This window comes from Enterobacter sp. HSTU-ASh6, from assembly GCF_026319105.1.
Taxonomy (GTDB): domain Bacteria; phylum Pseudomonadota; class Gammaproteobacteria; order Enterobacterales; family Enterobacteriaceae; genus Enterobacter; species Enterobacter sichuanensis.
In genome coordinates, this window is the sequence record NZ_WSPD01000018.1 from 1 (window position 1) to 57,115 (window position 57,115).

Consider the following 57,115-nt stretch of genomic DNA (forward strand, 5'->3'; position numbering starts at 1 on the left):
CTGGCGGCTTTAGCGCGGTGGTCCCACCTGACCCCATGCCGAACTCAGAAGTGAAACGCCGTAGCGCCGATGGTAGTGTGGGGTCTCCCCATGTGAGAGTAGGGAACTGCCAGGCATCAAACAAGTGAAGAGGCCATCCGAAAGGATGGCCTTTTTGCGTTTCTGAACCAATGAATTTTGTAGGCCGGGTAAGGCAAAGCCGCCACCCGGCTAGTCAGGCCGCATTCCACGCCACAATAAATTCCGCAATCCCATCCACATCATTTAAATTCAGTACCGGAACCTCAAGCGGCAACATAACATCACTGGCGACGGCAATCACATGCTCATCAAGCGTTAATTCGCTGACATCATGCCCGGCATCGCTTCTGAACAGCAGGATCTTTGGCACGGCCTCATGCTTAAACCCCTCAACCAGCACCAGATCCAGCGTGGAATGATCCATTCGACTCACCAGGTACGCGAGATCCAGAGGCGCTTCATCCGGCGTTTCTGTCATTAATGCCCAGCGCTGAGAACTTGCCACCATCGTTTGCGCGGCACCCGCTTTACGCAACTCATAGCTATCTTTGCCCGGTTTATCGACATCCATATTATGGTGGGTGTGCTTGATCAGTCCGGGACGGATACCTCTGGTACACAGCGCAGGAATGAGCTTTTTTAACAACGTGGTTTTCCCGGTGCCACTCCAGGCAGAAATAGCCAGAACAGGTCTCATCTTTTCTCCTGCATCATCTGCAACTCTTCACACGTATTCACGTTCACAAACGCTGCTTTTACATCGCTAAAATCAACGGAATGGCCGCCAGACTGGCGCATGAAGACCATCACTCTGCGTTCGCCTGCCGTGAGGTACTCCTGCAGGGCAGGTGCGAGCGATCGGTGCATCAACGCAATAGCAGGATGGTCACGCTCCCCGTCGTGTACCCAAACCACGGGCGCTGTACCACGAAGCCGGAACAGCCGCTCGACAAGACAGGACGGAATAAAGGGCGTATCGCAGGGGCAGAAGATAAACCACTCGCCCTGAGACTGTTGCATAACGGAAAGCATACCGGCCAGCGGTCCCGGATAATCTTTCAGGTTATCCGGGTAAACGGCATACCCGCTGCGCTGGTAAGTGTCGATATGCCTGTTCGCACTGATGACCATTGTTGTCACCTGGTCTGCGAGTGTATCTGCGACACATTGCCATAGAGGTTTGCCGTTCAGACATTGTAACCCCTTATCTTTCCCACCCATTCGTGTCGCCCGGCCACCAGCCAGAACGACCCCAATGATTTCCTGGTTAAGATTCACGAATATCGCCTCTTTTATTGTGGGATTGACCCTGCTAACGTGTCACTCTAAATGAAAGGAGCACCACCATGAAATGTAAACGTCTGAATGAAGTTATTGAACTCCTCCAGCCCGCCTGGCAAAAAGAGCCAGAGCTGAATCTGATGCAATTTTTACAGAAACTGGCGAAAGAGTCAGGTTTTGACGGCGAACTGGCAGACCTTTCTGACGACATCCTGATCTATCATCTTAAAATGCGTGACTCTGCCAAAGATGCTGTTATTCCTGGTATTCAGAAAGATTATGAGGAAGATTTTAAGACTGCGCTGTTGCGCGCCCGAGGCGTAATTAAAGAGTAAAAGCTTGTAAGCGGCGGCACCGAAATCGCCACAAGATGATATCCTGAATCATTCGTATAATTTCCGGATGATCGGATGAACGACCAGGCTTTTACTTTCCAGACATTACACCCGGACACCATTATGGATGCCCTGTTTGAACAGGGCATTCGGGTGGATTCCGGGCTAACACCGTTAAACAGCTACGAAAACCGCGTCTATCAATTCCAGGACGAGGATCGTCAGCGCTTCGTCGTAAAGTTCTATCGTCCTGAACGCTGGTCCGCAGAACAGATTCAGGAAGAGCATCAGTTTGCCCACGATCTGCTGGATGACGATGTCCCCGTTGCCGCACCGCTAAAATTCAATAACCAAACGCTCCTGACGCACGAAGGGTTTTATTACGCGGTATTCCCGAGTCTGGGCGGTCGTCAGTTTGAAGCGGATAATATCGATCAGATGGAGTGGGTGGCTCGCTATCTGGGACGCATACATCAGACGGGGCGCAAAAAAGCCTTTATTTCCCGCCCGACTATTGGCATTCAGGAATACCTTCTGGAACCACGTGGCATATTCGAAACATCAGCCATGATCCCCACTGCGCTAAAGGATGATTTCCTCAACGCTACCGATAAGCTTATTGCTGCGGTGAAAACCTGCTGGCGTGACGATATTTCCGTCCTGCGTCTGCATGGCGATTGTCACGCCGGAAATATTCTCTGGCGCGATGGCCCGCTCTTTGTCGATCTTGATGATGCGCGTATGGGGCCAGCGGTTCAGGATCTGTGGATGCTGCTCAATGGTGACAAAGCCGAGCAACGCATGCAGCTTGAAACCATTATTGAAGCCTATGAAGAATTTAGCCCATTTAATTCAGACGAAATTGCCCTGATTGAGCCTTTACGTGCTATGCGTTTTGTTTATTATCTCGCATGGTTAATCAGGCGTTGGGACGATCCCGCATTTCCTCGAAATTTCCCGTGGCTTACCGGAGAGGATTACTGGCGTAGCCAGATATCTACATTTACTGAGCAGGTCAAGGTTCTTCAGGAGCCCCCTCTGCAATTAACGCCGATGTATTAATTGGACACACCCAGGAGAGAGTTAATCATGAAAAAAATTTGGCTGGCGCTGGCAGGTATGATTCTGGCATTTAGCGCTTCTGCTGCGCAGTTTACCGACGGCAAACAGTACATCACGCTGGACAAACCGGTCGCTGGCGAGCCACAGGTTCTGGAGTTCTTCTCGTTCTATTGCCCACACTGCTATCAGTTTGAGCAGGTGCTGCATGTTTCTGACAACGTGAAGAAAAAACTGCCGGAAGGCACCAAAATGACCAAGTACCATGTTGAGTTCCTGGGTCCATTGGGCAAAGACCTGACTCAGGCATGGGCGGTGGCTATGGCATTGGGCGTGGAAGATAAGATCACGTCGCCAATGTTTGAAGCCGTACAGAAAACCCAGACTGTTCAGACCACTGCGGATATCCGTAAAGTGTTCGTTGATGCTGGCGTGAAAGGTGAAGAGTACGATGCAGCATGGAACAGCTTCGTAGTGAAATCACTGGTTGCCCAGCAGGAAAAAGCGGCGGCTGACCTCCAGCTTCAGGGCGTTCCGGCGATGTTTGTTAACGGCAAATATCAGCTGAACATGCAGGGCATGGATACCAGCAGCATGGATATCTTCGTACAGCAGTATGCAGATACCGTGAAATACCTGGTTGAGAAGAAGTAATCTCACTAATGTAAAAACGCCGGTCACTGACCGGCGTTTTTGTATGAAGATTTTATATTGTCTATCTGTTCGTCTTTCTCTTTCCAGAGCGTATTAAGCCACTGCTGGAAACGACGTTTGAAATTCTTATCGTTTACGTAGTCACCGTGCAGTTCAGCGTCTATCGGCACCAGCTCAACACGGACAACAATGCGCGTCAGTTTGCCGCTGAGCATATCGAAGAACGGCGTCTTATCGTTTGCCGGATAGCAGAGCGTGACGTTCAGCAGTTTATCGAACTGTGCGCCCAGCACATTCAGCGCCATCGCTATCCCCGCAGCCTTTGGCGGCAGCAGGTTTTGATAAGGGGAGCGCGTTTGCTGGCGCTTCTCTTGTGTAAACCGGGAGCCTTCAACGAAGTTCACGATGGTGGTGGGATGCGCGCGAAATTTTTCACAGGAACGGCGTGTTGTCTCCACGTCCTTACCGCGACGTTCTGGATGACGAATCAAATAGCTGCGCGAATAGCGTTTCATAAACGGCATATCGAGCGCCCAGCAGGCCAGTCCGATAAAAGGCACCCACGCGAGCTGCTGTTTCAGGAAGTATTTGTTCATGGGGATGTGCTTGCGGAAAAGCACACACAACACCACGATATCAGCCCAACTGTGATGATTACAGATCAGCAGATACCAGTTCTTTTTATTAAGGTTTTCCAGCCCTTCGACGTCCCACTTCAGATGCGGGTTCAGGCGCAGCAGGATCGCCAGACCTTCGCACCAGCAGTACATCATGAAGTTACAAAATGCGGATACGGCTCGCCACACCACAGGGACAGGCAGCAGCAGTTTAATGATCCCGGCGATAATGATCGGCACAGAGCAGGCGATAGTCACCAGGATAGTTAAAATGATGCTTAACAGTAAAGTTATTGCAGCGAGCAATCTCGACATGATGAGTCTTTTCAAGTAATTAGCTTTAAATGAGCGGCCGGCTATTTGGCGCTGGGCGCTGATTTTACCAGAAAACAGACAAAGTAATGGCGCTTTCATGTCAGAAGTGGGCCGCTTTTACCCTGGCGCAGAAGATTTCTCTATGATTCTTCGCTTATCAAGGCTTATATCCACATAGACTAAATTGTCATCAGTTGGCTCTATAGATAGGATCCAACACACTAACAATATGATTATTAAGATCTAAATATCATCCCATATGTCTTTTTTGCGTCTGTTATTCATATGAAGTGAAAATATACACAAACTTATCCACAGTTTTATTTTTGCGAGCGATCCTGACGATCGCAAAATCTTTTCCTGTATCTGGCGCTAATACCTGATGTTTTCATCCTTCTGTGGCATCCTTTAGGCATAAATTGATTAAAGGCACGGACATTATGGTTCAGATCCCAGAAAACCCTCTTATTCTCGTCGATGGCTCTTCTTACCTGTATCGGGCGTACCATGCGTTTCCTCCTCTGACCAACAGCGCAGGGGAACCTACCGGCGCAATGTACGGCGTGCTGAATATGCTGCGCAGCCTGATCCTTCAGTATCAGCCAACCCATGCGGCCGTCGTTTTCGATGCGAAAGGTAAAACTTTCCGCGATGAGTTGTTTGAGCATTACAAATCCCACCGTCCGCCAATGCCTGACGATCTGCGTGCGCAGATTGAGCCGCTGCACGCCATGGTGAAAGCGATGGGTCTGCCGCTGCTGGCCGTATCAGGCGTTGAAGCGGATGACGTCATCGGTACGCTGGCGCGTGAAGCAGAAAAGATGGGCCGTCCGGTACTGATCAGCACCGGTGATAAAGATATGGCGCAGCTGGTGACGCCAGGGATCACCCTGATTAACACCATGACTAACACCATTCTGGGGCCGGAAGAGGTGGTCGCAAAGTATGGCGTGCCGCCAGAGCTGATTATCGATTTCCTCGCGTTGATGGGCGACTCCTCGGATAATATCCCTGGTGTGCCGGGCGTCGGTGAAAAAACGGCACAGGCGCTGCTGCAGGGGCTGGGCGGGCTGGATACGCTTTACGCGGAGTCGGATAAAATCGCCGGGCTCTCCTTCCGTGGGGCAAAAACCATGGCCGGAAAACTGGAAGAGAACAAAGAGGTGGCTTATCTCTCTTATCAGCTGGCGACCATCAAAACCGATGTCGAACTGGAACTGGGCTGTGAACAGCTGGAGGTACAACAGCCTTCCGCTGACGCGCTGCTGAGCCTGTTTAAGAAATACGAATTTAAACGCTGGACCACTGACGTGGAAGCCGGTAAATGGCTGCAGGCAAAAGGGGCCAAACCTGCTGCAAAGCCGAAGGAAACCATTGTTATTGATGCCGAAGAGCAGGCGGAAGAAGAAGCCGTGGCGCTTTCCTTCGACAACTATGAAACCATTCTTGAAGAATCGCAGCTCATCGCCTGGATTGAGAAACTGAAAAAGGCACCTGTCTTCGCTTTTGATACCGAAACGGACAGTCTCGATAACATCTCTGCCAATATGGTGGGCCTCTCCTTTGCGACAGAGCCGGGTGTTGCGGCCTATGTTCCTGTGGCGCATGATTATCTGGATGCGCCGGAGCAAATCTCGCGCGACCGTGTGCTTGAGTTACTGAAGCCAATCCTGGAGGACGAAAAGGCGCTGAAGGTCGGGCAGAACCTAAAGTATGACCGCGGCATTTTGCAAAACTACGGCATTGAACTACGTGGAATTGCCTTTGACACTATGCTCGAATCCTACATTCTGGATAGCGTCGCGGGCCGCCACGATATGGATTCCCTGTCTGACCGCTGGCTTAAGCACAAAACCATCACGTTTGAAGAGATTGCCGGTAAAGGGAAAAATCAGCTTACCTTTAACCAGATTGCTCTCGAAGAAGCCGGACGCTACGCGGCGGAAGACGCTGATGTCACGCTGCAGCTACACCTGAAGATGTGGCCAAAACTGCAGAAGCATGAAGGGCCGCTGAACGTATTCCAGAACATCGAGATGCCGCTGGTTCCCGTGCTTTCACGCATCGAACGTAACGGTGTCAAAATCGACCCGACGGTACTGCATAACCACTCCGGGGAGCTTGCCCAGCGCCTGACCGAGCTTGAGCAAAAGGCGCATGAGCTTGCCGGTGAGCCGTTTAATCTCTCCTCTCCGAAACAGCTGCAAACCATTCTGTTTGAAAAGCAGGGGATCAAACCGCTGAAGAAAACCCCCGGTGGCGCGCCATCAACTTCAGAAGAGGTTCTGGAAGAGCTGGCGCTGGATTATCCGCTGCCAAAAGTGATTCTGGAGTACCGCGGTCTGGCGAAGCTGAAATCGACCTACACCGATAAGCTGCCGCTGATGATCAACCCGAAAACGGGTCGTGTACACACCTCCTATCATCAGGCTGTCGCGGCAACGGGTCGTCTCTCGTCAACCGATCCAAACCTGCAGAACATCCCGGTACGTAACGAAGAAGGCCGCCGTATTCGCCAGGCCTTTATTGCACCCGATGATTATCTGATTGTTTCTGCAGACTACTCGCAAATTGAGTTGCGTATTATGGCGCACCTGTCCCGTGACAAGGGGCTGTTGACGGCGTTTGCCGAAGGGAAGGATATCCACCGGGCGACCGCAGCGGAAGTCTTCGGTCTGCCACTGGAGAGCGTGACAAACGAACAGCGCCGCAGCGCGAAAGCGATCAACTTCGGGCTGATTTACGGCATGAGTGCATTTGGTCTTTCTCGCCAGCTTAATATCCCACGCAAAGAGTCGCAGAAGTATATGGATCTCTACTTTGAGCGTTATCCGGGCGTACTGGACTATATGGAACGTACCCGTGCTCAGGCGAAGGAGAAAGGCTACGTTGAAACCCTGGATGGCCGTCGCCTCTATTTACCGGACATCAAATCCAGCAACGCGGCACGCCGTGCGGGCGCAGAACGTGCGGCAATCAACGCCCCGATGCAGGGAACCGCAGCGGACATTATCAAGCGCGCCATGATCGCGGTGGATGCGTGGCTGGAACAGGAGAAGCCACGCGTGAAAATGATCATGCAGGTACACGATGAACTGGTATTCGAAGTGCACAAAGACGATCTTGATACCGTGTCGAAGAAGATCCACGAATTGATGGAAAGCAGCATGACACTTGACGTGCCGTTGCTGGTGGAAGTGGGAAGTGGTGAAAACTGGGATCAGGCTCACTAACGGTTCGGGCAATAACGCGCTTTTTATGTAAGTTAGCAACATAACGATGTGCTTTTTGTGACGATCATTAGAATTCCTTATGTAAAGAATGAAAAAAAACTACAAAAAGTGCTTTTTCTGCAGCAAAAAAAGGGGTAGAGTTAGCGACGTAGGGTACAGAGGTAAGATGTTCTATCTTTCAGACCTTTTACTTCACGTAATCGGATTTGGCTGAATATTTTAGCCGCCCCAGTCAGTAATGACTGGGGCGTTTTTTATTGTGGCAAAGAAAAATTCAGGTAAAAAAAAGCGCGGCCATTGCCGCGCCCGGTATCACTCTTCTTCCGCTTCCGTCGCGGGTTCCAGCTCGCTAAACCAGGTGTCGAGCTTCTGACGCAGCTTGTCCACGCCCTGCTTTTTCAGCGAGGAGAACGGCTCAACCTGTACGTCACCGTTGAAGGCCAGCACCGCTTCGCGAACCATATTCACCTGCGCTTTGCGCGCACCGCTCGCCAGCTTATCCGCTTTTGTCAGCAGCACCAGAACGGCAATATCACTTGCGACAGCCCAGTCGATCATCTGCTGATCGAGGTCTTTCAGCGGGTGGCGAATATCCATCAGCACCACCAGACCCTTCAGGCACATGCGTTTTTCCAGGTATTCACCGAGCGCACGCTGCCACTTGATCTTCATCTCTTCCGGTACCTGGGCGTAACCGTAACCCGGTAAGTCGACCAGGCGTTTGCCATCGGCCACTTCAAACAGGTTAATCAGCTGGGTACGGCCAGGTGTTTTTGAGGTACGCGCCAGGTTCTTCTGATTGGTCAGCGTATTCAGTGCGCTGGATTTTCCCGCGTTTGAACGGCCAGCAAAGGCCACTTCGATACCGGTATCAGAAGGCAGGTGGCGAATATCGGGCGCACTGGTGACAAAATGCGTCTGTTGGTAGTTCCAGGTAGTCACGTGGTCGTCTCCAAAAATCGTAATCTGCGGGGGATTATACCTGAATGCGGGCAAAAGACTTTTTTCATTGCACTCCGCCTGTAGGCTTAAGCCCTGGCCGCTGTGAGAGATCGGCTATAAGTACTATGGGAGATTTCAGAGAAATCGCAGGGGTAAAAAAAGACAAACTGTTTTAAATCATAATCTTATTTCCAGGTAATTATCTGAAAATCCGTTTTTGTACCGTTTCGTTGCTTGTTAGTTTAAGCGAACACGGTAAAGTATGCGGCAAGGCGAGGAAGCCAACAGGATAATGACTTAAGGATAAGGGTCAGGAGCGCCAGGAGGCGAAGACGCAGGATTGTCAGGATGACAAACGCCTGGAGGCGTTTTAACAGGAAAGGGAACCGTATCACGGACGGTAGTAGCCAAGGGATAAACAGGGTTTGTTGTTGGCAAACAAGGAATGTCTGACCCGCTAAGGGTTGTGAGTCAGGAAAAAAGGCGACAGATTGCTCTGTCGCCTTTTTTCTTTGCTTGCTTTCTGCTAGATTTCGCCGCAATTCTATACTGAAGAAAACGACTTAAAGATAAAACATCATGAAAAAACCGACCTCCGCAGCGGGCGCTAAACGCCCTGCCAAAGCACGCCGCAAAACGCGCGAAGAACTGAACCAGGAAGCGCGCGATCGCAAACGCGATAAAAAACATCGCGGTCATGCGGCGGGTAGCCGTGCAAACGGTGGCGGTACAGCAGGTGCTTCTGCGAAAAATAAGCCGCAGAAAGATCCACGTATCGGCAGTAAAACTCCCATACCACTGGGCGTGACAGACACCCCGGTTACTAAGCAGCACAAACCAAAGAGCGAGAAACCTATGCTTTCACCGCAGGCTGAGCTGGATTTGCTGGAGAACGATGAGCGCCTGGACGCGCTGCTGGAACGTCTTGAAGAGGGGGAAACCCTGACTGCGGAAGAGCAGTCATGGGTGGATGCTAAACTGGATCGCATCGACGAGCTGATGCAGAAGCTGGGCCTGTCGTACGACGATGACGAAGATGAAGAAGAAGAAAAGCAGGAAGATATGATGCGTCTTCTGAAGGGTGGAAACTAACATTTGCACCCGGCAGGAACGATAGTCCTGCTTATAACCCTTCCGGTTGTATGTTATCTGGTGTGGTTATTCGTTAAACTACGGCGGTTGTCGCGGCGACAAAAGTGGCTGCGCACCCGATTAATGGCCCGCAATGGGGTCAGAACGGGCCGCCGTAAACGAACGCGACACCAACGGAAGGAGTGAGCATGTCTGTACCATCTATCGACTGGGATTTGGCCCTGATCCAGAAATATAACTATTCCGGGCCGCGTTATACGTCCTACCCTACCGCGCTGGAGTTTTCCGACGCCTTCGGCGAGGATGATTTTCAGCAGGCTGTCGCGCGCTATCCTGAGCGTCCGCTGTCGCTCTACGTCCATATTCCGTTCTGCCACAAGCTCTGCTACTTCTGCGGCTGTAATAAAATTGTGACCCGTCAGCAGCACAAAGCCGACCAATACCTTGATGCGCTCGAACAAGAAATTGTGCATCGCGCGCCGCTGTTTGCCGGTCGTCACGTCAGCCAACTTCACTGGGGCGGCGGCACGCCAACCTATCTGAATAAAGCGCAGATCAGCCGTTTGATGACGCTTCTGCGCGGGCACTTCCATTTTAACGATGATGCTGAAATCTCGATCGAGGTCGATCCCCGCGAAATTGCGCTGGATGTGCTGGATCATTTACGCGCCGAAGGCTTCAATCGCCTGAGTATGGGCGTGCAGGACTTCAACAAAGAGGTCCAGCGTCTGGTCAACCGCGAGCAGGACGAAGAATTTATCTTTGCCTTACTCAACCATGCGCGTGACATTGGCTTCACCTCGACCAATATCGATCTGATTTACGGCCTGCCAAAGCAAACGCCGGAAAGCTTCGCCTTCACGCTAAAGCGCGTGTCCGAACTCAACCCGGACCGCCTCAGCGTCTTTAACTATGCGCATCTGCCGACACTCTTTGCGGCTCAGCGCAAAATCAAAGACACCGATCTCCCTTCTGCCCAACAGAAGCTGGATATCCTGCAGGAGACCATCACCTCGCTGACCGGGGCCGGCTATCAGTTTATTGGTATGGATCACTTTGCCCGTCCGGATGACGAGCTGGCTATTGCTCAGCGCGACGGGGTACTGCACCGTAACTTCCAGGGCTATACGACCCAGGGCGATACCGATCTGTTGGGGATGGGCGTCTCCGCCATCAGCATGATTGGCGACTGTTACGCGCAGAACCAGAAAGAGCTGAAGCTGTACTATCAGCAGGTGGATGAGACCGGAAACGCGCTGTGGCGCGGTATAGCGTTAACGCGTGACGACTGCATTCGTCGTGATGTGATTAAGGCACTGATCTGCAACTTCCGCCTCGATTTCAGCGATGTTGAGTCGCAGTGGGATCTGCAGTTCAGCGATTATTTTGCAGAGGACCTGAATCTTCTGGCACCGCTGGCGAAAGACGGGCTGGTGGCGGTATCGGAGAGTGCGATTGAAGTCACGCCGAAAGGGCGTCTGTTGATTCGTAACATTTGCATGTGTTTTGACGCCTACCTGCGGCAGAAAGCGCGTTTGCAGCAGTTCTCGCGGGTGATTTAAGCCGCAAAAGCAAGAAAGGTAGGCCGGGTAAGGCGTAACCGCCACCCGGCTTTTCATTGACAGCTCGTTAGCTAAACAGCCCAACCAGCGCCGCACACAGCACAGCCGCAACGGCGGTTTGTGGCGTGTGGCTTTCAGCGGCTCCGCTAGAGAGCATATTCACCAGTGTTTCCAGCATGATGTTCACCCCCAATTTCCGGGCACGATCATACAAAACTCAATGAAACAGTAAAGCGCAAAATAACGGCAATTTGCGCTCAATTAATAACCTTTACACAAGAGCGGATATTATTCCATACCCAGCTCTTTAAGCTTGCGCGTCAGGGTATTACGTCCCCATCCCAACAGGCGAGCGGCTTCCTGCTTATGGCCCTGGGTATGACGAAGCGCGGTGGTTAACAGCGTACGTTCCATCTCTGGCTGTGCTTCAGAAAGCAGGTTTTGATGACCGGAACGCAGCGCACGGTCGGCCCACTGTGCCAGCAGCGTCGCCCAGCTGTCCGGCAGCGCGTGCCCGGTACTGCTTTCGGGGGCCGTCGCTTCAAACAGCTCAGCCGGTAAATCCTGAATCAATACTTCCTGCCCGGCGGCCATCACGGTGAGCCAGCGGCAGGTATTTTCCAGCTGACGTACGTTGCCTGGCCACGCCAGACGCGTAAGCGCGGCATCGGTTTCCGGGTGAAGCTGTTTGGCCTCCACGCCCAGCTCACGGGCGGCCACCTGCAGGAAATGACGCGCCAGGCGAGGGATATCTTCACGACGTTCACGCAGCGGTGGCAGATGAACGCGAATCACGTTCAGGCGATGGAATAAATCCTCACGGAATTTACCTTCCTGCACCCGCTGCTCCAGGTTCTGGTGGGTCGCGGCAATAATACGCACATCCACCTTCACCGGCGCATAGCCGCCCACGCGATAAAACTGCCCGTCGGCCAGCACGCGCAGCAGGCGGGTCTGGACATCCAGCGGCATATCGCCGATCTCATCCAGGAACAGCGTGCCGCCGTCAGCCTGTTCGAAGCGCCCCTGGCGAATGGTATTCGCACCGGTAAATGCCCCTTTTTCATGGCCGAACAGTTCGGACTCAATCAGGTCCTTCGGGATTGCCGCCATATTCAGGGCAATAAACGGCGCTTTTGCCCGCGGGCTGTGGCGATGTAATGCATGCGCTACAAGCTCTTTACCGGTTCCTGATTCACCGTTAATCAATACGCTGATGGATGAGCGGGACAAACGGCCAATAATGCGAAACACATCCTGCATCGCCGGCGCTTCGCCGATGATGTCTGTCGTTGGACCAAAATCGGGCGTATGGCGCGGCTGTTGCTGCTCCTGATAATGGCTAATCGCGCGCTCAACCAGCGCCACGGCTTCGTCGATATCAAACGGTTTGGGCAGGTAATCGAACGCCCCTTGCTGATAGGCGCTCACCGCGGCATCCAGATCGGAGTGTGCCGTCATGATGATGACCGGAAGCATGGGGTGGCGTTGTTTGATCTGCTTTAACAGCGCCAGCCCGTCCATACCCGGCATACGAATATCCGAAAGCAGCACGTCCGGCGTTTTAGTGGTGAGTGCGTCGAGCACTTCGCTGCCGCTCTCAAACGTCGTGCAGCTTAATCCTGCCCCTGTGAGCGCGCGTTCAAGCACCCAACGGATGGAGCTATCGTCATCGACTACCCAGACTATCCCTCGTTGCATAAACGTCACCTTTATTTTTTAATCGGCAGGAAAACCGAAAACTCGGTATGTCCCGGCCAACTGGTAAATTCAATTTTTCCAGAGTGTTGGTCGATCAAACTGCGGGCAATGGATAAGCCCAGGCCGGTCCCGCCTTCGCGCCCGCTGACCATCGGGTAGAACAGGGTATCCTGCAGATGCGAGGGAATACCGGGCCCGTTATCCTCAACGTCGATTCGGGCTGCCAGACGGTAGCGCACGCCGTGTAACGTCAGCTGGAAAGCGGTGCGGGTGCGTAAAATAATCTCGCCCCCTTCCGGCCCCAGCGCCTGCAGCGCATTGCGTACAATGTTCAACAGGACCTGTTCTATCTGGTCCGGGTCATGCGCCAGTTCCGGCAGGCTTGGGTCGTAATCACGCACCAGCGTGACGTTCTCCGGCAGCTCCATAGAGACGAGTTTCACCACCCGTTCAGCCACTTTATGGATGCTTTCTGTGACATGCATTCCCGGCTGTTGCGGCCCGAGAAGACGGTCAACCAGATTACGCAGACGGTCCGCCTGCTCAATGATGACGTTGGTGTACTCCGCCAGCGCAGGGTCAGGCAGCGCCTTGGTCAGAAGCTGCGCGGCGCCGCGTAACCCACCCAGCGGGTTTTTGATTTCATGCGCCAGGCCCCGCACCAGATCGCGGGCGGCAATTTGCTGCGCATGCTGAAGCTGTTCCTGGCTCAGTCGACGCTGATTATCCATCGGCGCCATTTCCAGCAGGATCAATCCCTCAGGAAGACGTTGCGCGGTAAGCGACAGAATATGCGAGCGCCCGTCGATCACCAGCGTTACTTCGTTATCGGTGAACCCCTGGCCCGCCTGCAAACTTTCCTGCATCAGGCCAATATTCAGTGAAAAATAGCTCAGGAGTTCCGGAAGCGGGGTGCCAAACAGTTTACGCGCGCTTTGGGCAAGCAGCTGCTGCGCCGCCGGGTTGGCGTAATGCACGGCCAGCTCGTCATCGACCAGCAAAATGCTGTTAATCAAAGAATTGAGGATCTGCCCAGCATCGGGCAGCGTGCCAGTTGCCATTCAGCAGTCTCCTGGAGTTGTTTGCACTAATTTAGTGCAGTATAGCGTTTTCGGCGTAAAAAGCGCGTGAGATCAGGTTGTTGGTGGAGAAAAAAGCCCATCCGGAGATGGGCTAAAAGTTTCCACGGCAACTACTCCCGGCGCTTGTCACGCCGGGTAAAACAACTTAATTAAACGCTGTAGTACAGTTCGAACTCAACCGGATGCGGAGTCATACGCACGCGGTCGTTCTCTTCGGTACGCAGGGCGATGTAAGCATCGATAGCGTCGTCAGTGAATACGCCACCTGCAGTCAGGAACTCGCGGTCTGCGTCCAGCGCCTGCAGGGCCTCTTCCAGAGAGCCAGCAACCTGTGGGATCTCTTTCGCTTCTTCTGGCGGCAGGTCGTACAGGTTTTTGTCCATCGCTTCGCCTGGGTGGATCTTGTTCTTGATACCGTCCAGACCCGCCATCAGCAGTGCTGCGAAGCACAGGTATGGGTTAGCCGCTGGATCCGGGAAGCGAACTTCGATACGACGCGCTTTAGGAGACGCCACCACCGGGATACGGATAGAAGCAGAACGGTTACGCGCAGAGTAAGCCAGCATCACTGGCGCTTCGTAGCCCGGGACCAGACGCTTGTAGGAGTTAGTGGTTGGGTTCGCCAGGGCGTTGATCGCTTTAGCATGCTTGATTACGCCGCCAATGTAGTACAGCGCCTGCTCAGACAGACCGGCATACTTGTCGCCAGAGAACAGGTTGGTACCGTTCTTGGACAGAGACATGTGGCAGTGCATACCGGAACCGTTATCGCCAAACATCGGTTTTGGCATGAAGGTCGCGGTTTTACCGAAACGGTGCGCAACGTTGTGCACAACGTATTTGTAGATCTGAATTTCGTCCGCTTTTTTGGTCATGGTGTTGAAGCGGGTAGCCACTTCGTTCTGACCAGCCGTTGCCACTTCGTGGTGGTGCGCTTCAACCACCAGGCCCATCTCTTCCATCACCAGACACATGGTGGAACGAATGTCCTGTGCAGAGTCGACCGGAGGAACCGGGAAATAGCCGCCTTTCACGCCAGGACGGTGACCTTTGTTACCACCTTCGTATTTGGTGGAAGAGTTCCATGCGCCTTCGATGTCATCGATAGCAACGTGGGAACCAGAAATAGACGCGCCGAAACGGATGTCATCGAACAGGAAGAATTCTGGCTCTGGCCCGAACAGAACGGTGTCTGCGATGCCGGTAGAACGCAGGTACTCTTCAGCGCGTTTCGCGATAGAACGTGGGTCGCGGTCGTAGCCCTGCAGGGTGCCTGGCTCGAGGATGTCGCAACGGATAATCAGAGTTGGTTCTTCGAAGAACGGATCAATGACCGCAGTGGTTGCATCTGGCATCAGAACCATGTCGGATTCGTTAATGCCTTTCCAGCCACCAATGGAGGAGCCGTCAAACATTTTGCCTTCTTCGAAGAATTCGGCGTTCACCTGATGAGCAGGGATTGTGACGTGCTGTTCTTTACCTTTGGTATCGGTGAAGCGCAGATCAACAAACTTCACTTCATGTTCGTTCAGCATCGTCAAAACGTGTTCAGCGGACATACTTAACTCTCCAGATTGGTCATTGTCGTCGTGGTAACGAGGTCTTCAGTTTCTGTTTGTACTGGCTGTTGCCATGTATTTTTTATAAAGCGAAATCTGTGCCAACTTTTAAAACACCCCAAAAAGGCGTTATCATGCGCACCATAGTGCAAAAGGGCTGCACCACAATGGTTATGTTGCACCAGTATAGTGCTTCAGTGTGAACACCGAGCACCATATTGGTGCAATTTTCGTTAAAGTGCCCTTTTTCGCTCCGTGAAAGCGATCACAAAGCATCTCTGCGATACTTGTTTGCGGAGGATGTTTGTGATCCTGTTTTGTAGTGCGATTAATCCGTGTACAATAACGCGCTATTTCTAATGCCTGAGGCAAAGTTGTGATCGAAAATTTGCGTAACATCGCCATCATCGCGCACGTTGACCATGGTAAAACTACCCTGGTTGATAAGCTGCTGCAGCAATCCGGTACGTTTGATGCGCGTGCCGAAACTCAAGAGCGTGTGATGGACTCCAACGATTTGGAGAAAGAGCGTGGGATTACCATCCTCGCGAAAAACACCGCTATTAAATGGAATGACTACCGTATCAACATCGTTGATACCCCAGGGCACGCCGACTTCGGTGGTGAAGTTGAGCGCGTGATGTCCATGGTGGATTCCGTGCTGCTGGTGGTTGACGCCTTTGACGGCCCTATGCCGCAAACGCGCTTCGTGACCAAAAAAGCATTTGCCCATGGCCTGAAACCTATTGTTGTTATCAACAAGGTTGACCGTCCTGGCGCACGTCCTGACTGGGTTGTTGATCAGGTATTCGACCTGTTCGTTAACCTCGACGCGACCGACGAACAGCTGGACTTCCCTATCATTTACGCTTCGGCGCTGAATGGTATCGCGGGTCTGGATCACGAAGATATGGCGGAAGACATGACCCCGCTGTATCAGGCGATTGTCGATCACGTACCGGCACCGGATGTTGATCTGGATGGTCCACTGCAGATGCAGATCTCCCAGCTGGACTACAACAACTACGTTGGCGTCATCGGTATCGGCCGTATCAAACGCGGTAAAGTGAAGCCAAACCAGCAGGTTACTATCATCGATAGCGAAGGCAAAACCCGTAATGGTAAAGTCGGCAAAGTGCTGACTCACCTGGGTCTGGAGCGTATCGACAGCGATCTGGCTGAAGCGGGCGACATCATCGCTATCACCGGTCTGGGCGAGCTGAACATCTCTGACACCATCTGCGATCCGCAGAACGTGGAAGCGCTGCCAGCCCTGTCTGTTGATGAACCAACCGTTACCATGTTCTTCAACGTCAACACCTCTCCGTTCTGTGGTAAAGAAGGTAAATTCGTTACCTCTCGTCAGATCCTTGACCGCCTGAACAAAGAGCTGGTGCACAACGTTGCGCTGCGCGTTGAAGAAACCGAAGACGCTGATGCATTCCGCGTTTCTGGCCGTGGTGAGCTGCACCTGTCTGTTCTGATCGAAAACATGCGTCGTGAAGGTTTCGAAATGGCGGTTTCCCGTCCGAAAGTTATCTTCCGCGAAATCGACGGCCGTAAACAAGAGCCGTTCGAAAACGTGACGCTGGACGTTGAAGAGCAGCATCAGGGTTCTGTGATGCAGGCGCTGGGTGAGCGTAAAGGCGACCTGAAAAACATGAATCCAGATGGCAAAGGCCGCGTACGTCTCGACTACGTGATCCCAAGCCGTGGCCTGATCGGCTTCCGTTCTGAGTTCATGACCATGACCTCTGGTACCGGTCTGCTGTACTCTACCTTCAGCCACTACGACGACGTGCGTCCGGGTGAAGTGGGCCAGCGTAACAACGGCGTACTGATCTCCAACGGTCAGGGTAAAGCGGTTGCGTTTGCGCTGTTCGGTCTGCAGGATCGCGGCAAGCTGTTCCTGGGTCACGGTGCTGAAGTCTATGAAGGCCAGATCATCGGTATTCACAGTCGTTCAAACGACCTGACCGTAAACTGCCTGACCGGTAAGAAACTGACCAACATGCGTGCGTCCGGTACTGACGAAGCAACGGTTCTGGTTCCACCGATCAAGATGACCCTGGAGCAGGCTCTGGAATTCATCGACGACGACGAACTGGTAGAAGTGACGCCACTGTCTATCCGTATCCGTAAACGTCACCTGACCGAGAACGATCGTAAACGTGCTATGCGCGGTGCGAAAGAAGAGTAATTTACTCCTCTCTGGTCAACAAAACCCCGTCCTTGTGGCGGGGTTTTTCTTTTTCTACCCGGCGTGGACTTCATAGCCAAACCTTATCTTTCCCGCTACAGTTACTTTTCCACGGCGAGCAGGAGATAAACATGCTTTATATCTTTGATTTAGGAAACGTAATCGTCGATATCGATTTCAATCGGGTGCTGGGCGCATGGAGCGATTTTAGCCGTGTTCCGCTGGCGACGTTAAAGCAGAATTTCACAATGGGCGAGACCTTCCACCAGCATGAACGCGGTGAGATCAGCGATGAAGAATTCGCGGAACGTTTCTGCCAGGAGATGGATCTCCCGTTAAGCTATGAGCAGTTTTCCCACGGCTGGCAGGCGGTTTTTGTCGCCATACGGCCCGAGGTGATCGACATCATGCATAAATTGCGCGAGCAGGGCCACCGGGTGGTTGTGCTGTCGAATACCAACCGCCTGCACACCACGTTCTGGCCTGAGGAGTACCCTGAGGTTAAGGCCGCCGCAGACAAAATCTACCTCTCTCAGGAGATGGGGATGCGTAAACCTGAAGCGCGAATTTATCAGGCTGTTCTCCAGGCGGAAGGATTTACCGCGGCCGATGCGGTCTTTTTCGACGACAATGCCGATAATATAGAGGGAGCTAACCAGTTGGGTATCACGTCTGTTCTGGTGACCGGAAAAGAGACGATACCAAACTACTTTGCGAAGCAGTTATGCTAAAAACCGTTCATCAAAAAGCCACGCACCATACTCGCCCGCTCAGGGCCTGGCTGAAACTGCTCTGGCACCGCATTGATGAGGACAACATGACCACGCTGGCAGGTAACCTCGCCTACGTGTCGTTGCTCTCATTAGTGCCGCTGGTGGCGGTTATCTTTGCCCTGTTTTCCGCTTTTCCGATGTTTGCCGACGTGAGCCTGCAGCTTCGCCATTTTGTCTTCGCCAATTTCATTCCCGCAACCGGGGATGTCATACAGAACTACATTGAGCAGTTTGTGGCTAACTCCAGCAAGATGACGGCAGTGGGGGCGTGTGGCCTTATCGTGACGGCGCTGTTGTTGATGTACGCCATTGATAACGCGCTGAACACTATCTGGCGGAGTAAAAAGACACGGCCAAAGGTGTATTCCTTTGCCGTGTACTGGATGATCCTTACGCTTGGGCCGTTGCTGGCCGGTGCGAGTCTGGCGATCAGTTCGTATCTGCTTTCACTGCGTTGGGCCAGCGATCTAAACGGTGCCATCGATAACGTCTTGCGTATCTTTCCCCTGATTTTATCGTGGCTCTCTTTCTGGCTGCTCTACAGCGTGGTGCCGACCACGCGCGTGCCGAACCGTGATGCGGTTGTTGGCGCGCTGGTGGCGGCTGTGCTCTTCGAACTGGGCAAGAAGGGTTTTGCCCTTTACATCACCATGTTTCCCTCCTATCAGTTGATTTACGGCGTACTGGCGGTGATCCCAATTTTGTTTGTCTGGGTTTACTGGACCTGGTGTATCGTCTTGCTTGGTGCGGAAATAACTGTCACTCTCGGCGTATACCGCGAACTTAAAAAAGCAGCAGAAGCTGAAAAACAACAAGAAGCAGACCAACCATGATTGCATTGATACAGCGCGTAACCCGTGCCAGCGTCACCGTGGAGGGAGAGGTGACGGGTGAAATTGGCTCAGGACTTTTGGTGTTGTTAGGTGTCGAAAAGGATGATGACGAACAAAAAGCCAACCGCTTGTGTGAGCGCGTGCTGGGCTACCGTATTTTCAGCGATGCGGAAGGCAAGATGAACCTGAACGTCCAGCAGGCGGGCGGCAGCGTGCTGGTGGTTTCCCAGTTTACGCTGGCCGCCGATACCGAGCGCGGCATGCGCCCGAGTTTCTCTAAAGGCGCTGCGCCGGATCGTGCAGAAGCACTTTATGAATACTTTGTTGAGCGTTGTCGCCAGCAGGAAATGAATACGCAAACCGGACGATTCGCTGCAGATATGCAGGTTTCGCTGGTGAACGATGGCCCCGTCACATTCTGGCTCCAGGTATGAGCCAGCTGGCGGCGTGGCCGCGGGTAACAAGAGAGAGTACAGCTATGTATCACCTTCGAGTACCGCAAACGGAAGAAGAGTTAGAAGCTTATTACCAGTTCCGCTGGGAAATGCTGCGCAAGCCATTACATCAGCCTAAAGGGTCTGAACGTGACGCCTGGGACGCGATGGCCCACCATCAGATGGTAATGGACGAAGAGGGGAACCTCGTCGCCGTCGGGCGTTTGTATATCAACGCCGATAATGAAGCCTCTATTCGCTTTATGGCGGTTCATCCCTCCGTTCAGGACAAAGGTCTGGGAACGCTGATGGCGATGACCCTGGAGTCCGTTGCCCGCCAGGAAGGCGTTAAGCGCGTCACCTGTAGCGCCCGTGAAGATGCTGTCGAGTTCTTTGCCAAGCTCGGTTTTGTGAATCAGGGGGAGATCACGACCCCGCAAACCACGCCAATTCGCCACTTTTTGATGATTAAACCCATCGCCACGCTGGACGATATCCTCCATCGCGCCGACTGGTGCGGACAGCTCCAGCAGGCCTGGTATCAGCACATTCCGCTCAGTGAAAAAATGGGCGTGCGTATTCAGCAGTACACCGGGCAAAAATTCATTACCACCATGCCGGAAACCGGCAATCAGAACCCGCACCACACGCTGTTTGCCGGCAGCCTGTTTTCGCTCGCCACGCTCACCGGCTGGGGACTTATCTGGCTAATGCTGCGCGAGCGCCATCTGGGCGGCACGATCATTCTTGCCGATGCGCACATCCGTTATAGCGCCCCGATAAGCGGCAAGCCGAGCGCCGTGGCCGATCTGGGTTCACTGGGTGGCGATCTGGACCGTCTGGCACGCGGTCGCAAGGCCCGCGTACAGATGCAGGTTGAACTGTTTGGCGATAAAACACCGGGAGCGGTGTTTGAAGGCACCTATATCGTTCTTCCGGCGAAGCCTTTTGGCGCATATGAAGAGGGTGGGAACGAGGAGGAGTAATTTCTCCAGCGTTATCGCCGGGCGGAGCTTATCCGCCAGGCGATGTCCCGCATAACGTCTCGCGCTGACGGGCTGATGCCGCCAAGCTGAAAAAAACCATGGATGACCCCTTGCCACCGTTGAGCGGTACACTTCACTCCCAACTTTGTCAGATGCCGGTACAACATTTCACCCTCATCACATAGCGGATCATACTCGGCGGTAATGATGTGCACTGGCGGCAGACCGTTAAAATCATCCCGCCACAGCGGGCTGGCTTCGGGATGCTGACGGCTGGTGTCAGCGAGATACATTTCATACCCGCTCAGCAGGGTATCGCGAGTGATCACGTAGTCCGTGCCATTGAGGGTATAACTTTCAAAACTGGCCGTAGCGTCGAGCATGGGGTAGATAAGAATGAGCTGAGCCGGGATCCAGAGACCTTTGGTCTTGATCCTCAGAGCCGTCACCAGCGCCAGATGCCCCCCTGCGCTGTCTCCGCAAAGGGTGATGCGGTTTTTGTTTACGCCAAATACGTCTGCATTTTGCCAGACAAGCGCTGCCGCTCGTTCTGCGTCGTCATGCGCAGCAGGGAACGTATGCTCGGGTGCCAGTCTGTACTGAACCGCAATGACCCGGCAGTTACCGTAAAACGCCAGCTGGCGGAGCTGCTTGTCATGGGTTGCAAACCCACCGCTGACAAAGCATCCGCCATGATAGTAAAGGGCGCCGGGTAACGTTTCGGGCGCGTTGAGGGGCGAATAGACCTGAAACGTGAGGTCGTCAATGACGCGCGTTTCAATCTGGACCCGGGTTTCTGTCTCTCCGGCAAGTACCGTACTGGCGATATACCCTTTTCTCCGGTCATCAATATTCTGATCACGTGAAGAAGGCTTTCCTGCATCAATAAAGTCCTTAACTAACTGCTCAATCCCGTTTTCCAGTGCCATAGTAACGTTCTTTATGTCTGTATGAATATACAGTTATAGCCTGGTTTCATGCGGATGAAAACAATAAATTCTGTGAGATCAGGGAGCTGGAAAGCGGCCCGCAGAAACGAATATTACCCAATGAAACAAATGGATAATTTCTATGAACCCCAATAACGTAACTCGCACAGAGTACGTCATTGACGTACGTTGAACATTTGTTACTATAGGCCAATGGCGTATAATTTATGTTATTCATTGAAACGGATATCTTCACAGAAGACGTCAAAGCGTTACTGGATGATGACGAATACCATAAACTTCAGGTTTTCCTTGCAACGCAGCCTGATTATGGCGATGTGATCCAGCATACAGGCGGTTTACGAAAAATTCGCTGGCTTGCCAAAGGGAGAGGAAAACGCGGGGGCGTACGCGTTATCTATTTTCACCGCACGCGTGAGTTTGAAATTAGGCTGCTGCTCATCTATCGCAAAGGAATCAAAGATGACCTGTCAGCAAGCGAGAAAGCCATTCTGAAAAAGATGATTGAGAGGCGGTAAATGGATAAGGCGCTGTTTGAGCGGTTAACCCAAAGCATGGCGCAAATGAACGAAATCGACGAGGGCAAACGAGAGCCATCGCGCACCTTTCAAATCGATGCGATGAAAATTAAAGAAATCCGTCAGGCCTCCGGTTTATCACAGAGTAAATTCGCGAATCTCATCTCTGTCAGTGTTGATACGTTGCGTAACTGGGAACAGGGTAGACGTTCGCCTACGGGGCCGGCTAAAGCGCTGTTACGTGCTATTGCCAACGATCCTCAGCATGTCATCTCTGCTCTCTCACAGTAACCAGCCCGGCTCCACAAAGGTTTACCGGGCATTTAGATAAACTACTCCCCTTCACCCGGGAACAGGAACGGGTTGATAGAGCTGCGGGCAAAGCCCTCCTGCTCCATTTTCGCATCCAGAATCAGCGAGGCGAGATCGTCAGCGACCGCTTCAACTTTCGGGTCTTTTTCCTGATACAGAATCTTGAGATAGGTCCCGCAGTCACCGCAGCTTTCGGCTTTCACCGCCGCGTCTTCATTTTCCAGCGACCAGTAGTTCAGATCGCGGGTCTGCTCGCAGTTGCTGCATTTCACACGCACCACATGCCACTCGGTTTCACACAGGTTGCAGTGCAGGTAACGTAGCCCCTGGGTGGTGCCAATTTGTACCATGCTTGAGACCGGCATGGAGCCACACACCGGGCAGAACTGACGCGCTTCACCGTATTCGGCGCGTGCTTTGCCGGGGATCAGGCTTGCCATTTGCGCCCAGTAAAGCGACAGCGCAGCCCAGATGAACGGCGCTTTATCGCTGCTGACCTGTGAGAAGTCGGACGCGAACAGCGCGCTTGCCATCTCTTCCAGCTCCTGCTCGGACGCTTTCTCCAGATTCTCGATGACCGCCAGCGCGGTACCGCTCATCTCAGGCTTCAGCTCGGCAATCAGCGAATGCAGCAGCTTATGCCAGTGCTTGTCGCGCGGCAGGACGTGGATATCGAGCGGCGGCTTGCCCTGAGCGTTGGCTTCTTTGATGCGCGCGGTCAGATCCATTTGCAGCGGATGGTCGTACAGCACCACTTCCTGCGCATGGGCAACCAGCGCGGCAAAACGCAGAAAATCGCCCAGCGGGTTGTTCTCTGCCAGCTCGCGCAGACGCTCTGCGCGGCGGTTGTAGAGGTTCTTGAGTCTGGGGAATAACAACGGCGGAATATATTCCGCCGTGCGTTTCTCGCTCGACCCCAGCTCATCTTGCGGGATTATGCGAATACTCATTCAGATGACTTTTCCTGTTTCTGGCGAACTTCTCGGTACCAGCGCGGGTGATGTTTCTTCGCCCACGTGCTGGTTACCCAGCCTTCCACCATCGCGGTAATGGTGCCTTTTACCCAAAGGGCGGCGTAAATATGCACCATGATAACCACAATTAACGCCACTGCGGCAAATGAATGCAGCATCAGCGCGAATCGGATCACCGGGATTGAGAAAGCAGGCGCAAAGTACGGACGCCAGATGATCACGCCGCTGACCAGCAACAGGACCAGGAAGATAATCGCCGCCCAGAATACGCATTTCTGGCCGAAGTTATAACGCCCGGTGTCACCTACTTCCTCGTTGACGACGATCTTACGAATATTCTTCGCCCAAAAGATATCATCCCGATTGATTAGGTTATGGTGCCAGTAGCGGAAAAACATGATGATAAACGAGGCAAACATCACCACACCCACGAACGGGTGAAGGATGCGCGCCAGCTGTGGCGTTCCCAGTACCTGCATCAGCCAGTTGAAGGAGGGGAAGAAGAACCCCAGCCCGCTTATCGCCGCCAGCATGAAGCAGAAGGCGGTGACCCAGTGGTTGATGCGTTCCGGCGCGGTGTAGCGCACGATGGTGTCACGTTTTTTCATTTGCGCACCTCGTCTTTCTCTTCATGCAGGTTGTCGTCTTCCTCTTCCGCGCGGTTCGGCCCGACGCCGACGTAGTGGAAGATGCTCGCTGCGAAGGTGGCAGCAAAACCAACCGCTGCCAGCGGTTTCCAGATGCCTTTCCAGAATTTCACGGTGGCGCTGATCTCCGGGTTCTCCGGCAGGCCGTGATACAGATTCGGCTTGTCGGCGTGATGCAGAACGTACATCACGTGTGTACCGCCAACCCCGGCCGGATCGTACAGGCCTGCGTTGTCGTAACCACGGGTTTTCAGCTCGCCCACGCGCTCTGCCGCCAGCGTTTTCATATCCTCTTTTGAACCAAAGTGGATAGCGCCGGTTGGGCAGGTCTTCACGCAGGCAGGCTCCTGACCGACGTTAACGCGGTCGACGCACAGCGTACATTTGTAGACGCGGTTGTCTTCCGGGTTCAGTCGCGGCACGTTGAACGGACAGCCCGCAATGCAGTAGCCGCAGCCAATGCACTGCTCAGACTGGAAGTCGACGATACCGTTCGCATACTGAATAATAGCCCCTTCTGACGGGCACGCCTTCAGGCAGCCCGGATCCGCGCAGTGCATACAGCCATCTTTGCGGATAAGCCATTCCAGTTTGTCGTTCTGCTCTACTTCAGAGAAACGCATCACCGTCCAGGACTTGGCGGTCAGATCCGCCGGGTTGTCGTACACCCCGACGTTATGACCCACTTCGTCACGGATGTCGTTCCACTCCGAGCACGCCACCTGACAGGCTTTACAGCCAATACAGGTGGTCACGTCGATGAGCTTAGCCACTTCCTGCTGGTGGTCCCGCGCCTGAGGCGCGGGCGTGAAACTGTTAGTCGCGGAACGACGGATAATGTCCTGAGATTGATAAGCCATAAGTCGTCTCCGTTACACCTTTTCCACGTTCACGAGGAAGGCCTTAAACTCCGGCGTCTGCGTGTTCGCATCGCCGACGAACGGCGTCAGGGTGTTCGCAATGAACCCTTTCTTCGCCACGCCCTCATAACCCCAGTGAATCGGAATACCGATGGTATCCACCTGCTGGCCGTGAACGTTCAGCGTACGAATACGCTTGGTCACTACGGCCTTGGCTTTGATGTAGCCACGGTTAGATGAGACCTTAACGGTATCGCCATGGGCAATGCCGAGCTTGTTCGCCAACTTCTCGCCGATCTCCACAAACTGTTCCGGCTGCGCGATGGCGTTAAGCAGCGCGTGCTTGGTCCAGTAGTGGAAGTGTTCGGTCAGACGATAAGTGGTGCCCACATACGGGAACTTGTCTTTTTTACCCAGCGCGTCGAAATCGCCCTTGAAGATACGGGCTGCCGGGTTAGAGACCACGTTCGGGTGCAGCGGGTTGGTGCCCAACGGCGTTTCAAACGGCTCGTAGTGTTCCGGGAACGGCCCTTCCGCCATCTTATCGATAGCAAACAGACGTCCCATCCCTTCAGGCTGCATAATAAACGGCCCGACATCGCTACCCGGCGGTGCAGTGCTGTAGTCCGGAATATCCACGCCGCCCCATTTCGCGCCGTCCCATTTCAGCAGCTGACGCTTCGGATCCCACGGGTTGCCCTGCGGGTCAGCAGATGCGCGGTTATAGAGGATACGGCGGTTGAGCGGCCATGCCCATGCCCAGCCCAGCGTATTGCCCAGGCCTGACGGGTCGGCGTTATCGCGGTTGGCCATCTGGTTGCCTTTCGGCGTCCAGCTACCGGCAAAGATCCAGCAGCCGCTGGAGGTGGTACCGTCATCACGCAGGTGCGCGAAGGTACTGAGCTGATCGCCTTTCTTCGCCAGCACGGTGCCGGTGGCCGGGTCGATAACGTCCGCCAGCGCCTTACCGTTGCTCTCCATCGCCACTTCTTCCGGCGCTGGATTTTCTGGCGTTGAGTAGTTCCAGGTCATGTTCAGGACCGGTTCCGGGTTCGCGCCACCTTCTGCCGCGTACATCTTACGCAGGCGTAAGAAGATACCGGCCAGGATTTCGCCGTCGTTCATGGCGATACCCGGGGCGTCCGCGCCTTTCCAGTGCCACTGCAGCCAGCGTCCGGAGTTGACGATAGAGCCGTTCTCTTCCGCGAAGCAGGTCGATGGCAGGCGGAACACTTCGGTCTGAATCTTCGATGGGTCGACATCGTTCGATTCACCGTGGTTCTGCCAGAACGTTGAAGTCTCGGTATTGAGCGGGTCAATCGTCACCAGGAACTTCAGTTTCGACAGCGACTCAACAACCTTGTTCTTGTTCGGGAACGACGCAACCGGGTTAAAGCCCTGGCACAGATAGCCGTTCACTTTGCCCTGGTGCATCATCTCGAAGTACTGCAGAACGTCGTAACCTTTGTCCCACTTCGGCAGCCAGTCAAAGCCCCAGCTGTTTTCCGCCGTCGCTTTGTCGCCGAAGAAGGCTTTCATCATCGAGACGAAGAACTTCGGATAGTTGCCCCAGTAGTTCACCTGGCCTTCGAGCAGCGGTTTAGGCGTGCTGGCCGTCAGGTAGGTTTGCAGGTCGGTCTGTTTCTCGCTTGGCAGGTTCATATAGCCCGGCAGGCTTTGAGACAGCAGGCCGAGGTCGGTCAGGCCCTGAATGTTGGAGTGACCGCGCAGGGCGTTCACGCCGCCGCCTGCCATCCCCATGTTACCGAGCAGCAATTGAACCATCGCCATGGTACGGATGTTCTGTGCGCCGATGGAGTGTTGCGTCCAGCCGAGGGCGTACAGGAACGACGCGGTTTTATCTTTCGCGCTGGTTTCGGCGATAAGCTCGCACACTTTCAGGAAGTCCGCCTTCGGTGTACCACAGATGTTCTCGACAACTTCCGGCGTGTAGCGGGAGACGTGCTCTTTCAGCAGGTTCCACACGCAGCGTGGGTGTTGCAGGGTGGTATCGCGCTTCGCAAAGCCTTTCTCGTCCAGCTCGTAGTTCCAGCTGGTTTTGTCGTATTTGCGTTTTTCGGCGTCATAACCGCTGAACAGGCCATCTTCGAAGTGGTAATCCTCACGCACGATCAGGCTGGCGTTGGTATAGGCTTCGGTGTATTCGCGGTTATATTTTTCGTTGGTCATCAGGTACAGCAAGACGCCTGACAGGAAAGTGATGTCAGTACCTGAACGAATAGGGGTGTAGAAATCCGCCACCGACGCAGTACGCGTAAAGCGGGGATCGATCACAATCAGTTTCGCACCGTTGTGGATTTTGGCTTCCATCGCCCAGCGGAACCCGACAGGGTGCGCTTCAGCGGCGTTACCGCCCATCACCACAATGAGGTTGGCGTTCTTGATGTCGACCCAGTGGTTGGTCATCGCACCGCGACCAAATGTTGGAGCAAGACTTGCTACCGTTGGTCCGTGTCAGACACGCGCCTGGTTGTCGACCGCGAGCATACCGAGTGCGCGCGTGAATTTCTGGGTTAAATAACCGGTTTCGTTGCTGGAAGCAGAGGCGCACAGCATCCCGGTGGAGAGCCAGCGGTTGACCGTAACGCCGTCGGCGTTCTTCTCAATAAAGTTGGCATCGCGGTCTTCTTTAATCAGTTTAGCGATGCGGTCGAACGCCTCTTCCCAGCTGATTTGCTGCCATTTGTCGGAGCCAGGCGCGCGATATTCAGGGAATTTCAGGCGACTTTCGGAGTGGATAAAGTCCACCAGACCCGCCCCTTTCGGGCACAATGCGCCGCGGTTGACCGGATGATCCGGGTCGCCTTCGATATGGAAAATAGACGCTTTGGCGTTTTTAGCACCGTCGCCGAGGCTATACATCAACAGCCCGCAACCGACAGAGCAGTACGTACAGGTATTACGGGTTTCGCGGGTGCGCAGCAGTTTATACTGCCGCGTTTCCGCCAGCGCTACGCCGGGCGCAAAGCCCAGTGCCGCTGCCGTGGTGCCTGCCATACCGCCAGCGCAGATCTTAAAGAACTGCCTTCTGCTGACCTGCATGGGTCACTCCTTGTTTCGACATTGCTTACATATAGTGTTTTGACTTCGCGGTTGAAGAAGGACCGCAAAGGAAAAAATTTGCGTTAATCCCTCAATTCCACGAGGGATATCATCAGAATACCACAATGTTGGTACCGCTGTTCTAATGGCGTTAATACAAAGTGAACGTATTATCACCATGCTGATTATAAAGTGTGATATTGATCACATTAACAGCGCTGCATGTTAAAGCGGTGTAGCGCGCGCCAGGTTGCACCCCTTCTGAATGAGTAGGAGAATGGTTGCCGAATAGTTGATCCATACTATGCGTAAAGCCTGTGGTTTGTGCTGCAATAGCAGGCTTACCTTCGTGGTTGTTCAGGAATAGCGCTGTGTCTAAACAAAATCGTGCCCCCCATTCATCACCCCTGCCTGCCGGCATTGTGGAATTGTCGGTACACAGGCCGCCCCACATTGCCCACGCCACGCCTGATTATCTGGCGGAAGAGGTGCCTGTTGCACTCGTTTACAACGGCATCTCGCATGTGGTGATGATGGCTTCGCCAAAAGATCTCGAACTGTTCGCGACAGGATTCTCCCTTTCGGAAGGCATCATTGAGCACCCGCAGGAGATCTACGGCATGGACGTGGTGCAGGCATGCAACGGCCTTGAGGTGCAAATCGAACTCTCCAGCCGCCGCTTTATGGGATTAAAAGAGCGCCGTCGCGCACTGGCCGGGCGCACCGGCTGCGGCGTGTGCGGTGTTGAGCAGCTCAACGATATTGGCAAGCCTGTTGTACCTCTGTCGTTCACGCAGACCTTTAATCTGGCACACCTCGACCATGCGCTTGAGCATCTCAACGATGTTCAGCCCATCGGCCAGCTGAGCGGCTGCACGCACGCGGCAGCGTGGGTATTGCCATCGGGCGATATCGCCGGGGGACATGAGGACGTTGGCCGCCACGTGGCGCTGGATAAGCTGCTGGGTCGTCGTGCGCGGGAAAGTGAGGTCTGGCTGCAGGGCGCCGCACTTGTTTCCAGCCGCGCCAGCTATGAGATGGTGCAAAAATCGGCGATGTGCGGGGTGGAGATCCTGTTTGCCGTATCGGCGGCAACCACGCTGGCGGTAGAGGTGGCGGAGCGCTGCAACCTGACGCTGGTGGGCTTCTGCAAGCCGGGAAGGGCAACCATTTATACCCATCCACAGCGATTAATAGTTGATCAGTAATTTTGAATGATAATAGCAAATCCTTCCGCTTTTAGTTGTTCGTGATGAGGTCTACTATTTATCACATCAAGGCACGGTGCCTTATCTAAACAACTTAATGAAAGGGTTTAAATCATGAAAAGCATCAAAACTTTTGTCGCTGTAATCGCTCTGGCTGCTTCTTTCGGTTCTTTCGCTGCGCAGACCGTGACTGCAACCGCCTCTACCATTGACGGCGCAGAAGCGAAAATCGCGGCTCAGGCTCAGGAAGCGGGCGCATCATCTTACAAAATTACTCAGGCGTTCTCGGGTAACCGCGTTCACATGACCGCTGAACTGAACAAATAAGTGATATTGCCGCTGTCCCTGCTCTTCGGAGCCGGGACAGGTTTACTTCCACGACTCCTTCCTCGATTCTCCCGCACATCTTCCAGGCATTTTCTTATTAACGAAACAATAACTGTAAAAATTTCCCCTCTTTGGTTACCTTTGTTTTAAATTAATCATATTAATACACAGTTTTAATATAGGGTCAGGCCAGATTCCTACATATATTTATCAATTATATATTCAATAAAAATATGAATAATTTCAGCTCTTAGGATTTCCTCAGGCGCAAATCCTAAAATCATTTTGAATTATTGTTCGCGTTAATTTGTGGTGCTATTTTCCAGACGCAAATTTTGTAGTGCTGATATCCAGACCAGATATTCATTATTTGGTTTGTTTTGTATTTCACTCACATAAGGAAATAAAATGAACGCGATGTTTAAAAAAGGGGTGCTGGCCTCCGTGCTGGCTGTCGCGGCGTGTTCGGCAATGGCGGGAACCAGCCTTGATCTTCAGGTGAGCGGTAAAGTTGTTCCATCCTCCTGTACGCCTTCTGTTGTCAGCGGCGGTAGTAATGCGGATTTTGGTACGGTTAAAGCAACGTCTTTAAACTACAACACGGTAACCTCTCTTCCGGATACTAAAATTATCCCTATTTCTATTACCTGCGAAACCCCTACGCGTGTTGGTGTGACGTTTAACGATGCGCATGCGGACTCCGCGCCAACCGAATATTTGTCTACCGAGTTTAGCGATCCTGAGTTTTTGTTAACCTCTCAAAGTACAGCAGGATTGGGCATGTTTAACGGTAAGAAGATCGGTGCTTATGCCATGGGTATTCAAAGGGATAAGGGTACCGCGACAGACGATACGGGTGCGACGCTATACCCCGTATTTTCACAGGATGCTACCGCGACTTCGGGCTGGCATATCAAATCCGGAATCCATTATCTGCCGGTTGTTACGGATAAAAGTGAGACCTACTCTTTCACCAAAGATTCCGGTGCTGATACACCTGCTGCGCTGAAACAGATTAATTTTAATGTCGGCATCGTGGCGCAGATCAACCCCGCTGGCGAGCTGAATATTACCGACGAATTAACGCTGGACGGTTTAACCAACGTTGAGCTGGTTTATCTGTAATAGCCTCAAAATGAACACTCCACATCTGTGGAGTGTTTTTCAGTATTACTGGACTACTATTATGCTGCTTTTGAAAAGAACGCTGATTTGTGCCTGCCTGTTAGCCTCGTTTAATACACTGGCTGCTGGAATGGTGCCAGAAACCCCACTGTTGATTGTTAAAGAAGACGAGCAGGGCGCCAGTATGGACGTTAAAAACACCGATGCCGACGCCCAATTGCTGTATACCAAACTGGTTGATCTACCCGACGACCCAAAACCTGGCCTGATTGTGACACAGCCGGTGGTACGTGTGGACGCGGGCAAAACCCAGCGCGTGCGCTTTGTACTGAAAAACAGCGCGGAGCCGCTGAAGGTGGAACACATCAAGCGCGTTATTTTTACCGCTATTCCGCAGCGTGAAAAAAATAAAGTAAAAGTCGCATTCAGCCAGAATTTGCCCGTTATTATTCGCCCGGCCGGGCTGGCGGTTAATCTCGAACCCTGGAAAGACTTAACATGGCAAATGAACAACGGCAACGTCACTGTCGAGAATAAAACCCCTTACGTTGTTCGCATGGAACAAAAAGCTAAATTATTGCCATCCGGTACGACGGCTCAATTCTCTAAGACGTATATTTTGCCGGGTGAAAAAATGACAGCGAGCGTGAAAACGAAAATAACGTCGGCAGATAAACAGATTGAAATATATCCTGTATCCCGTTATGGCTATCAAGTGCAAAGTTATCTTACTGATCTGAAAGAATAACAACTTATATCTCAGCGCATGGAGTCGTCATGTTAACGGTTTCCTGTAAAAAGGGAATGCTGGCGTTTTGCTTTATGGCGCTCGCTTTTAATAGTCGGGCGGAAATAAACCCTATAGAGAATGAACCAGTGGAGTCAGACCGGGCGAAATTTGACACCGAAGCGTTAAAATCCCACGGTCTTGATCCAGCCATTGCTGAATACTATTCCATGGCTGCCCGTTTTGCTCCCGGAAACCATAACGTGACCGTTAATATTAACGGTAATCAGCGTACCCTTATGTCGGTGAAATTTAATGAAGAAGGTACGCCCTGTATTAATGACGAGTTTCTGAAAAATGCGGGCCTGATTAAGAAAACCGCACAGGGCACCTGCCCTCAAATTAGTCAATACTGGCCCGGGTCGACTCTTCAGTCTTCCCCGGAGATTGAAGAAATAACAGTCGTGGTTCCTCCGGAAGCGTTGGATCCTGATTTCGGACGTCAACGGGTGGAAGTGCAGGGTGGCCGTGCGGCAATGCTGAATTACGCCATGTTCGGTACCCACAACCAGTATGACGACAACAACGCAGACCGTTTCCAGTCGAGTTTAGAACTGGGCTTTAACGGCGGGGACTGGATTGTACGCAGCACGCAGTTCATCAGCGACGGCAGCGATCAGCGCTTCGACTTTTCCTCACTCAATACCTACGCCCAGCGTACCTTCACCGATTATGGCCTGATGGTACAGGGCGGCCAGATTAACGTGGCCAATAGCCGCTTCAGTATTCCGGTGATATACGGTGTACAGATGATGCCAGATAACGCGCTTGTGCCGCTGGCAGGTACGGGCGTGGAAGTGAGCGGTATCGCCCGAAACCCTCAGGCCCGTGTCGATATTCGCCAGGGCGGACAGCTGATTTACTCGACGCTGGTGCCTGCCGGGCCGTTTAACCTGGACGATGTACCGCTGTCTAACCTCAACACCGATCTGAACGTCACGGTGACCGAGACCGACGGCAGCGAAAACCGCTTTACCGTGGCGGCGAGTACTTTCCGCAGCAGCCACGTGGGACGTGCGCCGGGCTTTACCCTGGCGGCAGGCCGTGTTGAAAAAGACATGGAATCGCGCCTCGAAAAACCGTGGGTGGTCTCTGCCAACAACGGATGGTCCATCAACAGGCGCATGAATGTCGTCGCCGGTATGCTGATGGCGGATAACCACTATTACGGTTTCTCCGGCAACCTCGATACCACGCCGATGCAGAACCTGTATGCCTCGCTCGGTTTTCTGGCGTCGTTAGACAACCAGACGCAAACGAAGGGCAACAAAACGACGCTGGATGTAGGCTATGCGCTGCCGTGGGGCATCGGCATTTCAATGGGCGGCAGCTACGGCACGCCGGGTTACCGTGAAATGACGGAGCTTTACGGGGATGACGACGATATGTCGCAAACCAAATACGACACCAATGTCGGTATTAACTGGTCCAACACCACACTCGGCCACTTTTCTCTTAGCTTTTACCGCAACAAGAGCTGGAACAGCGAAAACGATAGCCGCCGTTTTGTCTCTTCATGGTCGCAAAGCTTCACATACTTCAACGTAAGCGTGAACTGGGAATCGGATGTCAGCCGTAACGACGACAGTGATAACGATCTGTTTTACGTGAACGTGTCGATCCCGCTCGGACGTACCGGCGTCAGCACCAGCTCCTGGTATCGTGAGGGCGAAGGCAAGCGTTCCTACGGCACGCGTGCGATGGGATCGCTTAATGAGGCGAACGATTACGCGCTTGGCGTCTCCCAGGATCATGATGAAAACACCACCAGCTGGGACGGCTCACTGAACAGCAATCTGCATTACACCAGCCTGGCGCTGGCGGCAGGAGGCGATAACAACAGCAACACCAACTACTCCGCGTCGCTGAGCGGCGGGATTGTGGCGCACGGCGACGGCGTGACTTTCTCGCCTTATCGCGTGGCTGACACCTATGCCATCGCTAAGCTGGATAAACCGGTGGCAGGCGTTGAGATTGGCACTACGCGTGGCCCGGTATGGACGGATAAATGGGGCCAGGCGGTGATCCCGGTGTTGTCCCCGTTCCACGAAAGCACGATTGAGGTCAACACCGAAAAGCTGCCAGGCAACCTGGATGTCAGAAACGGCAGAACGGCGATCAAGGCCTCTCATGGCGCTGTGGCGAAGTGGGAGTTTGAGATGCTAAGCCAGCGCCGCGTGCTGTTGACTATCAGCCGCGCGGACGGTACGCCGCTACCGGAAGGTATTCCGATTGTGGACGAAGCGGGTGAATACATCACTACGGCACCCGAAGACGGCGTGATCTTCCTGAACGATATCTCCGCCAACCAGCAGCTCTTCGCGACGGTGGAGGGAGAGCGTTGCAAGCTGACGTATACCCTGCCGGAGGAAGAACCGAATACATTCTACGAAGAGGTGACAGGGAAGTGTCTTTGAATAACATTCATAAGTACGTGATGTTGGTCGTGTTGCTCTGCGGACCGGCAGCCGTGCAGGCCGATGATGGCGAATGCAAAATGATGTCTGCCGTGAAGACAATCGACTACGGTCGTTATCGTAAAGACGATATGCGAAAGGGTTCTGCTGAACATGTGGGCAAAGTTTATAACGGTTATGCCTCGGTAACGCGGGAACTGCGGGTGTCGGTGATGTGTCCGGATGCGCGTAAAATGCGGATCTCCATCAACGGCGCTGCCCGACAAAACAGGGCCTGGCGATACACCGATAACGGCGCGATGAAGATCGCATTCAAGGATGGCCGCATGGACGGGAAGAGTGTGCAACTGGCAGCTGTCGATATTGGTGCGGTAGTGGTTCAGGGCGGGACGCCAGAAGTGACATTGCCGCCAGAAAAAGCGCTGGCTGCCGTTAACGGGATAGAAGTGGCGGGAGAGTAGTTCACCGCGACCATGATGGTGACGACCTACCTGTCAGAGAAAGCCTTCAGCGTGACCAACGCCACCGATCTTACCGAGACGCTGACGCTGAGCGTCGATAGCCTTCCGGCGGAATAATCCTTTTGATACCCGGCTGAGGAGTATGCCGGGCATCACTCTTAGTGGATCCCCGCCACACGCAGCAGCGCGGTGACCACTGCCGCCGCTATGATGACCACAATTAATGGCATTTTTCGCCAGGCCAGAAACACCGCAAACGCGACGCCCAATACGCGTGCCATGCCGGCAAAATGGTCACCTTCATAAAAGGTGGTCGCCAGCGCCACGGAAAACAGCAACACCGTTGCCGCATCTGACAGCAGCGCCTGTGAACGCTCCGATAATGCCAGCCTGCTGCCGAGTTTCGCCCCGCCGAGACGCATCAGATAGGTTCCCGCAGACAAAATTGCGATACCAAGAATAAAAAACGTCATATTTCCCATTATTTTTTCCTCGCCGCGAGACCCAGTAAAGAGAGCAGAACCGGTAAGCCCACCGGGGCAAACGGCACGGCGGCCAGCGACAGAACGGCACCGCTGCAGGCGCGGATGAGCGTGGTACGGTTTTTAAACGCGGGAACCACAAGTGCCAGCAATATGGCCGGGAAGACCGCATCCAGGCCAATGGTTTCCGGATCCGGGAGCAATTTGCCGACCATGGCGCCCAGCAGGGCCCCCAGTGGCCAGATAATCGCCACCCCTAAACCGCATAGCCAGTAGGCCGCCTTGCGCTGTTCGGGCGTTTTTTGCGACAGGCCAAACACCACGCTTTCGTCGTTCATGATGTGGCAGCCAAGAAGGCTCAGCCCCCGTTTGCCCACCAGTTCACGCACCGTCACGCCAAACGGCACATGGCGCGCGTTGACCAGCAACCCCGCCGCCGCCGCTGCCAGCGGGTTACCGCCGCTCGCCACAATACCAATAAACATAAATTCGGACGCGCCCGCGAGCACGGTAATAGAGAGCACAAACGGGACCCAGACCGGAAAACCGTAGGCCATTGCCAGGGAGCCGTATGACATCCCGACCACACCGACCGCGAGGCAAACCAGGATGATCGCTTTAATGGTGTCGCCTTTCAGACAAGAGAGATGATGCTTCATACAATTTTAGCCATATCGAACGTTTATCCATTATAATGAACGCAACTGAGCTGTTTTTCAAGATGAACGATTCGTTCGATTTATAGAACAAGAGGCCGTTTTATGACGCAGCCAATCAGCGTGATCGCCAAAAGTCTGGTGCGAGAACGCCTGCGAACCGGACTTTCACTGGCGGAAATTGCCCGTCGTGCCGGGATCGCTAAATCCACACTTTCCCAGCTGGAGTCCGGCAACGGTAACCCTAGCCTGGAAACGCTGTGGTCGCTCTGCGTGGCGCTGGATATTCCTTTTGCCCGCTTGCTTGAGCCACAGCTTCCGACCACGCAGGTGATCCGCCGCGGCGAGGGGACGAAAGTGGTCGCCGGGCAGGCGAACTACGAAGCCATTTTGCTGGCGGCATGCCCCCCCGGTGCACGCCGTGATATCTACCTTCTGATGACCCAACCGGGTGCCGATCGTCTCTCTCAGCCACATTCACCTGGCTCGGTTGAACATATTATTGTGACGCAGGGACGCGCGCTGGTCGGGTTGCTCGACGCCGCGGAAGAGCTTGGGGCAGGGGACTACATTTGCTACCCCGCAGACCAGCCGCATATCTTTAAAGCCCTGGAGCCAGACACCTACGCGCTGCTGGTGGCGGAACAAAATTAACGAAGATACGGAAAATCATGTCGCTTAAAGCTATTGCTAAAGAACTGGGGCTGTCTGTCACCACCGTCAGCCGTGCGCTTAACGGGTATGATGACGTCTCCGCCGAGACGCGCGCCCGCGTGGAAGCGGAGGCCCAGCGCCGTGGCTATCGACCAAATACGTTGGCCCGCCGCCTGAAGATGGGCAAAATTGACGCCGTCGGGCTCGTTTTTCCGGTGCATCCTGTTCCGCTCAATAACAGCGTTTTTATGGACATGGTCGGCGAAATTAGCCACGAACTGGCACGACATGAAATCGACTTACTGCTCATCGCCGATGATGATCTGGCGGACAAGCACAGCTATATGCGCATGGTCCAAAGCCGGCGCGTGGATGCGCTGATTGTGGCGCATACGCTGGATCACGATCCGCGTCTTGAGCAACTTCAGGCCGCCGGGTTCCCGTTTCTGGCGCTCGGGCGCAGCCAGCTGCCGCAGCCGTATGCGTGGTTCGATTTCGACAACTATGCCGGCACGTATCACGCCACCCGCTGGCTGATTGAGAAAGGGCATCAACGCATTGCGCTACTGGGCGAAAGCAACAATCAGGCATTTATCACCCAGCGTCGCCAGGGCTATCTGGACGCGTTACGGGAAGCCGGGCTGTCCAGCGAGTGGCTGCGCGCCATGCCCCCTTCGCGCCGCATGGGGTATGCCACCACGAAAGCGCTGCTCGCTCTGCCGCAGCCTCCCACGGCCATCATTACCGACTGCAACACCCACGGCGACGGCGCGGCAATGGCCCTGGCGCAGATGGGACGCCTTACTGGCGAAAACGCCGTCTCGCTGGTGGTCTACGACGGCTTACCCCAGGACAGCATTGTTGATATCGACGTGGCGGCAGTGATCCAGTCAACCCGTCAGGGCGTCGGGAAGCAGATTGCCGATATGGTGCGCCAGTTGATTAATGGCGACGATATCGACGCGCTTCAGGTGCTCTGGCAGCCGGAATTCTTCCCGGGCCAGACGGCTTAAATCTCGTAAAATTCCAAACCCGATCACAGATCCGAAACGTTTTGGTTTGTATCCGAAACGTTTCGGATCAACACTCAGGTCATTCCGATGACAGGAGATGTCTGATGCACGATCCCATTTTACGACTTGTAAGCGACACGGTAGACGTGGTGATTAAAACGCACCCGTTTGCAGAAATTCTCTACTGGGGGCCGCACCTTCACCACTTTTCGCCGCAGGATGTCGCTACGCTCGCACGTCCGGTGGCCAACGGCAGGCTGGACGTTGATTCTCCGGTCACGCTGATGGCTGAACTGGGGCACGGCCTGTTTGGATCGCCCGGCATTGAGGGGCACCGGCAGGGGCTGGACGGTTCCCCGGTTTTCACCACCACGGACGTACAGCAGCAGGGACAAACCCTGACAATTACGGCAGAAGATGAACATGCGGGCCTGCGCCTGACCAGCGAAATGGCGCTGGATGCCAGCGGCGTGCTGGCGGTGCGTCATGGCTTAACCAACCTGAAATCCCAGGCGTGGCAGGTGGACCGTTTCGCCGTCACGCTGCCGGTCGCTGAGCGAGCGCGGGAGGTGCTGGCCTTCCACGGACGCTGGATCCGTGAATTTCAGCCGCACCGCGTCATGCTTGAGCACGACAGTTTCGTGATTGAAAATCGCCGGGGTAAAACGTCCCACGAACACTTCCCGGCGCTGATTTCGGGTACGCCATCGTTCAGTGAAATGCACGGCGACGTCTGGGGTGTGCATCTGGGCTGGAGCGGCAACCACCGCCTGCGCGCGGAAGCGAAAACCGATGGTCGCCGTTATATTCAGGCCGAAGCGCTCTACCTGCCGGGTGAGGTGGCGATTGAAGAGGGCGACATGCTCTGGACGCCGCGCCTGTATGCCAGCTACTCCGCGCAGGGACTGAACGGCATGAGCCAGCAGTTCCACCGTTACCTGCGCGACAACGTCATCCGCTTTCCGGAAAACAAACCGCGTCCTGTCCACCTCAACACCTGGGAGGGGATCTACTTCAGTCACGACCCGGACTACATCATGCGTATGGCCGACGAGGCCGCAGCGCTGGGCGTGGAACGCTTTATCATTGACGACGGCTGGTTTAAAGGCCGCAACGACGATCGTGCCGCGCTGGGTGACTGGTATCTGGACGAAAAAAAATACCCTGATGGCCTGACGCCGGTGATCAACCACGTCAAACAGCTTGGCATGGAGTTTGGCATCTGGGTTGAGCCGGAGATGATTAACCCCGATTCTGACTTGTATCGCGCGCACCCTGACTGGGTTCTGGCGCTGCCAGGCTACCCCCAGGTGACCGGGCGACACCAGCTGGTGCTTAACCTGAACATTCCGGACGCGTTTGATTACCTGCTGACGCGCATGAGCTGGCTGCTGGGCGAGCATGCGGTCGACTACGTGAAATGGGACATGAATCGCGAGCTGGTGCAGCCGGGACATAACGGCAAAGCCGCGGCCGACGCTCAAACCCGTCAGTTTTATCGTCTGTTAGACGTGCTGGGCGAACGCTTCCCGCACATCGAATTCGAATCCTGCTCCTCTGGTGGTGGACGAATCGATTATGAGGTCCTGACCCGCTGCCACCGCTTCTGGGCGTCCGACAATAACGATGCGCTGGAGCGAAACACTATCCAGCGCGGTATGAGCTATTTTTTCCCGCCGGAAGTGATGGGCGCGCATATCGGTCATCATCAATGTCATGCCACCTTCCGCCAGCACAGCATTGAATTCCGCGGTTTGACGGCGCTGTTTGGCCATATGGGGCTGGAGCTGGATCCACTCACCGTGGATGAGAAAGAGCGCGAGGGATATCGTCACTATGCCGCCTTGCACAAGCAGTGGCGTGAGGTGATCCATCGCGGTACCCAGTGGCGCGTGGATATGCCGGACGCCACCACGATGGCGCAGGGCATCGTGAGCGAAGATAAGACGTACGGACTGTTTATGGTCAGCCAGCTCGCGATGCCGGATTACACCCTGATGATGCCGCTGCGCATGCCGGGGTTAGAAGCCAGCGCGCAGTACCGCATCACGCTGCTCGATCACCCGAATATTCAGATTACAGGTGAGGGTGGGCACACCATGCGCAGGCTGCCGGCGTGGATGGACGCGCCGCAAACGGTGAGCGGTGAGTGGCTGATGCAGGCAGGGATTGCGCTGCCGATTCTGGATCCGGAAACCGCCATTCTGATTGGCGTGGAACGCGTGTAAGGGTGACGGGCCGGAGACCCGGCCCTCCGTTGAGGACAAAAATAATGAACACAACAACCTGTACCCACAAAGACAACCCTAACTTCTGGATTTTCGGGCTGTTCTTCTTTCTCTACTTCTTCATCATGGCCACCTGCTTTCCGTTCCTGCCCATCTGGCTGTCGGACATCATCGGGCTAAACAAAACCCATACCGGGATTGTTTTCTCCTGCATCTCGCTGTCGGCTATCGCCTTCCAGCCGGTGCTGGGGGTGATTTCGGACAAGCTGGGGTTAAAAAAACATCTGTTGTGGATTATCTCCGTGCTGCTGTTTCTGTTTGCCCCCTTCTTCCTGTACGTTTTCGCACCGCTGCTGAAAACCAATATCTGGCTGGGTGCGCTGAGCGGCGGGCTGTACATCGGCTTTGTTTTCTCGGCGGGATCGGGGGCGATTGAGGCCTATATCGAACGCGTAAGCCGCAACAGCTTCTTTGAATACGGCAAGGCGCGCATGTTCGGCTGTCTTGGCTGGGGGCTGTGCGCCTCAACGGGGGGCATCCTGTTCGGCATCGATCCGTCGTATGTCTTCTGGATGGGTTCGGGGGCGGCGCTGCTGTTGATGCTATTGCTGGTGGTCGCGAAGCCGAAGCCCAACCAGACGGCGCAGGTAATGAACGCCCTGGGCGCCAACCAGCCGCAGATTACAGCCAGAACCGTCTTTAACCTGTTTCGCCAGCGCAGAATGTGGATGTTTATCCTGTACGTGATTGGCGTGGCCTGCGTCTATGACGTCTTCGACCAGCAGTTTGCCACCTTCTTCAAAACCTTCTTCGCGACGCCTCAGGAGGGAACCCGCGCTTTTGGTTTTGCGACGACGGCCGGGGAAATTTGTAACGCCATCATCATGTTCTGCTCGCCGTGGATCATTAACCGTATCGGCGCGAAAAACACGCTGCTGATCGCCGGGGTGATAATGGCGACGCGCATTATCGGCTCGTCATTTGCCACCACCGCTTTAGAAGTGATTGCCCTGAAGATGCTGCATGCGCTGGAGGTGCCGTTCCTGCTGGTGGGGGCGTTCAAATACATCACCGGGGTGTTTGACACCCGTCTGTCGGCCACTATCTACCTGATTGGCTTCCAGTTTGCCAAGCAGTCGGCGGCGATTTTCCTTTCTGCCTTTGCCGGTAATATGTACGACCGAATCGGCTTCCAGGAGACGTACCTGATGCTGGGCTGTTTCGTGCTGGCGATTACGGTGGTGTCAGCCTTTACGCTGAGCAGCAGGCGTGAGATTGCGGCAGGCAATAAGGCGGTAGAAGTCCATTAACGTCCTGATCCCATTCACCCTTTTAGCTTTGGTCAGAAAATGAATAACCTTATAAAAACTACGGCATTGATAATCATTTTCAATATCATTTAATTAACTATAATGAACCAACTGCTTACGCGGCATTAACAGCTGTGCCGCCCGACAATAATGGAGAGGATTATGAGTTATACACTGCCATCCCTGCCGTATGCCTACGACGCACTGGAACCGCATTTCGACAAGCAGACGATGGAAATCCATCACACTAAACACCACCAGACCTATGTGAACAACGCGAATGCTGCGCTGGAAAGCCTGCCAGAGTTCGCTAACCTGCCTGTTGAAGAGCTGATCACCAAGCTGGACCAGCTGCCAGCAGACAAGAAAACCGTTCTGCGCAACAACGCTGGCGGTCACGCGAACCACAGCCTGTTCTGGAAAGGCCTGAAAACCGGTACCACTCTGCAGGGCGACCTGAAAGCGGCTATCGAGCGCGATTTTGGTTCCGTTGACAACTTCAAAGCGGAATTCGAAAAAGCTGCTGCCACCCGTTTCGGCTCTGGCTGGGCGTGGCTGGTACTGAAAGGTGACAAACTGGCCGTGGTTTCTACCGCTAACCAGGACTCCCCGCTGATGGGTGAAGCGATCTCTGGCGCATCCGGTTTCCCAATCCTGGGCCTGGACGTGTGGGAACACGCTTACTACCTGAAATTCCAGAACCGTCGCCCGGACTACATCAAAGCGTTCTGGGACGTGGTGAACTGGGACGAAGCAGCAGCGCGTTTCGCCGCGAAAAAATAAGGTTGCATTGACGCCTGTGAGAAGCGAGTCTGATGACTCGCTTTTTTTGTATCTGCAGAAAGGAGCAGCGATGCATTATCCGGTGAATGTATTTACAGGCAAGGTAAGGGAGTACGACGGCAGCCGCCCGAGCGCCATCGCCAAAATTCAGGTCGACGGCGAGCTGATGTTAACCGACCTCGGACTTGCGGGTGACGAGCAGGCCGAAAAGAAAATCCACGGCGGACCCGACCGCGCGCTGTGTCACTACCCGCGCGAACACTATCAGCACTGGAGAACCGAGTTCCCCGAGCAGGCGGACCTCTTTGTCGCCCCCGCGTTTGGCGAGAACCTCTCCACCGAAGGGCTGACCGAAAAGAACGTGTTTATTGGCGATATCTACCGCTGGGGCGATGCCCTGATCCAGGTCACCCAACCGCGCTCGCCGTGCTTCAAGCTCAACTACCATTTCGGCATTCATGACATGTCCGCTCAACTGCAAAACACGGGTAAAACCGGCTGGCTGTACCGGGTGGTGCTGGCGGGGCAGGTGTCAGCGGATGCGCCGCTGGAACTGGCATCACGTCTGAGTGAGGTGTCTGTTTATGACGCCTGCGCCATTGCCTGGCATATGCCGTTTGATGACGAGCAATATCATCGCCTGCTGTCGGCGGCGGGATTATCGACCAGCTGGACAAGAACGATGCAGAAGCGGCGTTTACACGGCAAGATCGAAGATAATTCGCGGAGATTGTGGGGGAAATAACGGCACCCCTCACCCTAACCCTCTCCCCAAAGGGGAGAGGGGACGGCTCGGTGCGGTCTTTTCACCCTCGCCCCTTTGGGGAGAGGGCCGGGGTGAGGGGGGATTACGAACGCTTATACAACGGCAGCCACAGCGTTAACCGCAACCCGCCCAGCGGGCTGTCGTCGGCTTTCACCCAGCCACGGTGTTGCTGCATGGCGGTTTCCACAATCGCGAGGCCTAATCCCGTACCGCCGGATTCACGGTCGCGCGCCTCGTCGGTGCGGTAGAACGGACGGAAAATCTGTTCGCGGTCTTCCGGGCTGACGCCAGGACCGTCGTCATCCACAATAACGGTAATCCCGTCTTTATCCACCGAGAAGGCGACCTCAATCTTCGTGTGCGAGTAGCGCAGGGCGTTACGCACGATATTCTCCAGCGCGCTTTCCAGCGTGTTGGGGTTACCATACAGCGGCCATGGCCCCGGCGGGAAGTTGACGGTGAAGGATTTGCCCATCTGTTCCGCTTCAAATGCCGCGTTATCCAGCACTTCATGCCACAGGTGATTGGCTTTCACCGTTTCGCTCACCAGCGCGTTTTTCTGCTGATTGCGCGACATGACCAGCAGGTCGTTGATCATACTGTCCAGACGCTGGGCTTCCGTCTCGATGCGCTCCAGCTCTTTACTCTCACCGCTGCGGCGACGCAGCAGCGCGGTGCCAAGCTGCAAGCGCGTAAGCGGAGTTCGCAGTTCGTGTGAGATATCAGACAACAGACGTTGCTGGGCCGTCATCATGCGATCGAGGGCGCTGACCATCTGGTTAAAACTGGTTCCGGCGGCAAGAAACTCCTGCGGTCCGGCTTCCAGTTCGGGGTGTTGTCGCAGGTTACCCTGCGCCACTTCATCGGCGGCATTTTTCAGCTTACGGGCTGGTTTTGCCAGGCTCCACGCCAGCCATAACAGCAGCGGCGAGCTGACGAGCATCGTCACAATCAGCAGCAGGAGAGGACGGTCAAACAGCAGGTTGATAAAATCGGACTGGGAGTTGCTCGCCGGACGGATCAGGTAGAGCTGATAATTGTCCTCCCCGTCTCTGACGGAGAAAGGCCCCACCATCTCTACGCGGCCATATTTCTTCTTCTGGGGGTGATCGGCGTTATCCGCCTGACCAATGAAGTTGCGGATGATCTGCATTTCGTTGCGATCGGCCCCAATCACGCGGCCTTCGCTGGTGACCAGCAAAAGGCGTTGTCCGGGCGGAGCCCACTTGTCGATAGCGCGAAACAGCCTGCGCCACCACATCAAATCGTTTGGCGGATCGTTTGCCAGCTCGGCTTCCACGTGCTGCTCGATCATCACGCCCTGACGTTGCTCGCTGTCGAGAAGCTCCGTCATCTGGCGTGAGTCGAGTTTTGGCAACATCAGTACGAGCATTAAAACCAGTGCCAGCGTCAGCCAGAAGATGGCGAAGATGCGGGCGGTTAAGCTTCCAATCATGAAGCGGAAACCATCAGATAACCGCGACCACGCAGGGTTTTAAACCATGGGTGACCGTCTTTACGCTCCGGCAGCTTACGGCGCAGGTTAGAGATGTGCATATCAATGGCGCGGTCAAACGGGGTGAGGCGTTTGCCCAGCACTTCCTGACTCAAATGTTCACGCGATACCACCTGGCCGAGGTGCTGCGCCAGCAGATACAGCAGGGTGAACTCCGTACCGGTCAATTCCAGCGTCTGGCCATCGAAGCTCGCTTCCTGACGGCCCGGGTTCAGGCTCAGGGAGTCCACTTCCAGGGTCGGTGAGCTGTTCTCGGTATTTTGCTGCTGCTCGCTCCAGTGGGAACGACGCAGGATAGCGCGAATACGGGCAACCAGTTCACGGTCGTTAAACGGCTTGGGTAAATAGTCATCCGCGCCCAGCTCCAGGCCGAGTACGCGGTCAAGTTCGCTGCCGCGCGCGGTCAGCATGATAACGGGGGTCTGGTGTGTCTGGCGAAGCTCTTTCAACGTATCGATACCGTTTTTCTTCGGCATCATGACGTCGAGCAAAAGTAAATCGATGCTGTCGTCAAGGAGACTCAGCGCCTGCTCGCCATCATGGGCAACCAGGACGTTGAAACCTTCCATGTCGAGCAACTCCTTTAAAAGGGATGTGAGCTCTCGGTCATCATCAACTAACAGGATTTTATTCATTGTTTAAATACCTCCGAGGCAGAAATTACGACATCAAGGCTGTCTAATCCATGACTTTACGTTGTTTTACACCCCCTGACGCATGTTTGCAGCCTGAATCGTAGACTGTCTCTCGTTGAATCGCGACACGAAAGATTTTGGGAGCAAGTGATGCGCAAAGTTACCGCTGCCGTCATGGCCTCAACGCTGGCGTTCAGTGCGTTTAGCCAGGCTGCTGTAGCTATCATCAGCGATAACGGTTCCTCACAAGAGGACACAACGCAGCACAGTAGCCAGAGCCATATGTTTGACGGCATAAGTTTAACCGAACATCAGCGTCAACAGATGCGAGATCTGATGCAGAGGGCACGACACGACCAGCCCCCTGTTAATGTTAGCGAAATGGAGACAATGCATCGCCTTGTCACCGCAGAAAATTTTGACGAAAGCGCTGTACGCGCTCAGGCCGAAAAAATGGCACAGGAACAGGTTGCTCGCCAGGTTGAAATGGCGAAGGTCCGCAACCAGATGTTCCATCTGCTAACGCCTGAGCAGCAAGCGGTTTTGAACACCAGACATCAGCAGCGAATGGACCAGCTGCGTAAGGTTGCACGGATGCAGCGAAGCTCAGAAACGACGTTTTTCAGTAGCAATAGCAGTACCCGAAGTAACCAGTAAACCCTGTTTTCCTTGCCATAGACACCATCCCTGTCTTCCCCCACATGATGTGGGGGTTTTTTTTTGCCCCGTATTCTGATTTGTTAACCGTTTATTCATCCTTAGACCCCTCCTGCTTCCGTTATACTAGCGGCATGACATGACAGGAGCGTTTATGAATCAATCCTATGGAAGACTGGTCAGCCGGGCCGCCATCGCGGCGACCGTCATGGCATCCAGCCTGTTACTGATTAAAATCTTTGCCTGGTGGTATACCGGCTCGGTCAGTATTCTGGCGGCGCTGGTAGACTCGCTGATGGACATTGCCGCCTCGTTGACCAACCTGCTGGTGGTGCGCTACTCGCTGCAGCCGGCGGATGAAGAGCACACCTTTGGGCACGGTAAAGCGGAGTCGCTGGCTGCGCTGGCGCAAAGTATGTTCATTTCCGGGTCTGCGCTGTTCCTCTTTTTAACCGGTATTCAGCACCTCGTCTCGCCGACGCCGATGAACGATCCCGGCGTAGGGGTGGTGGTGACGGTCGTTGCACTTATATGCACACTTGTTCTGGTAACGTTCCAGCGCTGGGTGGTTCGCAAAACGCAAAGCCAGGCGGTACGGGCAGATATGCTTCATTATCAATCTGATGTTATGATGAATGGGGCTATTCTTATTGCGCTCGGTCTGGCCTGGTATGGCTGGCATCGGGCCGATGCGTTGTTTGCGTTAGGGATTGGCATCTATATTTTATATAGCGCTTTGCGGATGGGGTATGAAGCGGTGCAATCACTGCTTGACCGCGCCCTCCCGGACTCAGAACGCAATGAAATTTTTTCTATCGTGACCTCCTGGCCTGGTGTCAGCGGTGCACACGATCTGCGAACGCGGCAGTCAGGGCCGACCCGCTTTATTCAGATTCATATTGAAATGGAAGACAACCTGCCACTGGTTCAGGCTCACGTTATTGCTGAGCAGGTCGAGCAGGCGATATTGCAGCGTTTTCCTGGTTCAGACGTCATCATTCACCAGGATCCCTGCTCGGTTGTACCCGGACATGTTGGGCTTTCGTAATTCGTTGTAAAAAAGTGAGCCAGGCCGGCATTTTGTGTATAAATTACCGCCATTTGGTCTGACCTGAATCAATTCAGCTGGAAGGGATTGATATACTATTTGCAGTATTCGTTGGTCGATAAGTTTCTTCCGGCAACAGATTTCAATTTTGCATTCCTAAGTTCAGAGGTAGTCATGATTAAGAAAATCGGTGTGTTGACAAGCGGCGGTGATGCGCCGGGCATGAACGCGGCAATTCGTGGGGTTGTCCGTTCAGCGCTGACGGAAGGTCTGGAAGTTTTTGGTATCTATGATGGTTACCTGGGTCTGTATGAAGACCGTATGGTACAGCTCGACCGTTACAGCGTGTCTGACATGATCAACCGTGGCGGTACCTTCCTTGGGTCTGCGCGCTTCCCGGAATTCCGTGACGAACACGTGCGTGAAGTGGCTATCGAGAACATGAAGAAACGTGGCCTGGACGCCCTGGTGGTTATCGGTGGTGACGGCTCGTACATGGGTGCAAAACGTCTGACGGAAATGGGCTTCCCATGCATCGGTCTGCCAGGCACCATCGACAACGATATCAAAGGCACTGACTACACCATCGGTTACTTCACCGCGCTGGGTACCGTTGTGGAAGCGATTGACCGTCTGCGTGACACCTCTTCTTCTCACCAGCGTATCTCTATCGTTGAAGTGATGGGGCGTTACTGTGGTGACCTGACCCTGGCCGCGGCGATTGCGGGGGGTTGTGAATTCGTGGTGGTTCCGGAAGTGGAATTCAGCCGTGAAGATCTGGTGGCTGAAATTAAAGCGGGCATCGCGAAAGGAAAAAAACACGCGATCGTGGCCATCACCGAGCATATCTGTGACGTTGACGAGCTGGCGAAGTACATCGAAACCGAAACCAAACGTGAAACGCGCGCAACTGTACTGGGTCACATCCAGCGCGGTGGTTCCCCGGGTCCTTATGACCGTATTCTGGCGTCACGTATGGGCGCGTATGCTATCGAACTGCTGCTGCAGGGTCACGGTGGCCGCTGCGTCGGTATTCAGAACGAAAAACTGGTTCACCACGACATCATCGACGCCATTGAAAACATGAAGCGTCCGTTCAAAGGTGACTGGCTGGACTGCGCGAAAAAACTGTACTGATCGGCGTTTGTATTGTGCCGGGTGGCGGCTTCGCCTTACCCGGCCTACAAAAGCACGGTTCGTAGGCCCGGTAAGCGAAGCGCCACCGGGCTTTTTTGTCCGCAGAGTTTGTCTTTTTATTCCTCAAAGTTATAGCCAATCTTTTTTTATTCTTTAATCCTCGATTCCGTTTCTGGCACGCTGCAATCATCAAAACACTACACAAGAGAGCTGGGCGATGAATAAATGGGGCGTGGGTTTAACATTATTGCTGGCATCGACCAGCGTTCTGGCTAAGGACATCCAGTTACTGAACGTGTCATACGACCCGACGCGTGAGCTGTACGAGCAATACAACAAAGCGTTTGCGGCGCACTGGAAGCAGGAAACCGGCGACAACGTGGTAGTTCGCCAGTCTCACGGTGGGTCCGGTAAACAGGCGACCTCCGTCATCAACGGTATTGAAGCCGACGTGGTGACCCTCGCGCTGGCCTACGATGTCGACGCTATTGCCGAGCGTGGCCGCATCGACAAAAACTGGATCAAACGCCTGCCGGATAACTCCGCACCATACACGTCGACCATTGTTTTCCTCGTGCGTAAAGGCAACCCAAAACAGATCCACGACTGGAACGACCTGATCAAACCTGGCGTGTCAGTGATCACCCCGAACCCGAAAAGCTCTGGCGGCGCGCGCTGGAACTACCTGGGTGCGTGGGGCTACGCACTGCATCACAACAATGGCGACCAGGCCAAAGCGCAGGAGTTCGTAAAAGCGCTGTATAAAAACGTTGAGGTGCTGGACTCCGGCGCGCGTGGCGCCACCAACACCTTCGTAGAGCGTGGAATTGGCGACGTGCTGATTGCATGGGAAAACGAAGCCCTGCTGGCCACCCACGAACTGGGCAAAGATAAATTCGAGATTGTGACCCCAAGCGAGTCGATTCTGGCTGAGCCGACCGTCTCTGTTGTCGATAAGGTGGTTGAGAAAAAAGATACCAAAGCGGTGGCAGAAGCTTACCTGAAGTATCTCTACTCACCAGAAGGGCAGGAAATTGCGGCGAAAAACTTCTATCGCCCACGCGATCCGGCGGTGGCGAAGAAATACGAAACCGTCTTCCCTAAACTGAAACTCTTCACCATTGATGACGTGTTCGGTGGCTGGACGAAAGCGCAGAAAGAGCACTTCTCTAACGGCGGCACCTTCGACCAAATCAGCCAGCGCTAAAAATCAATCAATGACACGGTAACCCGGCGTGAGAAATCCGCCGGGTTTTTTATTTGGTCATCATTTTGCGTTACTCTTTTGCCTCTATCGAAAACAGGGAACGCGTTGTGAAAAAAATCATCTTACTGATCCTGATTGTTATCGCCCTTGTCGCGGGTGGCGTGTACTGGATGAAAGCGGGTAATCCGAATGCGTTGCGACATATCGTTCTCGACCAGTGTGTGCCGAATCAGCTCCAGCACCGTAATCCGGCGCCGTGTGCGCAGGTGAAAACAGATGCAGGCTACGTGGTGTTTAAAGACCGCAACGGACCGCTGCAGTATCTGCTGATGCCAACCTACCGCATCAACGGCACCGAAAGTCCGCTGTTGACCGAACCTCATACGCCGAACTTTTTCTGGCTGGCCTGGCAGTCGCGAAGCTTTATGACCCTGAAGCGCGGATCCGAGGTACCTGACAGCGCCATTTCGCTGACGATTAACGCCCCGACGGGCCGTACGCAGAATCATTTTCATATTCATATCTCCTGCCTGCGCCCGGACGTGCGCGAAAAGATCAATGCGGCTCAGGGAGAAATCACCACCCAGTGGCTCCCGTTCCCGGGTGGGCTGGAAGGGCATGAATATCTTGCTCGTCGGGTGACGGAGAATGAGCTGGTCCAGCGCAGCCCGTTTATGATGCTGGCAGAAGAAGTGCCCGAAGCGCGTGACCATATGGGGCGCTTCGCGCTGGCGATGGCGCAGCAGTCGGATGGTTCGTTTGTTTTGCTGGCGACGGAGCGCAACCTGCTGATGCTGAACCGCGCATCGGCAGAGGAATTGCAGGATCATCAATGCGATATCCTGAAGTAACCCCACCATAAATAGCGTTTACTCAACCTGCCTGTCGCCGTAGACTTGCTGAAAAATTCTACAGGAGACAGGTATGTCGCTCTGGTCAACGTATCCTCTGCTGCTGCCCTCGCTGATCGTTGGCATCACCATCGTGCTATGGGCGACGTCGCTCTTGCCGGAGTTTATCACCGCCCTGCTGTTCTTCACCGCGGCGATGACGGCGAAAATTGCTCCGCCTGAGGTCATCTTCGGCGGTTTTGCCTCGTCGGCTTTCTGGCTGGTGTTCAGCGGTTTTGTGCTCGGCGTGGCGATCCGCAAAACCGGGCTGGCGGACAGGGCCGCCCGGGCGCTGTCCGCAAAGCTCACCGACTCCTGGGTATTGATGGTGGCGAGCGTGGTGGTGCTGAGCTACGCGCTGGCGTTTGTCATGCCGTCGAATATGGGGCGTATTGCGCTGCTGATGCCGATTGTCGCCGCGATGGCAAAGCGCGCCGGTATTGCTGACGGCTCCCGCGCCTGGTTTGGTCTGGCGCTGGCGGTGGGGTTCGGGACGTTCCAGCTTTCGGCGACGATCCTGCCTGCAAACGTCCCTAACCTGGTGATGAGCGGCGCGGCGGAAGGCTCGTACGGTATCCACCTGAACTATGTCCCGTATCTGCTGCTGCACACGCCGGTGCTGGGTATTCTCAAAGGCCTGATCCTGATTGGCCTTATCTGCTGGCTTTTTCCCGGTCATCCAAAACCCCCGAAGGAACAGACGTCATCTGAACCCATGGGCTGGGATGAAAAGCGTCTTGCCTGGCTGCTGGCGATAGTGCTGGGGATGTGGGTGACGGAGAGCTGGCACGGTGTGGGGCCAGCGTGGACGGGGCTGGCAGCATCGGTCATCGTTATGCTGCCGCGCGTGGGCTTTATCACCGGCGAGGAGTTTTCTGCCGGTGTGAATATGCGTACCTGTATCTATGTTGCCGGTATTCTGGGGCTGGCGATTGTCGTCACGCAAACCGGGATTGGAACGGCGGTGGGTGAGGCGTTGCTCCGCATTATGCCGCTGGATGCAGAGAGACCGTTCACCAGCTTCCTGGCGCTGACTGGTATTACCACCGCGCTCAACTTTATTATGACCGCCAACGGCGTTCCGGCGCTGTATACCACCCTGGCGCAGAGTTTTTCGGATGCGACAGGTTTCCCTTTGCTGTCAGTGATCATGATTCAGGTACTGGGTTATTCCACGCCGCTGCTGCCGTATCAGGCGTCGCCGATTGTGGTGGCGATGGGGTTAGGGAAGGTGCCTGCAAAGGCGGGGATGGTGCTCTGTCTGGCGCTGGCAATTGTCACGTATCTGGTGCTGCTGCCGCTGGATTATTTGTGGTTTAGCGTTTTAGGTCGTTTGTAGCGATTTTGTAGGGCGGGTAAGCGCAAGCGCCACCCGCCACAACAGCATTACGCCTGCTTAGCCGCTTCTGCCGCTTTAACGATCACCGCGAAAGCGTCAGCTTTCAGGGATGCACCGCCAACCAGCGCGCCATCAATGTCTGGCTGGGTGAACAGCTCAGCAGCGTTGGATGCGTTAACGGAACCGCCGTACTGGATAATCACTTGCTCAGCCACTTTCGCGTCGGCTTTAGCAATGTGGTCACGGATGAATTTGTGAACCGCCTGAGCCTGTGCAGGGGTAGCTGATTTACCGGTACCGATCGCCCAGACTGGCTCGTATGCGATAACCGCACCTTCGAACGCTGCCGCGCCCTGGGTTTTCAGCACCGCGTCGATCTGACGTGCGCACACTTCTTCGGTTTTGCCTGCTTCGTTTTCTGCTTCGGTTTCACCGATGCACAGAACCGGAATCAGACCCTGCTCTTTCAGCACAGCGAATTTCTTCGCGATGAATTCGTCAGATTCTTTGTGGTAGGTGCGACGCTCAGAGTGGCCGATGATGATGTATTTCGCGCCGATATCTTTCAGCATTTCAGCGGATGTTTCACCGGTGAACGCGCCAGACAGGTTAACGTCAACGTTCTGCGCGCCCAGCACGATGTGGCTGCCGTCAGCGGCACGTTTAGCCAGATCCAGATACATATCCGGCGGAGCGATAGCAACCGCGCAGCCCGTCACGCCAGCCAGCTCTTTACGCAGGTTCGCAACCAGCTCGTTTACCATGTGGCGGCTGCCGTTCAGTTTCCAGTTACCCATCACTAAAGGATGTCGCATTTCAATTCTCCACGCTAAATAAGCGAATTAAGGAATATGGCCACCCTGACGGGCAGCATGGTCTGTGAATCAGTATAGAGATTTTCCCCCGAAAGGCTTTGCTTTTTGTCATTAATTCGCCCCGCCGAGGGTGTCAGATAGTGCCAGCTTAATCGGTTCAACTGCGAAGGTCAGTCCTTTTTCGCCGTTGTCCGCCACAACATAGCGAATCGCGCCTTCGGTATCGGCGTAGTAACGCTTGTTTTTACCGGCAGTGAGGAGTTTTTGCAGCTTTTGCTGGCTTTGTTTTTTCGTCAGCGCGGGGGTAAAAGCCTGCAACACAGCGCTCATATACTCCAGCGCCTTTGCCTTAGCGGCTTTCTGCTCCGGCCCCTGTATCGGCAGCCAGGTGATTTGCATGCTTTTGATTTTTAACGTACCGCGCTCCAGCGCCGTGGAGGCATACAAATTCTCGTTAATCTTGCTGGCTGCACGGGTCAGGGTCGGGGTATCGCGGGAACCATCAATGGCGCGAAATTCATCCAGTGGCAGCGTTGGGTTGGCCTGATTGAAGGTTTCACGAAACTGGCTGATGGACTGATCGAACGACGGCGCACCCGCCAGCAGATACGGTGCGGTGGTCGGGGCCGTCGTTTCAGCGGCGTGCAGGGGAAAACCCGCGCTGAGCAGTGCTAAACACAGGAAGAGAGAACGTGCCGAACTTTTCATCAACATTGCCCCTGGCCGTAAGTGCTCATGATTAAAACGATATCTGGTCGGCTTGTCAAAAGGTCACAACTCCAGGGTAAAATGCGCGCAATACGATAATAAGGAACCTTACATGACCATACAGCAGTGGCTGTTTTCATTCAAAGGGCGTATTGGACGCCGTGATTTCTGGATCTGGATGGTGACGTGGGTTGTCGCCATGCTGCTTCTGTTTTTTGTTGCTTATAACGCCTGGCTAAGCACGCAAACGGCGGCCTTTGCGCTGGTCTGCCTGCTATGGCCAACGGCCGCCGTGGTGGTGAAACGTCTGCACGATCGTGGTCGTTCCGGCGCGTGGGCATTTCTGATTATTCTGGCGTGGATGCTGGTGGCGGGAAACTGGGCGATGCTGCCGTCCATCCTGCCGTGGGTGGTGGGCAGGCTGCTGCCGTCGGTCATCTTCGTGATGATGGTTATCGATCTGGGCGCGTTTATCGGCACCCAGAGCGAAAACAAATACGGTAAAGATACCGTTGAGGTGAAGTACCGCTGATCACCAGTAGTGTTCAGCAGTCATATGACCCGGCCGGCGGCGAAGGTGTTTCGTCATCTGCCGGGTATCCTTCAGAAGCTGCTGCGTGTCGCGAACCATCTGCGGGTTGCCGCACAGCATCACGTGGCTGGTTTCGGCGCTCATTGGCAAACCCACTGCCTCTTCCAGGGCACCACTTTCAATTAACGCTGGTACGCGGCCAGTCAGCGTTCCTGCTACGGTTTCGCGGCTGACCACCGTCTGAATCTTTAACTTTCCGCCATACTGCTGTTCCAGCGCCTGCATCTGCGGCAAATAGCTCAAGTCTGCAGCGTAGCGCGCAGCGTGAACCAGCACGATGTTTTTAAAGCGTTCCAGGTCTTTGCCGTACTGCAGAATAGAGAGGTAGGGGCCAATGGCCGTACCGGTGGCCAGCATCCAGAGGGTGTCACAGTCAGGGATTTCCTCGAGCACAAAGAAGCCGGCGGCTTCACTCACAATTTGCACCTCGTCTCCGGGCTTAAGGGCGGCAAGGCGCGGACTGAGTTTGCCGTCCGGAACGGTGACCAGATAAAACTCGAGGTCCGGGTTATCAGGGGCGTTAACGTATGAGTAGGCGCGCTGTACGCGCTCGCCGTCGACATCCAGCCCCAGCTTCGCAAATTGCCCGGCTTTAAACGGGTGGACGGGAGCATGCAGGGTGAGACTAAATAGCGCATCGGTCCAGAACTGTATTTTTGTGACTTTACCTGTTACCCAGTCCGCCATGATCTTCTCCTGTGCTGTTTCTCTGTTCTATCTTCCGTACTTACCGGGGAGATTTCCAGCCCCTTTGGGCCGGAAAGCTCTATCGATCAAACGGTTTTACAGAATGTGCGTCTGCACGTCCGGGTCTTTGCGGTCGAGATAGTGGATTGACTGAATGCGACGAATGGTGCGCGATTTACCGCGGATCAGCAGCGTTTCAGTGGTCGCCATATTGCCTTTGCGGGTAATGCCGTCCAGCAGGTCGCCTTTAGTAATTCCGGTTGCCGAGAAGACAACATTATCGCTACGAGCCATCTCGTTCAGCGCGAGCACTTTATTGGCCTCGATGCCCATCGCTTCGCAGCGTGCCAGCTCATTTTCCCCAATACGGCGGTTTTCTTCGCTGTCGCCTTTCACCTCATGACGTGGCAGCAGACGGGCCTGCATATCGCCATCCAGCGCGCGGATCACTGCCGCTGATACCACGCCTTCCGGCGCGCCACCGATGCCGTACAGCACATCCACTTCGCTGTCTGGCATGCAAGTCAAAATGGAGGCGGCAACGTCGCCATCCGGAATGGCAAACACCCGCACGCCGAGCTTTTGCATCTGCGCGATGGTGGCGTCGTGGCGCGGTTTGGCCAGAATAGTCACGGTAAGTTCGCTAAGGGGTTTGGCCAGCGCTTTGGCGATGTTGCGCAGGTTCTCTTCCAGCGGCAGGCTGAGGTCGATAGCGCCCTTCGCGCCAGGACCGACAATCAGCTTCTCCATATACATATCCGGCGCGTTGAGGAAGCAGCCTTTATCGCCTACAGCCAGCACCGCCAGGGCATTGGCCTGACCCATCGCCGTCATGCGGGTGCCTTCGATCGGGTCGACGGCGATATCCACGGCATCGCCGTTGCCGGTACCCACTTTTTCACCGATATAGAGCATCGGCGCTTCGTCGATCTCGCCTTCGCCGATCACGATAGTACCGTCGATGTTGACCTGGTTAAGCACAATGCGCATGGCATGGACGGCCGCGCCGTCTGCGGTATTTTTGTCACCACGACCCAGCCATTTATAGCCTGCAAGGGCGGCGGCTTCGGTGACGCGGGAAAACTCGATAGCAAGTTCACGTTTCATGAGGTACTCGTACAATCAAAAGGAATTGCACGAAGTTTATCACAGAGTGGGGAGGGTGCGGTCTGAGCCCCTCACCCCAAAGGGGAGAGGCTGTTTTTAGTCCCCTCGCCCCTTTGGGGTGAGGGTTAGGGTGAGGGGGGAGTTCTTACTCGTCGTGCTCTTCCCACGCCAGGGCGCGTTTCACCGCTTTTTTCCAGCCGCTGTAGCGGAAGTTACGTTCGGTGGTTTCGATGCCAGGACGGAATTCGCGTTCGATAACCGCTTTCTCCTGCAGCTCGTCCAGGTTCTGCCAGAAGCCGACGGCCAGACCGGCAAGGTACGCCGCACCCAGCGCGGTGACTTCACGCACTTCAGGACGCTCCACGCGGGTGCCCAGAATGTCGGACTGGAACTGCATCAGGAAGTTGTTCGCCACCGCGCCGCCGTCCACGCGCAGGGCGTGCAGACGAATGCCGGAGTCCGCCTGCATCGCTTCCAGCACGTCACGCGTCTGGTAGGCGATGGATTCCAGGGTGGCGCGAATAATGTGGTTAGAATTCACACCACGCGTCAGGCCGAAAATCGCGCCGCGCGCATACGGGTCCCAGTACGGTGCGCCCAGACCGGTGAATGCAGGCACCACGTACACGCCGTTGGTGTCTTTCACTTTGGTCGCGAAGTACTCGGAGTCGAATGCATCGCTGATCAGCTTCATCTCGTCACGCAGCCACTGGATAGACGCACCGGCCATGAACACCGCACCTTCCAGGGCATAGTTCACTTCGCCGCGTGGGCCGCAGGCGATGGTGGTCAGCAGGCCGTTTTCTGATTTCACTGCTTTCTCGCCGGTGTTCATCAGCATAAAGCAGCCGGTGCCGTAGGTGTTCTTCGCCATCCCTTCCTTAACGCACAGCTGGCCGAACAGCGCCGCCTGCTGGTCACCAGCGATACCGGCGATAGGAATACGCGTACCGCCTTTACCGCCGATGTTGGTCTGGCCGTACACTTCAGAAGATTTACGCACTTCAGGCAGCATCGCGCGTGGGATATCCAGCGCGTCCAGCATCTTGTCATCCCACTCCAGGGTGTTGATGTTGAACAGCATGGTACGCGAGGCGTTGGTGTAGTCGGTGACGTGAACGCGTCCCTGGGTCATCTTCCAGATAAGCCAGGTATCGACGGTGCCGAACAGCAGCTCACCGCGTTTGGCACGCTCACGTGACCCTTCCACGTGGTCGAGGATCCACTTCACTTTGGTGCCGGAGAAATACGGGTCAACCACCAGACCCGTGGCGCTGCGGACGTACTCTTCCATGCCATCACGCTTCAGCTGCTCGCAGATCTCAGAAGTACGACGGCACTGCCAGACGATGGCGTTGTAAATCGGTTTTCCGGTTTCACGTTCCCAGACAATCGTTGTTTCACGCTGGTTGGTGATACCAATTGCGGCGATTTCGTCAGAACTGATATCGGCTTTCGCCAGCACTTCGACCAGCGTGGAGCTTTGTGATGCCCAAATCTCCATCGGGTCGTGTTCTACCCAGCCTGGACGAGGATAAATTTGTTCAAATTCGCGCTGTGACACGCTGACGATGTTCGCGTCATGATCCATTACGACAGCGCGGGAGCTGGTAGTGCCCTGGTCGAGCGCAACGATATATTTTTTTTCGGTCATGGTATGTGTCCCGTAGTCAGATTACAGCGAAGCTTTTTGTTGTGCGGTAGAAGTCGTCTCCTTCTCCTCTTCCACACAGGTGTCGCACGGTAAGTGGCGACCAATTAATTTGCGGTAGCTAAATGCGCCCAGCGCAGCCCCGACAACCGGTGCAAACAGCGGTACCAGGAAGTAAGGAATGTCTTTGCCACCGGTAAAGGCGACGTCGCCCCAGCCTGCGATAAAGGCGAACGCTTTCGGTCCGATATCACGCGCCGGGTTCATCGCGAATCCGGTCAGTGGGCCCATGGATGCGCCAATTACCGCAATCAGCAGACCAATCAGCAGAGGAGCCAGCGGGCCGCGCGGAATGCCGTTTCCGTCGTCGGTCAGCGCCAGGATTACGCCCATCAGAATAGCGGTAATCACCATTTCAACTGCGAATGCCTGCACAAAATTGATATGCGGGTTTGGATAGGTTGAGAAGATACCTGCCAGATCCAGACTTTCGACGCTGCCGCGCACCATATGATGCGTCTGTTCGAAGTCGATGAAAAGATTGTAATAAAGCCCGTAAACTAACGCCGCTGCGCAAAACGCGCCGGCAAACTGAGAAAGAATGAAAGGAACAACTTTGCGTCCGTCGAAGCACGCAAACAGCCACAGTGCGATAGTCACCGCCGGGTTAAGATGTGCACCAGAAACCCCTGCAGTCAGGTAGATGGCCATCGCCACGCCCAGACCCCAGATGATACTGATTTCCCACTGACCAAAACTGGCACCCGCCACTTTCAGTGCAGCGACACAACCCACTCCGAAGAATATCAACAACCCGGTACCAAGGAACTCGGCAATGCACTGGCCTTTTAAGGTTGATGTCTGACTCATAATCGGAATCCTGAAGAAATTGATGTTTATTGTTAG

At 54.5% G+C, this 57,115-nt stretch carries 55 protein-coding genes and 1 rRNA gene; 33 read left to right on the top strand and 23 right to left on the bottom strand.

Translation table 11 applies throughout. From position 1 onward, the window contains the following. Nucleotides 1-115 (top strand): 5S ribosomal RNA (gene rrf, locus GM298_RS18670). Between the two features lie 99 nt (nt 116-214). Here rrf and mobB read toward each other — a convergent pair. Both mobB and mobA read right to left on the bottom strand, forming a co-directional pair. Then, on the bottom strand, nt 215-718 hold the full coding sequence (gene mobB / locus GM298_RS18675) for a molybdopterin-guanine dinucleotide biosynthesis protein MobB (protein ID WP_266155030.1): 504 nt from the start codon (nt 716-718) through the stop codon (nt 215-217). Further along, entirely contained in the window at nt 715-1,299 is a 585-nt protein-coding gene (gene mobA / locus GM298_RS18680; protein ID WP_262748575.1) for a molybdenum cofactor guanylyltransferase MobA, read from the bottom strand. The genes mobB and mobA overlap by 4 nt, the downstream gene beginning before the upstream one ends. Before the next feature lie 68 nt (nt 1,300-1,367). Between mobA and GM298_RS18685 the strand changes: the two genes are divergently transcribed. The 3 genes from GM298_RS18685 to dsbA all read left to right on the top strand — a co-directional run bounded on the left by GM298_RS18685 (nt 1,368) and on the right by dsbA (nt 3,350). After that, a complete protein-coding gene (locus tag GM298_RS18685; protein WP_003861904.1) occupies nt 1,368-1,637 on the top strand; it encodes a YihD family protein in 270 nt (89 codons plus the stop codon). Between the two features lie 75 nt (nt 1,638-1,712). Further along, nucleotides 1,713-2,699: a serine/threonine protein kinase gene (locus GM298_RS18690; RefSeq protein WP_266155031.1), complete on the top strand. Its 987-nt coding sequence runs from the start codon at nt 1,713-1,715 to the stop codon at nt 2,697-2,699. A gap of 27 nt (nt 2,700-2,726) precedes the next feature. Beyond that, nucleotides 2,727-3,350 (top strand): thiol:disulfide interchange protein DsbA, encoded by a 624-nt coding sequence (gene dsbA, locus GM298_RS18695; protein WP_045285687.1) that lies wholly within the window; start codon nt 2,727-2,729, stop codon nt 3,348-3,350. Between the two features lie 23 nt (nt 3,351-3,373). On the opposite strand, the gene GM298_RS18700 is transcribed toward dsbA, so the two are convergent. Then, on the bottom strand, nt 3,374-4,282 hold the full coding sequence (locus GM298_RS18700; protein WP_128340009.1) for an acyltransferase: 909 nt from the start codon (nt 4,280-4,282) through the stop codon (nt 3,374-3,376). A gap of 440 nt (nt 4,283-4,722) precedes the next feature. Here GM298_RS18700 and polA point away from each other — a divergent pair, with 440 nt between their 5' ends. Next, nucleotides 4,723-7,515 (top strand): DNA polymerase I, encoded by a 2,793-nt coding sequence (gene polA / locus GM298_RS18705; RefSeq protein WP_025759567.1) that lies wholly within the window; start codon nt 4,723-4,725, stop codon nt 7,513-7,515. A 312-nt stretch (nt 7,516-7,827) separates the two neighbouring features. On the opposite strand, the gene yihA is transcribed toward polA, so the two are convergent. Further along, entirely contained in the window at nt 7,828-8,457 is a 630-nt protein-coding gene (gene yihA / locus GM298_RS18710) for a ribosome biogenesis GTP-binding protein YihA/YsxC (protein WP_045285688.1), read from the bottom strand. 579 nt (nt 8,458-9,036) lie between these two features. Here yihA and yihI point away from each other — a divergent pair. Together yihI and hemN are read left to right on the top strand one after the other, a co-directional pair. After that, a complete protein-coding gene (yihI, locus tag GM298_RS18715) occupies nt 9,037-9,549 on the top strand; it encodes a Der GTPase-activating protein YihI (RefSeq protein WP_025759565.1) in 513 nt (170 codons plus the stop codon). A 188-nt stretch (nt 9,550-9,737) separates the two neighbouring features. Next, nucleotides 9,738-11,111 (top strand): oxygen-independent coproporphyrinogen III oxidase, encoded by a 1,374-nt coding sequence (gene hemN / locus GM298_RS18720; RefSeq protein ID WP_266155034.1) that lies wholly within the window; start codon nt 9,738-9,740, stop codon nt 11,109-11,111. Nucleotides 11,112-11,178: 67 nt separating this feature from the next. Here the strand turns inward: hemN and GM298_RS18725 are convergent, their stop codons facing one another. The 4 genes from GM298_RS18725 to glnA all read right to left on the bottom strand — a co-directional run bounded on the left by GM298_RS18725 (nt 11,179) and on the right by glnA (nt 15,453). Then, nucleotides 11,179-11,289, bottom strand: coding sequence for a YshB family small membrane protein (locus GM298_RS18725; RefSeq protein WP_032670298.1), 111 nt, complete (start codon nt 11,287-11,289; stop codon nt 11,179-11,181). A 110-nt stretch (nt 11,290-11,399) separates the two neighbouring features. Beyond that, the gene (glnG, locus tag GM298_RS18730) at nt 11,400-12,812 is read right to left on the bottom strand and encodes a nitrogen regulation protein NR(I) (RefSeq protein ID WP_020883985.1); all 1,413 of its coding nucleotides are present in this window, start codon (nt 12,810-12,812) and stop codon (nt 11,400-11,402) included. An 11-nt stretch (nt 12,813-12,823) separates the two neighbouring features. Next, nucleotides 12,824-13,873 carry a nitrogen regulation protein NR(II) gene (glnL, locus tag GM298_RS18735; RefSeq protein ID WP_008501857.1) on the bottom strand — a complete coding sequence of 350 codons (1,050 nt, stop codon included), beginning with the start codon at nt 13,871-13,873 and terminating at the stop codon, nt 12,824-12,826. A gap of 170 nt (nt 13,874-14,043) precedes the next feature. Continuing rightward, nucleotides 14,044-15,453, bottom strand: coding sequence for a glutamate--ammonia ligase (gene glnA, locus GM298_RS18740; RefSeq protein ID WP_008501856.1), 1,410 nt, complete (start codon nt 15,451-15,453; stop codon nt 14,044-14,046). Between the two features lie 376 nt (nt 15,454-15,829). Here glnA and typA point away from each other — a divergent pair, with 376 nt between their 5' ends. The 5 genes from typA (at nt 15,830) to fabY (ending at nt 20,679) form a co-directional block, all read left to right on the top strand. Beyond that, nucleotides 15,830-17,653: a ribosome-dependent GTPase TypA gene (gene typA, locus GM298_RS18745; RefSeq protein WP_008501854.1), complete on the top strand. Its 1,824-nt coding sequence runs from the start codon at nt 15,830-15,832 to the stop codon at nt 17,651-17,653. A 131-nt stretch (nt 17,654-17,784) separates the two neighbouring features. Continuing rightward, the gene (gene yihX, locus GM298_RS18750; protein ID WP_047959731.1) at nt 17,785-18,384 is read left to right on the top strand and encodes a glucose-1-phosphatase; all 600 of its coding nucleotides are present in this window, start codon (nt 17,785-17,787) and stop codon (nt 18,382-18,384) included. Next, nucleotides 18,378-19,259, top strand: a complete 882-nt coding sequence (locus tag GM298_RS18755; RefSeq protein ID WP_045285692.1) for a virulence factor BrkB family protein — start codon at nt 18,378-18,380, stop codon at nt 19,257-19,259. Before yihX ends, GM298_RS18755 begins: the two co-directional genes overlap by 7 nt. Then, nucleotides 19,256-19,693, top strand: a complete 438-nt coding sequence (dtd, locus tag GM298_RS18760) for a D-aminoacyl-tRNA deacylase (protein WP_025912308.1) — start codon at nt 19,256-19,258, stop codon at nt 19,691-19,693. Before GM298_RS18755 ends, dtd begins: the two co-directional genes overlap by 4 nt. A 44-nt stretch (nt 19,694-19,737) precedes the next feature. Beyond that, nucleotides 19,738-20,679: a fatty acid biosynthesis protein FabY gene (fabY, locus tag GM298_RS18765; RefSeq protein ID WP_025759561.1), complete on the top strand. Its 942-nt coding sequence runs from the start codon at nt 19,738-19,740 to the stop codon at nt 20,677-20,679. Nucleotides 20,680-20,690: 11 nt separating this feature from the next. On the opposite strand, the gene GM298_RS18770 is transcribed toward fabY, so the two are convergent. After that, entirely contained in the window at nt 20,691-21,608 is a 918-nt protein-coding gene (locus tag GM298_RS18770; protein WP_266155039.1) for an alpha/beta hydrolase, read from the bottom strand. Nucleotides 21,609-21,835: 227 nt separating this feature from the next. Here GM298_RS18770 and GM298_RS18775 point away from each other — a divergent pair, with 227 nt between their 5' ends. After that, entirely contained in the window at nt 21,836-22,147 is a 312-nt protein-coding gene (locus GM298_RS18775) for a type II toxin-antitoxin system RelE/ParE family toxin (RefSeq protein WP_266155040.1), read from the top strand. Then, nucleotides 22,148-22,438: a NadS family protein gene (nadS, locus tag GM298_RS18780; RefSeq protein WP_025759558.1), complete on the top strand. Its 291-nt coding sequence runs from the start codon at nt 22,148-22,150 to the stop codon at nt 22,436-22,438. A gap of 41 nt (nt 22,439-22,479) precedes the next feature. On the opposite strand, the gene fdhE is transcribed toward nadS, so the two are convergent. Genes fdhE through fdnG form a run of 4 tightly spaced genes read right to left on the bottom strand, consistent with a single transcriptional unit; the run spans nt 22,480 to nt 28,003 of the window. Further along, nucleotides 22,480-23,409 carry a formate dehydrogenase accessory protein FdhE gene (gene fdhE, locus GM298_RS18785; protein ID WP_025759557.1) on the bottom strand — a complete coding sequence of 310 codons (930 nt, stop codon included), beginning with the start codon at nt 23,407-23,409 and terminating at the stop codon, nt 22,480-22,482. After that, entirely contained in the window at nt 23,406-24,041 is a 636-nt protein-coding gene (gene fdoI / locus GM298_RS18790) for a formate dehydrogenase cytochrome b556 subunit (protein WP_095450682.1), read from the bottom strand. Before fdoI ends, fdhE begins: the two co-directional genes overlap by 4 nt. Continuing rightward, the gene (gene fdxH, locus GM298_RS18795) at nt 24,038-24,940 is read right to left on the bottom strand and encodes a formate dehydrogenase subunit beta (RefSeq protein ID WP_025759554.1); all 903 of its coding nucleotides are present in this window, start codon (nt 24,938-24,940) and stop codon (nt 24,038-24,040) included. The genes fdoI and fdxH overlap by 4 nt, the downstream gene beginning before the upstream one ends. Before the next feature lie 12 nt (nt 24,941-24,952). Further along, the gene (fdnG, locus tag GM298_RS18800) at nt 24,953-28,003 is read right to left on the bottom strand and encodes a formate dehydrogenase-N subunit alpha (protein ID WP_094919434.1); all 3,051 of its coding nucleotides are present in this window, start codon (nt 28,001-28,003) and stop codon (nt 24,953-24,955) included. A gap of 371 nt (nt 28,004-28,374) precedes the next feature. Here fdnG and fdhD point away from each other — a divergent pair, with 371 nt between their 5' ends. The 6 genes from fdhD (at nt 28,375) to GM298_RS18830 (ending at nt 34,328) form a co-directional block, all read left to right on the top strand. Next, nucleotides 28,375-29,211 (top strand): formate dehydrogenase accessory sulfurtransferase FdhD, encoded by an 837-nt coding sequence (gene fdhD / locus GM298_RS18805; protein WP_045285699.1) that lies wholly within the window; start codon nt 28,375-28,377, stop codon nt 29,209-29,211. Nucleotides 29,212-29,325: 114 nt separating this feature from the next. Beyond that, the gene (locus GM298_RS18810) at nt 29,326-29,538 is read left to right on the top strand and encodes a DUF1471 domain-containing protein (protein ID WP_021242795.1); all 213 of its coding nucleotides are present in this window, start codon (nt 29,326-29,328) and stop codon (nt 29,536-29,538) included. A gap of 408 nt (nt 29,539-29,946) precedes the next feature. After that, nucleotides 29,947-30,663, top strand: coding sequence for a DUF1120 domain-containing protein (locus tag GM298_RS18815; RefSeq protein WP_266155045.1), 717 nt, complete (start codon nt 29,947-29,949; stop codon nt 30,661-30,663). Between the two features lie 61 nt (nt 30,664-30,724). Then, entirely contained in the window at nt 30,725-31,411 is a 687-nt protein-coding gene (locus tag GM298_RS18820) for a fimbria/pilus chaperone family protein (RefSeq protein ID WP_266155047.1), read from the top strand. A 29-nt stretch (nt 31,412-31,440) separates the two neighbouring features. Continuing rightward, nucleotides 31,441-33,867 carry a fimbrial biogenesis usher protein gene (locus GM298_RS18825; RefSeq protein WP_266155049.1) on the top strand — a complete coding sequence of 809 codons (2,427 nt, stop codon included), beginning with the start codon at nt 31,441-31,443 and terminating at the stop codon, nt 33,865-33,867. Next, a complete protein-coding gene (locus GM298_RS18830; protein ID WP_266155050.1) occupies nt 33,864-34,328 on the top strand; it encodes a hypothetical protein in 465 nt (154 codons plus the stop codon). The genes GM298_RS18825 and GM298_RS18830 overlap by 4 nt, the downstream gene beginning before the upstream one ends. Before the next feature lie 158 nt (nt 34,329-34,486). Here GM298_RS18830 and GM298_RS18835 read toward each other — a convergent pair whose 3' ends face one another. Both GM298_RS18835 and GM298_RS18840 read right to left on the bottom strand, forming a co-directional pair. Next, on the bottom strand, nt 34,487-34,810 hold the full coding sequence (locus tag GM298_RS18835) for an AzlD domain-containing protein (protein ID WP_025760215.1): 324 nt from the start codon (nt 34,808-34,810) through the stop codon (nt 34,487-34,489). Next, nucleotides 34,810-35,469, bottom strand: coding sequence for an AzlC family ABC transporter permease (locus tag GM298_RS18840; protein WP_032644337.1), 660 nt, complete (start codon nt 35,467-35,469; stop codon nt 34,810-34,812). Before GM298_RS18840 ends, GM298_RS18835 begins: the two co-directional genes overlap by 1 nt. A 102-nt stretch (nt 35,470-35,571) precedes the next feature. On the opposite strand from GM298_RS18840, the gene GM298_RS18845 reads away from it, so the two are divergent. The 6 genes from GM298_RS18845 to yiiM all read left to right on the top strand — a co-directional run bounded on the left by GM298_RS18845 (nt 35,572) and on the right by yiiM (nt 42,199). Next, the gene (locus tag GM298_RS18845) at nt 35,572-36,120 is read left to right on the top strand and encodes a helix-turn-helix domain-containing protein (protein WP_025760217.1); all 549 of its coding nucleotides are present in this window, start codon (nt 35,572-35,574) and stop codon (nt 36,118-36,120) included. Between the two features lie 17 nt (nt 36,121-36,137). Beyond that, a complete protein-coding gene (locus GM298_RS18850; RefSeq protein ID WP_266155051.1) occupies nt 36,138-37,133 on the top strand; it encodes a LacI family DNA-binding transcriptional regulator in 996 nt (331 codons plus the stop codon). Nucleotides 37,134-37,237: 104 nt separating this feature from the next. Next, entirely contained in the window at nt 37,238-39,361 is a 2,124-nt protein-coding gene (locus GM298_RS18855; RefSeq protein WP_266155052.1) for an alpha-galactosidase, read from the top strand. A 44-nt stretch (nt 39,362-39,405) separates the two neighbouring features. Continuing rightward, a complete protein-coding gene (locus GM298_RS18860) occupies nt 39,406-40,671 on the top strand; it encodes an MFS transporter (RefSeq protein WP_266155053.1) in 1,266 nt (421 codons plus the stop codon). A gap of 162 nt (nt 40,672-40,833) precedes the next feature. Beyond that, the gene (sodA, locus tag GM298_RS18865; protein WP_003861999.1) at nt 40,834-41,454 is read left to right on the top strand and encodes a superoxide dismutase [Mn]; all 621 of its coding nucleotides are present in this window, start codon (nt 40,834-40,836) and stop codon (nt 41,452-41,454) included. 70 nt (nt 41,455-41,524) lie between these two features. Next, complete coding sequence (gene yiiM, locus GM298_RS18870; RefSeq protein ID WP_047959724.1) at nt 41,525-42,199, top strand: 6-hydroxyaminopurine reductase; 675 nt, start codon at nt 41,525-41,527, stop codon at nt 42,197-42,199. Between the two features lie 103 nt (nt 42,200-42,302). Here the strand turns inward: yiiM and cpxA are convergent, their stop codons facing one another. Beyond that, nucleotides 42,303-43,676: an envelope stress sensor histidine kinase CpxA gene (gene cpxA / locus GM298_RS18875; protein WP_025758806.1), complete on the bottom strand. Its 1,374-nt coding sequence runs from the start codon at nt 43,674-43,676 to the stop codon at nt 42,303-42,305. Continuing rightward, nucleotides 43,673-44,371 carry an envelope stress response regulator transcription factor CpxR gene (cpxR, locus tag GM298_RS18880; protein WP_025758808.1) on the bottom strand — a complete coding sequence of 233 codons (699 nt, stop codon included), beginning with the start codon at nt 44,369-44,371 and terminating at the stop codon, nt 43,673-43,675. The genes cpxA and cpxR overlap by 4 nt, the downstream gene beginning before the upstream one ends. 150 nt (nt 44,372-44,521) lie before the next feature. On the opposite strand from cpxR, the gene cpxP reads away from it, so the two are divergent. The 6 genes from cpxP to GM298_RS18910 all read left to right on the top strand — a co-directional run bounded on the left by cpxP (nt 44,522) and on the right by GM298_RS18910 (nt 50,649). Continuing rightward, nucleotides 44,522-45,028, top strand: a complete 507-nt coding sequence (gene cpxP, locus GM298_RS18885) for a cell-envelope stress modulator CpxP (protein ID WP_025758810.1) — start codon at nt 44,522-44,524, stop codon at nt 45,026-45,028. 154 nt (nt 45,029-45,182) lie between these two features. Then, the gene (fieF, locus tag GM298_RS18890) at nt 45,183-46,076 is read left to right on the top strand and encodes a CDF family cation-efflux transporter FieF (RefSeq protein WP_023333865.1); all 894 of its coding nucleotides are present in this window, start codon (nt 45,183-45,185) and stop codon (nt 46,074-46,076) included. A gap of 174 nt (nt 46,077-46,250) precedes the next feature. Then, entirely contained in the window at nt 46,251-47,213 is a 963-nt protein-coding gene (pfkA, locus tag GM298_RS18895; RefSeq protein WP_014172210.1) for a 6-phosphofructokinase, read from the top strand. Nucleotides 47,214-47,430: 217 nt separating this feature from the next. After that, nucleotides 47,431-48,420 carry a sulfate ABC transporter substrate-binding protein gene (locus GM298_RS18900; RefSeq protein WP_025758814.1) on the top strand — a complete coding sequence of 330 codons (990 nt, stop codon included), beginning with the start codon at nt 47,431-47,433 and terminating at the stop codon, nt 48,418-48,420. Nucleotides 48,421-48,527: 107 nt separating this feature from the next. Then, nucleotides 48,528-49,271: a CDP-diacylglycerol diphosphatase gene (locus tag GM298_RS18905; RefSeq protein WP_266155059.1), complete on the top strand. Its 744-nt coding sequence runs from the start codon at nt 48,528-48,530 to the stop codon at nt 49,269-49,271. 73 nt (nt 49,272-49,344) lie between these two features. Continuing rightward, nucleotides 49,345-50,649: an SLC13 family permease gene (locus GM298_RS18910; protein WP_266155060.1), complete on the top strand. Its 1,305-nt coding sequence runs from the start codon at nt 49,345-49,347 to the stop codon at nt 50,647-50,649. 47 nt (nt 50,650-50,696) lie between these two features. Here the strand turns inward: GM298_RS18910 and tpiA are convergent, their stop codons facing one another. Further along, a complete protein-coding gene (gene tpiA / locus GM298_RS18915; RefSeq protein WP_006808674.1) occupies nt 50,697-51,464 on the bottom strand; it encodes a triose-phosphate isomerase in 768 nt (255 codons plus the stop codon). A 111-nt stretch (nt 51,465-51,575) separates the two neighbouring features. Continuing rightward, nucleotides 51,576-52,172, bottom strand: coding sequence for a DUF1454 family protein (locus tag GM298_RS18920; protein WP_025758819.1), 597 nt, complete (start codon nt 52,170-52,172; stop codon nt 51,576-51,578). A 112-nt stretch (nt 52,173-52,284) separates the two neighbouring features. On the opposite strand from GM298_RS18920, the gene GM298_RS18925 reads away from it, so the two are divergent. Continuing rightward, nucleotides 52,285-52,704 carry a DUF805 domain-containing protein gene (locus tag GM298_RS18925; protein ID WP_025758820.1) on the top strand — a complete coding sequence of 140 codons (420 nt, stop codon included), beginning with the start codon at nt 52,285-52,287 and terminating at the stop codon, nt 52,702-52,704. On the opposite strand, the gene fpr is transcribed toward GM298_RS18925, so the two are convergent. From fpr to GM298_RS18945, 4 genes are all read right to left on the bottom strand, one after another. After that, nucleotides 52,705-53,451 carry a ferredoxin--NADP(+) reductase gene (fpr, locus tag GM298_RS18930; protein ID WP_025758821.1) on the bottom strand — a complete coding sequence of 249 codons (747 nt, stop codon included), beginning with the start codon at nt 53,449-53,451 and terminating at the stop codon, nt 52,705-52,707. Between the two features lie 96 nt (nt 53,452-53,547). Beyond that, entirely contained in the window at nt 53,548-54,558 is a 1,011-nt protein-coding gene (gene glpX, locus GM298_RS18935; RefSeq protein ID WP_059386306.1) for a class II fructose-bisphosphatase, read from the bottom strand. 145 nt (nt 54,559-54,703) lie between these two features. Then, nucleotides 54,704-56,212 (bottom strand): glycerol kinase GlpK, encoded by a 1,509-nt coding sequence (gene glpK, locus GM298_RS18940; protein ID WP_014885706.1) that lies wholly within the window; start codon nt 56,210-56,212, stop codon nt 54,704-54,706. Nucleotides 56,213-56,233: 21 nt separating this feature from the next. After that, the gene (locus tag GM298_RS18945; protein ID WP_014885705.1) at nt 56,234-57,079 is read right to left on the bottom strand and encodes an MIP/aquaporin family protein; all 846 of its coding nucleotides are present in this window, start codon (nt 57,077-57,079) and stop codon (nt 56,234-56,236) included. Nucleotides 57,080-57,115: the final 36 nt, after the last annotated feature.

Bases quoted from the DNA above. Each gene is read 5' to 3' on its own strand.
- GM298_RS18920 (WP_025758819.1), bottom strand. From the start codon at position 52,172: ATGAAAAGTTCGGCACGTTCTCTCTTCCTGTGTTTAGCACTGCTCAGC.
- GM298_RS18840 (WP_032644337.1), bottom strand. From the start codon at position 35,469: ATGAAGCATCATCTCTCTTGTCTGAAAGGCGACACCATTAAAGCGATC.
- GM298_RS18755 (WP_045285692.1), top strand. From the start codon at position 18,378: ATGCTAAAAACCGTTCATCAAAAAGCCACGCACCATACTCGCCCGCTC.
- dtd (WP_025912308.1), top strand. From the start codon at position 19,256: ATGATTGCATTGATACAGCGCGTAACCCGTGCCAGCGTCACCGTGGAG.
- glnA (WP_008501856.1), bottom strand. From the start codon at position 15,453: ATGTCCGCTGAACACGTTTTGACGATGCTGAACGAACATGAAGTGAAG.
- GM298_RS18775 (WP_266155040.1), top strand. From the start codon at position 21,836: ATGTTATTCATTGAAACGGATATCTTCACAGAAGACGTCAAAGCGTTA.
- fieF (WP_023333865.1), top strand. From the start codon at position 45,183: ATGAATCAATCCTATGGAAGACTGGTCAGCCGGGCCGCCATCGCGGCG.
- sodA (WP_003861999.1), top strand. From the start codon at position 40,834: ATGAGTTATACACTGCCATCCCTGCCGTATGCCTACGACGCACTGGAA.
- GM298_RS18685 (WP_003861904.1), top strand. From the start codon at position 1,368: ATGAAATGTAAACGTCTGAATGAAGTTATTGAACTCCTCCAGCCCGCC.
- GM298_RS18945 (WP_014885705.1), bottom strand. From the start codon at position 57,079: ATGAGTCAGACATCAACCTTAAAAGGCCAGTGCATTGCCGAGTTCCTT.
- GM298_RS18770 (WP_266155039.1), bottom strand. From the start codon at position 21,608: ATGGCACTGGAAAACGGGATTGAGCAGTTAGTTAAGGACTTTATTGAT.
- tpiA (WP_006808674.1), bottom strand. From the start codon at position 51,464: ATGCGACATCCTTTAGTGATGGGTAACTGGAAACTGAACGGCAGCCGC.
- fdxH (WP_025759554.1), bottom strand. From the start codon at position 24,940: ATGGCTTATCAATCTCAGGACATTATCCGTCGTTCCGCGACTAACAGT.
- GM298_RS18825 (WP_266155049.1), top strand. From the start codon at position 31,441: ATGTTAACGGTTTCCTGTAAAAAGGGAATGCTGGCGTTTTGCTTTATG.
- cpxP (WP_025758810.1), top strand. From the start codon at position 44,522: ATGCGCAAAGTTACCGCTGCCGTCATGGCCTCAACGCTGGCGTTCAGT.
- yiiM (WP_047959724.1), top strand. From the start codon at position 41,525: ATGCATTATCCGGTGAATGTATTTACAGGCAAGGTAAGGGAGTACGAC.
- GM298_RS18860 (WP_266155053.1), top strand. From the start codon at position 39,406: ATGAACACAACAACCTGTACCCACAAAGACAACCCTAACTTCTGGATT.
- dsbA (WP_045285687.1), top strand. From the start codon at position 2,727: ATGAAAAAAATTTGGCTGGCGCTGGCAGGTATGATTCTGGCATTTAGC.
- yihI (WP_025759565.1), top strand. From the start codon at position 9,037: ATGAAAAAACCGACCTCCGCAGCGGGCGCTAAACGCCCTGCCAAAGCA.
- fdhE (WP_025759557.1), bottom strand. From the start codon at position 23,409: ATGAGTATTCGCATAATCCCGCAAGATGAGCTGGGGTCGAGCGAGAAA.
- GM298_RS18725 (WP_032670298.1), bottom strand. From the start codon at position 11,289: ATGCTGGAAACACTGGTGAATATGCTCTCTAGCGGAGCCGCTGAAAGC.
- GM298_RS18820 (WP_266155047.1), top strand. From the start codon at position 30,725: ATGCTGCTTTTGAAAAGAACGCTGATTTGTGCCTGCCTGTTAGCCTCG.
- cpxA (WP_025758806.1), bottom strand. From the start codon at position 43,676: ATGATTGGAAGCTTAACCGCCCGCATCTTCGCCATCTTCTGGCTGACG.
- GM298_RS18850 (WP_266155051.1), top strand. From the start codon at position 36,138: ATGTCGCTTAAAGCTATTGCTAAAGAACTGGGGCTGTCTGTCACCACC.
- GM298_RS18845 (WP_025760217.1), top strand. From the start codon at position 35,572: ATGACGCAGCCAATCAGCGTGATCGCCAAAAGTCTGGTGCGAGAACGC.
- yihX (WP_047959731.1), top strand. From the start codon at position 17,785: ATGCTTTATATCTTTGATTTAGGAAACGTAATCGTCGATATCGATTTC.
- fpr (WP_025758821.1), bottom strand. From the start codon at position 53,451: ATGGCGGACTGGGTAACAGGTAAAGTCACAAAAATACAGTTCTGGACC.
- GM298_RS18700 (WP_128340009.1), bottom strand. From the start codon at position 4,282: ATGTCGAGATTGCTCGCTGCAATAACTTTACTGTTAAGCATCATTTTA.
- hemN (WP_266155034.1), top strand. From the start codon at position 9,738: ATGTCTGTACCATCTATCGACTGGGATTTGGCCCTGATCCAGAAATAT.
- GM298_RS18690 (WP_266155031.1), top strand. From the start codon at position 1,713: ATGAACGACCAGGCTTTTACTTTCCAGACATTACACCCGGACACCATT.
- GM298_RS18910 (WP_266155060.1), top strand. From the start codon at position 49,345: ATGTCGCTCTGGTCAACGTATCCTCTGCTGCTGCCCTCGCTGATCGTT.
- cpxR (WP_025758808.1), bottom strand. From the start codon at position 44,371: ATGAATAAAATCCTGTTAGTTGATGATGACCGAGAGCTCACATCCCTT.
- mobB (WP_266155030.1), bottom strand. From the start codon at position 718: ATGAGACCTGTTCTGGCTATTTCTGCCTGGAGTGGCACCGGGAAAACC.
- GM298_RS18815 (WP_266155045.1), top strand. From the start codon at position 29,947: ATGAACGCGATGTTTAAAAAAGGGGTGCTGGCCTCCGTGCTGGCTGTC.
- GM298_RS18855 (WP_266155052.1), top strand. From the start codon at position 37,238: ATGCACGATCCCATTTTACGACTTGTAAGCGACACGGTAGACGTGGTG.
- glnG (WP_020883985.1), bottom strand. From the start codon at position 12,812: ATGCAACGAGGGATAGTCTGGGTAGTCGATGACGATAGCTCCATCCGT.
- GM298_RS18810 (WP_021242795.1), top strand. From the start codon at position 29,326: ATGAAAAGCATCAAAACTTTTGTCGCTGTAATCGCTCTGGCTGCTTCT.
- glnL (WP_008501857.1), bottom strand. From the start codon at position 13,873: ATGGCAACTGGCACGCTGCCCGATGCTGGGCAGATCCTCAATTCTTTG.
- pfkA (WP_014172210.1), top strand. From the start codon at position 46,251: ATGATTAAGAAAATCGGTGTGTTGACAAGCGGCGGTGATGCGCCGGGC.
- polA (WP_025759567.1), top strand. From the start codon at position 4,723: ATGGTTCAGATCCCAGAAAACCCTCTTATTCTCGTCGATGGCTCTTCT.
- glpK (WP_014885706.1), bottom strand. From the start codon at position 56,212: ATGACCGAAAAAAAATATATCGTTGCGCTCGACCAGGGCACTACCAGC.
- fdoI (WP_095450682.1), bottom strand. From the start codon at position 24,041: ATGAAAAAACGTGACACCATCGTGCGCTACACCGCGCCGGAACGCATC.
- fabY (WP_025759561.1), top strand. From the start codon at position 19,738: ATGTATCACCTTCGAGTACCGCAAACGGAAGAAGAGTTAGAAGCTTAT.
- GM298_RS18900 (WP_025758814.1), top strand. From the start codon at position 47,431: ATGAATAAATGGGGCGTGGGTTTAACATTATTGCTGGCATCGACCAGC.
- GM298_RS18835 (WP_025760215.1), bottom strand. From the start codon at position 34,810: ATGGGAAATATGACGTTTTTTATTCTTGGTATCGCAATTTTGTCTGCG.
- glpX (WP_059386306.1), bottom strand. From the start codon at position 54,558: ATGAAACGTGAACTTGCTATCGAGTTTTCCCGCGTCACCGAAGCCGCC.
- GM298_RS18925 (WP_025758820.1), top strand. From the start codon at position 52,285: ATGACCATACAGCAGTGGCTGTTTTCATTCAAAGGGCGTATTGGACGC.
- nadS (WP_025759558.1), top strand. From the start codon at position 22,148: ATGGATAAGGCGCTGTTTGAGCGGTTAACCCAAAGCATGGCGCAAATG.